This window comes from Vibrio sp. Y29_XK_CS5, assembly GCF_024181835.1.
Classification (GTDB): domain Bacteria; phylum Pseudomonadota; class Gammaproteobacteria; order Enterobacterales; family Vibrionaceae; genus Vibrio; species Vibrio harveyi.
The window spans coordinates 232,260-289,930 of sequence record NZ_JAMZAM010000002.1 but is presented as its reverse complement, the minus strand read 5'-3'; the positions used below and the strand labels follow the sequence as shown (position 1 = coordinate 289,930).

Below are 57,671 nucleotides of genomic sequence, written 5' to 3'. Positions count from 1 at the left end.
TATTTGAGCACTATCGCTCTCTTCCTAAGTAATTCATCGTTTTTATCACTGCAATCGATGATCCAGCTAACAAAATACACATCGATCGTTTCTTTTTTCTGCCGATTTTTGATTTTATATTTTCTCCCCCTTACTCAACTCGAGAGGTTGGGCGATGCTAACAAAAGAAACTAATAACAATGATACTCCGCTTGTTGAACAAGAGAACTTTGACCAACACCTACAACGTTTGTCGGAAATCTCTGTCCAAGCACTTGATGAGCTTGCTGAAATGATCGAAAAAGGAAACGACTTTTCAGAAGAATAGGACTTACCTTTTCACATTTAAGCGCCTGCAAAAAAGCCGAGCCTGTTGCCCTACAGACTCGGCTTATTTCGTTTTACAAATACAAAAACGCCCGCGTTTCTTGCGGGCGTTTTATTAGCTTCGGAGTTTAGGACTCAAACTCTTCAATCATCTCTTGTGCTTCAGTCTTAGGTTTATCGTTTTGACCAAAACCGCGCAGACCAACTACGTGTACATGCTCGTGGTCTTTAAACACCTTACGCACGAGTTTGTAGGTCGTACCTTTCTCTGGGCTGATATTTTCTGGCGCCGCGATAAGAAGTTGCATATCCAGACGGTCACACAGTTCAAACAGGGTTGAGATAGATTTCGCATCCAGACGTGCTGCCTCATCAAGGAACAACAGACGACATGGCACGATATCTTTACTGCGCAAACGGCGTGATTCTTCTTCCCAGCTTTGAACAACCATCAGTAGGATTGACTGACCAGTACCGATCGCCTCACCCGTAGATAGCGCGCCAGATTCAGCTTGTAGCCAGCCGTCAGAACCACGGTTCACCTCCACACTTAGCTCTAGGTAGTTACGGTAATCCAGTAGCTCTTCACCCAGAACCTGAGGAGAACGTTGACCCATATCGATATGTGGGTTCACGCGTTGGAACAGTTTCGCCATTGCTTCAGAGAAGGTAAAGCGAGTCGATTCAAACAGATCTTTATGCTGCTCTTGTTGTGTCGCTAGACCGTTAAGTAGCACTTCGTGACTTTCGCGGATCTTCACGTTTAGACGTACGCCCTTCACCTGACCGAACGAGATGTTCGACAAACCTTGGTTCAGCATACGAATACGGTTTTGCTCACGCTGAATCGTCTTCTTGATGATGCTCGCTACTGACTCAGAGCTGATCGCTAGGCGGTTTTCACGTTGCGTTAGCTCTTCCGTTAGACGCGCCAGCTCTACCTCCATCTCTTCGATCGCTTCGACTGGATCATCAGTACGGATGATATCCTGACGAATACGCTCACGAAGGTGTTGGTACACAGCAATGTAGAACAGAACTTTACGCTCTGGACGTGCGTTGTCTTCTGATAGACGCAGCGCATCACGTAGGTCGTCATTGTTCGCAACCGCTAGACGCAGCGCACCTAATGATTTATCCGACATTGAACGCAGTTCATCCGCTGACATGTAAGCCAGTTCACGTTTGTGTAGACGACGCTCAACATCGTTCTCGCGCGCTAGACGAAGTACCGAACACCAGCCAGCTTTCGCTGCAACAACGAAGGTACGCAGCTCAACGTATTCTTTCTGAACTTTCTTCAGACGTTTCGCCAAGCCTTTCATCTCTAGTTCAGTAGAGGTGATCGTACGCTCGTATTCGCTCTTACGGCTACGAGAAGTGTGTAGACGCTCATGCAGTTCGTCACGACGACGCATTGCACGCTCTTCTGCACCTTCGTCAGCGTTCACGCCAAACTCTTGAAGTTCTTGTTTGAACTCTTGAACCGTTTCCAGTTTCGCTTGGTGTGAGCTCTTCAATGACGCTAATACTTGGTTGTATTGGTTCATTTGACCTTGCGATTGTTTCAACTCTTCACGAGAGCGAGTACGCATTTGTTCAGCTTGAACCAGTTTTGCTTTTAGCTGTTCGCTCAGCTCACTGCTCTTGTTCAGTAGGTCTACTGAATCTGAATAAGCGAAGTAGTGGCGACGTTCAACGAGATCCGAGAGCGCAAAGATTTGCTTTTTAAGATCTTGTAGCTGTTCGTCTGCCGCTTTGTATTCTGCTTCTAGCGCATCGAATTGCTCTGGGTCAGCATCTAGGGCAACCGCCACTTTTTCCAGTTCCGCCACCGCTTTAGCGTGGTTGGTTAGGAACGCTTTTGCTTCTGAAAGCTGGGCGATTTTCTCTTCCAACTCATCAAAGCGCGCTTGCAGCGACTCATCTTCAATCAACGCCATGTTCGGTGCTAGCTTGTCTAGAGAAGACAATGCTTGCTTGCTGGTTTGCAGTTGAGAACGTTGCTGCTGCTCTTTTGCATCCAGATCAGCCAGTACGCGCGCAATTTGGTTACGCTTGTCGCGAATGGTTGCCAATGCTTGCTCTGGGTCAGCTTCGAATGCTACTTGAATATGGCTTGCCACAAACTGGTTGAACGCTTGGTACAGACGCTGCATTTTTTGCGAATCGAATGCCGCTTTCGCGTGCTTCTCAACCACTTCTTCACGTTCGTTACGCAGTAGCTCTAAACGCTGCTCACGTGCTGCACGACCAAACAATGGGATTTCAGGCAAGCGAGAGTAACGCATTTGGCGATCGTTCATGCGAACACAAACCGCGCCTTCTAACTCTTCTGCGTCGAATGAGCTGTCATCAAAGGCATCGATGTCCCCTTCAATGATGTACAAGTCTTCTGGACAGTCGTCTAGCTCTACCAGTTTCTCTTCGATACCAGATAGGTCAGAAACAACGATAGCGTGACGAGCCGGACCGTACATCGCACTGAAGTAAGGCGCGTCATCAATAGTGATGTCATCATAGATCTCTGACAGCAATACGCCGCCTAGAGTATCTGCCAAACCTTTCAGACGAGGGTCGTTTGAACCACCAGGTGAAGCAAGACGCTCAATCTCAGTGTCAAGTTGTCTGCGACGCTCTGCTAGTTTGTCTTTTGCCAGAGAAAGGGTCTTCTCTTGCTCAAGCACCACTTGCATTTGGCTCATGACTGACTGGCTATCTTCTAGCTCAGCGCCACTTTGTTCACGCAGTTTTTCTAGCGCATCGTTCGCTGCAATCCACGTTGGAGCAATGGCTTCTAGCTTGTTGATTTCCGCCGCTGCATCTTGCTCTAGACGACGCTGTTCGCTGCGTTGTTCACGCACGTCTTCTTGCGTCATTTCTAGCGAGTCGATTTGCATCGCATGACGTTCACGCTCTTGTTCAAACGTGATTTCGTCAGTCAGTTCAACATGGAATTGCTTTTGGTATTCGTCGACTAGCTCGCGCGCTTGACGTTGCTGGTTAAGGCTACGCTCAAGGTCACGGTGCTGTGCACGCCATTGCTGTTCGTTTTGCGCGACTTGCTGAGATTCACGCGCTTTCGCTATTGCGGTTTTCGCATGTTCAGACGCGTCTTTACGCTCAACTTGACCAACGATGCTTTGTACCAGTTTAAGCGCGGTTTCGAACTGCTCTGCTGCCGCAGAAGACATGTCCAGTTTGTGCTTAACCGATAGCAACGCGTTGGTGCTTTCTGATTCTTTGCTCTTAAGCTCAGAGACAAGCGCTTGTGCCGATTCTGCCGTTAGGCTGTCATCGCCAAGTAGTTGCTTCGCTTTTTCCAGCGCTTGAACCGCTTGTTGGTATTGAAGGGCGCGAGTTTGTTGAACGTCGAGTGCTTGTTGGTAGTCAGCCAGCTGCGTCTTAAGGCTATCCACCTCTTCTTCCGCAACGGTCGCTTGCTCTTCCACCATCATCACGCGTTCTTGCGCTTCTTCCACTACCATCATCTGTTCTTCAAGACGCTCACTCAGCTCTTCAAGATCTTCTTGGTAGCGTTCGATCTTCTCTTGCTGGCGTAATGCGTTTTGCACCAGTTGCAAGTGATCCGAAGCCGCTTGGTAATCTTGCTCTAGCGCAGATTCCGACTCGATCAGCAGTTCCAGCTCTTCTTGAACACGGTTAAGCAGGTTGTTTTGCTCAACGAGAGTTTCGCGAGAACCGAACAGCTCTGAACGCAATGACAGCGTTTTATCCAGCTTATTACGACGATCGTTCGCGTGACGCATGTAGTCCGCAGCCACGTAGTTGGTTGACTCTGTGATCAAGTGTTTGAACAAGTCACGGTCTGCTTGCGTGGTTTTGATCGCTTCTAGCGTCATGCGGTTTTCACGCAGTGCTGATTCCATATCTTGGAACGCTTTCTTCACGCCGCCGTTTTGTGGCAGAAGGTAGTCACGTAGCGAGCGTGTAATCGCACTTGAGATACCACCGTAAAGCGATGCTTCGATCAAGCGGTAGAATTTAGAACGGTCACCAGAGTTACGCAGTTTCTTCGGAATCACACCGAATTCGAACATCTGCGAGTGGTAATCCACGATAGAAGAGAAGGCTTTAAATTGAACGCCTTCAAATTCTGCGATCGATTCTTTTACTTCATTGATTTGACGTACACGAGCTTGAGTCGCAGATACGCTTTCAACCAAGATATCCGTTGGTTTCACATGGCTTGGAAGACCTTGGATAACAAACGGTTTGATGTCTACTTTCTTATCACGACCCGCTACTTGCTGCAGTTTTACTGCAAACAATAGGCGTTGGTTACGTGAGTTCACCACATCTAGCGCCGCATAACATGCGCCCGGCTGTAACTTACCGTACAGACCTTTGTCGCGAGACGATTGGCTGCTGCCTGCTTCTGTGGTGTTACGGAAGTGCAGTAGCGTTTGGTCAGGAATCAATGCGGTGATGAACGCCGCCATTGTGGTTGATTTACCTGCACCGTTACCACCTGATAGCGTGGTGACCAGACCATCAATGTCAAACGTACGGGCAAAGAAGCCGTTCCAGTTGACCATGGTCAGCGATTGGTATTTACCGCGTTCAATCATGCTCATGCTTCACCCTCTTCTGTTGTTTCTTCTTGGGCTTGGTCGTCTTGATCTTCTTCAGACAATAGGCTGCCTTGGCTTGGCTCTTTGGTGTGCACTACCGCTTCACCATCACGGATCAGACGTAGCTGCGCTTCACGCATATCATCGCCAACACGTACATCGGCACCAAAGCGGAATACTGCTTCACTGATGCTGAATTTACCGGTTTCACCGATGTTGATGATCATGCCTAGGCGACGCAGGCGACGGAGTGACGTACGTACTTTTTCAAACAGCTTTTCTTTATCAAGGTCAGAACCAGTCGCACGGTTCGTCACTAGCTTCATCAGCTTGTTTTCATCAGCCAGAGCAAGTAGCTCGTCGTACAATTCTTGGTTAGTGAAGATGCCTTCGTGCGCAAGACGTTCTGGGCTTAGGTAAAGGAAACACAGTACCTTACCCACCAGCATGTCCAGCTCAGAAAGGACACTACGACCAATCAAAGACGTTGAACGTGGACGGAGGTAGAAGAAACCTTCTGGCGCTTTCACCAATTCAGTGTTGTAGCGCTGGTAGAAAGAAGAAAGCTCAAGTTCGAAATCCGACAACAACGCGTGGTTGTCCAGATCTTCACTTGAAACATGACGCCCTGCTCGAAGCATGCTGTCTAGCGCTGGGAACAGAGGATTAGAAATTGCTTTTGCCAGATTCTCTGACATGTATTCATTAGTATCGGTCGATGACATTCGCTTGTACCTTTGCCCCAAATTCGTTGATTGCTTTCCAGTCTGGCTGAACAGCTTGGTAGTCGGATTCTGAATAACCCAGACGTACCGCCTGATCAACGACAATGCGAGCTAAATCAAAGTGATGAGTATGAGGGTGCTGTGCAAGGTAATCTCGCAGTACCACACTCAAGTCAATAGGTGCGCCTTGGTCTTTATGCGCTTTCAGCATGTCACCAATTCGCTCCGCCAACTCATCATTGACTTGTTGAAACTCTTCGTATTCCACTTCCATCGGAACTTGACCTGTTACCTCGTCATCACGCAGTACTAGGGCTTCATCACGAAGGTCAGAAAGCCTTTCCGCATCTGCATAAGTCAGATACCAAGGCGAATCAAAGTAGTCTTTAACGGACTGGCGTAGACGCGAGCTAAAAGCACGGTTCTTATCCATATCAATAGCAGTACGGATGAACTTGTGCACGTGTCGGTCGTAGCCAATCCAAAGGTCGATCGCTTGCTGGCCCCAGCTTGTGATTCGGTCCAGTTTCATCTGAAGACCAAACAAGGCTTCCTCGATAAACTCAAGCTCAGGGTCACCATAGACAATCTCTTGAATGTCTAGGATCTGAGTTTGCAGTTCATCACTGGCAGCTTGCAGCGTATCTTGAAGTTCACGCAACGTGCTTGATGTTTCTGACAGAAGCGCTTCACAGTTGTTGATTGCTTCACGCCAGTCTTTGTTAAGCAGGTCAGCAATCTGTTGTTTCACAGATTGTTGCTGCTCATCCATCACACGTTGGTTGAGATCAATTTGATCGAAGATTTCGCCTACAGAATATTTCAATATCCCGTACACGTTCTTCTTCCAGTGGCCCGGCGTGCCACCTTTTTGTGCCGCTTCAATCGCTTTCGCCATTTCATCAGCGACCATAGACAACTGAATAGAAAGGCGCAGTTTCGAGAACTCACGATGGCGCACGTAGTAGTCGGTAATTCCTATCGCTAATGGCGACAAGCGGTAAATGCTCGCTCCGTCAGTAATCTCACTGACAAAACGGCTCATAAGACGCTGCTTAACCATCTCGTTAATGGCATTGTTCGCACGGAAAGCCGAAGCTTCTCCCGTCTCATCAAAAAGTCGAGTGACGATGGCAAATGCGTCGTGCAATTCACCTTCACCCAATTCTTCATCGAACCTTTCATTACTTAATACAGCGATAGCAATCAAAAATGCCAGTCGCTCAGTGGTCAGGTTCAACGAGAAATCGTGCTGCTTTACCCAGCCAACCAACTCATCGATTGGTTGCTCTGCAGCATTGAGAGTCATCTCACTCATCGTTATTCCTGTTTATCGTTCTTCTTAGCCCACACATGAATATAGCGGCCTAATGAGAGGTATGGCTCTTGTCGACAAAGTTGTTTTTCTAGCGCCAACACATCTTCAAACTCGTAATCGCCCATGTATTGCATATTACCTATGTAATCACTGAATGAACGAATACCAGATTTACCACAAATACTAAAACCAGAATCTTCTATCCATTGATAAACCTCTTCAGGTTTTAGCCCTTTTTGTGGCTGTAGTTTAAATCTTTTTCGGTGAGGCATGCCGTCTAAAACATGAGGAATGTTGCCACAAACCACATTTTTATAGACCAAGCCGTGGTGGTTATAGAACATAACCGAAGCGATGCCCCCCGGTTTGACCTGCTCCAAAAGCGTTTCAAGTGCGGTTTTCGGATCAACCAACCACTCCATAACGGCATGGAACATGACAAGGTCCACCTGCGCTTCCATGTGTTCAGCAATGGATTGGACAGGCGAATGAATCAGGCGATACTGCTCAAGCAAACCGTTTTTTTCAATATCCTGCTTTGCTAGTTGCAGCATTTCCGAAGATAGATCACACAAAGCGACATGATGTCCGAGCTTAGCAAGCTTTTGCGACATTTGCGCTAAACCACCACCAGCATCAAGGACTTGTAGTGCTTGATGGTCGGCGTCTAATTCACTTAGAATCTGTAGAAAATCTTCCCACACAATGATTTGTCGGATCTCCCCTTTATCGGAGCCGTAAATATTTTTTGCAAATTTGTGGGCGATATCGTCGAAATTGCGGTCTTCTGTCACTTCTGCTGAGTTATCATAACGGATTGTGCCGCTATTCTGTCACAAGGAAAGCAGGAATAAAGAGGGTTATCCTCATTTTTATTATCAATTGATGTTTTTTCGGACTATTTATGTATGTTTGAGCTGAAAAAAGTAATGTCAGCCTTGTTAATGCCGCTTCCGGCATTGCTAATCATAGGCTTGTTAGGTCTTGCTCTCATTAGTTTTACCACAAAACGTAAAACTGGCTGCTTTGTTGTTCTATTCTCTTTTGTCGGCATTTTCCTCGTTGCCTTCCAACCTGTTTCAACCAAGCTTCTGATGCCTCTTGAGCGCGAGTACAAAGCGTTTTTACCTGTATCAGGTAGCATTGACTATGTCATGGTGCTTGGTAATGGTCATGTCGTCGATGATGAGATCCCACCAACTTCTCAACTAAGCCGTACAGCGCTAATGCGCCTTACCGAGGGCATCCGTATTTTACGTATGTACCCTGGCGCTAAGTTAATTTTGTCCGGTTACGCAGGTGGATCTGAAATCAGTCATGCGCGCATGATGGCTAACGTGGCACTTTCTCTTGGTGTCGCAAAGTCCGACATCATCCTTCTCGAAGACGCTAAAGACACATGGGAAGAAGCCCGCCAAGCCGCTGCCTTTGTGAAGCAAAAAGACATTGTGCTGGTAACCTCAGCAAGCCATATGAAGCGTGCTTTGTACGAGTTTAATGCTGCAGGTATCAAGCCAATCCCTGCGCCAACTAACTTTATGGCAATTGATGACATTGAACAGCCATGGCAAAAGTACACTCCGAAAGCTCGTTACTTAGAACAAACCGAATTGTATTGGCATGAGTATTTAGGTGGGTTGTGGCAAAAGTTGCGTGATAACGTAGGTCAAACACCAATGGTTGAAGTAGAACAACCATAAAACACTTAAAAACGATTCAGTGGTCAAATTGCGGAAACAAAAAAGGAGAGCCAATGCTCTCCTTTTTCTTTAGGTATGATTTAATCACCAGCAAACATGTAGCCTTCACCGTGAACCGTCACAAAGATTTGTGGGTTCTTAGGATCAAACTCCATCTTAGCGCGCATGCGGCGAATCAGTACGTCAATCGTACGATCATTTGGCGCATCCACTCGGTGGCTGATCATATTCAAAATACGCTCGCGGCTTAGTACCTGATTTGGGTACGAGGACAGTGCAACCAATAACTCGTATTCAGCTTTGGTTAGTTTCACTGGCTCACCATTACGGCTTAGAGCTCGACGCTGAATATCAAACGTCCACTCACCGAAGCGCACAATGTGTTCTTCATTAGTGTCGTTCGCTGCTTTTTGAGAACCGCTGCGTGCCGCAGAGATGCGCCATAGCAAGTTCTTCACGCGAACCAATAATTCCCTTAGTTCAAAAGGCTTTGTCACATAATCGTCTGCGCCCATTTCTAGACCAACGATTTTGTCAATGCTATCCGTGCGTCCTGTCACTAATATGATGCCGATATCTGATTGGCTGCGTAATTCACGCGTAAGCATAAGGCCGTCTTCGCCAGGCAGGTTAATATCCAGCATGATTAGGTCAACATCACCGCCTTGAAGCACTTCGCGCATCTCTGCGCCGCTTTCTGCTTCACTGACTTTGTAACCTTCATTTTGGAAATAGCCCGCGAGCTTACTGCGAGTTACAACATCATCTTCTACGACTAATACGTGATAGCTCATTTACACCACTTTCTGTCTTTTTTATTTTCCAAGACGTATTCTATTCATAACTAGTAACATTTCTAGTCATAGATACATTAAAAAGCAAGATTTTGCGATTTTATTGATTCAAAGCAAGCTTATTTACAGCCATTCACAAATACGCATATTTTCCAATAATGCATAACAATTATAGTTACTGCTATTCATCTTAATTGTTTACACTTAAGGGATAACCATTCAGGAGCAAAAAAATGCAAGAAGTGAAAGCTTTTAACGAGAAACGCGCAGAAATCTATTGGTGGTTTTCTAGCCTGTTCGCAAAAGAACTGACAGAGAAAGAACTAGAAACCTACCACAGTGTTGAAATTCGAAGCTTTTTAGCGGGTCTTGGTGAAAACGAATCACTAAAACCAGCTGTTGATACCCTTGTTGATGCACTCAACCGTTTACAAGACCGTGAAGACGCTCAGTTAGAATTAGCAGCGGACTTCTGTGAACTCTTTCTAAAAACAGAAAAACACGGCGCACTGCCTTATGCTTCAATGTACATCGGCGAATCTGGTTTATTAAATGATAAGCCAGCAGAAGAGATGGAAAAACTGATGGCAGACTTTGGCGTGCAAGTGGACGAAAATCTGAAAGAACCAGCGGACCACTTAGCGGTCGAGCTAGATTTTCTAGGCAACATGATTATCCGCTCGAACGAACTAGAGCAAGATAAACATATGGAAGAAGCGTTCGGAAAACAGAACGAGTTCATCCAACAACACCTTATGACTTGGCTGCCACAGTTTGCTGCTAAATGTAAGCAATTCGACGAATTTGGTTTCTACATTAGCGTTGCGCAACTATTAATTGCATTTTGTAAACTGGACAGCACCTACCTTCTTGGTGAATAATTGCCACCTATTTTGGGGAGTCTGTCATTCAGACTCCCTATTTTATTCGTTTGTTTTTAATCTGGCACAGAGAAATACAAGCAATTTAGCCGTTAAAATGTGACCTCAGGGGCACAAAACAACTGCCTAGAATATTGCCAGCTTGCCCGCATCAGTCTAAAATGTGAGCGCAAACGATTAAATATGATTTATATGTAAACCGCTGAAATAAAGCGGTTTTTGTGTTTTCTTAACAGGATTGCTGACCAATTCCTCACTTATATAAGAAAGGAATATGAGACTCAGCGATAAATGTTGCTACAAACCTTTTTATACCGATTTCGGAACAACCGCTGCCAAATATCTCAGCAATGCCCCTATTCGCAGTTGCTCGGTTTGTGCAAGACCCTAAGCGTATGGTTGTCTTCACTACGGTATTTACAGTAGCTCGATACAGGACATCATTTATGGCCACTATTAAAGACGTTGCTCGCTTAGCCGGCGTTTCTACCACTACGGTTTCGCACGTAATTAATAAAACTCGCTTTGTTGCTGAAGCAACTCAAGAAAAAGTAATGAAAGCGGTGGATGAACTTAATTACGCACCAAGTGCCGTTGCGCGCAGTTTAAAATGCAACTCAACTCGTACCATCGGTATGTTAGTTACTCAATCTACTAACCTATTCTTCTCTGAAGTAATCGACGGCGTTGAGAGCTACTGTTACCGTCAAGGTTACACTCTGATCCTATGTAACACGGGCGGTATTTACGAGAAGCAACGTGACTACATCCGCATGCTAGCTGAGAAACGTGTAGATGGCATTCTAGTAATGTGTTCTGACCTTACGGAAGAGCTAAAAGAGATGCTTGACCGTCATTCAGACATTCCTAAAGTTGTCATGGATTGGGGTCCTGAAAGCTCACAAGCAGACAAGATCATCGATAACTCAGAAGAAGGCGGTTACATCGCAACAAAATACCTGATCGACAATGGTCATACTGATATTGCTTGTCTGAGCGGCCACTTCGAAAAAGCAGCTTGCCAAGAACGTATTGCGGGTTACCGTCGTGCGATGGCTGAAGCAAATCTAGCCGTTAACGAAGATTGGATTCTTGAAGGCAACTTTGAGTGTGACACGGCTGTCTTAGCTGCAGATAACATCAGTGCTATGGACAAACGTCCAACCGCTGTTTTCTGTTTCAATGACACAATGGCACTTGGCTTGATGAGCCGCCTACAACAAAACGGTATCAAAGTACCAGACGATATTTCTGTTATCGGTTACGACAATATCGAACTTGCTGAGTACTTCTCTCCACCGCTAACGACGATTCACCAACCAAAACGTCGTGTGGGTAAAAATGCATTTGAGATCCTACTTGAGCGCATCAAAGATAAAGAGCATGAGAAGCGTGTTTTCGAAATGCAACCAGAGATCGTTGTGCGTAATACAGTTAAGAAATTGAACTGATCTCTCACTTGATTTTATAAAGCGCTCCTAGGAGCGCTTTTTTATTGCCTAAAAATAACTTTTTTTGGACATTTCATCAGAAAAATAATTTAAAGAACGAAGATAAGTTGCTGTTTTAACTCAAGGTAGCACATATCCTTGATAGACCTTTTGTATTACAATTATACATTCCAGCATATGAAACTTTACACATCAAATTACCACTATTAACTGAACCAAGATCACACTTCAACGTTTGAAACGTGATGTTAATTCAATATACGAAGTATCCTCAAAGAGTCACGCACAGGGCAAACCATCCGAAAGGGTGGGACGCAAAGCCTCCGGCCTGAACCATCTTATTAGATGGAAGGTAGCGGGGTTACCGATGGCAAATATGCATTAAGTGAGTTTACCCTTTAATGACATTGTGTCTGCATGCATTTGCTAATCTCTCGGACCTGATTTTTGGTGGCGTAATATTAATTACACCGAGATAACACACCATGGATAAACCGATACTCAAAGACTCAATGAAGCTGTTTGAGGCACTTGGTAATATCAAGTCGCGCTCAATGTTTGGTGGTTTTGGGCTCTTCGCCGATGAAACGATGTTTGCGCTTGTCGTAAACAATCAACTTCATATTCGAGCTGACCAACAAACTTCATCTGACTTCGAGACTCAAGGACTAAAACCGTACGTCTACAAGAAACGTGGTTTCCCAGTCGTTACGAAATACTATGCAATTTCTGATGATCTTTGGGACACAACCGACCGCTTGATTGAAGTTGCCAAGCAATCCCTCGAGACTGCTAAGCAAGAGAAAAAACAACAAGCAAGCACCAAGCCTAATCGATTGAAAGATCTACCTAACCTGCGTCTAGCAACTGAGCGTATGCTCAAGAAAGCGGGCATTGACTCTGTAGAGCAACTTGAAGCAGAAGGCGCGCTAAACGCATACAAAGCAATCCAAGATACGCATGCCTCTACGGTAAGCCTTGAACTGCTCTGGGCGTTAGAAGGTGCAATCAAAGGCACACATTGGAGTGTCGTACCTCAGTCTCGTCGAGAAGAATTGATGAGTGCTCTTTCCTAAAGCATTTATATCAGCATGACATTGAGTAAAAACCGCAGTTTTCAAACTGCGGTTTTTTTTTGAAATTTTTTATTGCCCCATTCTGTCTTATTATCTAAGAAGCCAAACGGAGCTATTGATATGAATAAGAAACTGATTTTAGGACTGATCCTACTCGCGACGATTATCTTTTTAGGCGTGAATTTTGGTCAATACCTAACACTAGAAAACGCGAAGGCGCAACAAGAAGCGTTGAACACTTTTATTAGCGAAAACTTCGTATTCGCTGCTGCCACTTATTTCTTTGCTTACATTGCCATCACTGCGTTTTCGATTCCAGGTGCAGCAGTGGTGACTTTGCTTGGTGCGGCGCTATTTGGTTTCTGGACAAGTTTGCTGCTGGTTTCTTTTGCCAGCACAATCGGTGCAACGATCGCTTTTTTAAGCAGCCGTTACCTATTGAGGGAATGGGTACAGAGTAAGTTTGGAAACAAGCTAGGTGCGATCAACCAGGGTGTAGAAAAAGACGGCGCATTTTACCTGTTTTCGCTACGCTTAATCCCTGTTTTTCCATTTTTCCTAATCAACTTGTTAATGGGTCTAACACCAATGACTATTGCTCGATTCTACTTAACAAGCCAAATTGGTATGTTGCCCGGCACTGCGGTTTATCTGAATGCAGGTACACAGCTAGCAACCATTGATAGTCTTTCTGGAATTGTGTCACCAACCGTATTAGCATCGTTTGCTCTACTTGGTTTGTTCCCTATTATCGCTAAATGGGTTATGAATAAGGTTCGCCCTGCACAAGTACAGAATGGAAACGCTTAATGAAAATATACATCGCTAAAAATCCGGCTGAAGCTCATATCGTTTGTGAGCTTCTTAAAACCGAGCAAATAGCCTGCGAAGTGCGAGGTGAAGGCATGTTCGGATTGAAGGGAGAGCTGCCTTTTAGCGATGATACTGACCCGTATGTTTGGCTTTTACATCCGGAGCAACAGTTGAAAGCATCAGCCATCGTCGAAGACTATCGAAAACAAGCAGAGCTTATTTACCAAGATTGGCAGTGCCCACAATGTTCGGAGCAAAATGAAGGTCAATTTGGCGCTTGTTGGCAATGCGGATATCAAATAGGGGAGCCTTAAAGGCTCCCCTATTCTTTTCAATCATTTTAAGTTTAAGCGGCTAAGCTTTGCTGCTTAATGAACTCGATAGAGTGTTGATTGAAGTCATCAGGTCGTTCTACATTGCACACATGACCACAGTCTGGAATCTCGCGTAGAACACTTTGCTTATGTACCGCAACCATCTCTTTAACTGGCTTGATGAACATGTAATCCCTATCACCCATTAAATACAATGTTGGGATAGGCAGTTCACGATCTTTAAAGTATTTCATCAGAGGATTAACGTCAGCGGCTAAGATGAACCATCGTTTGAATTCTTTCTGGCACAATTTCTTTGCTTCGCGGATAAATAGGTGACGTGATTCTCGTTGGTTTTTTTGCGGCATAACAATGTAGGCAAACAACTTGTACAGCCACATATAAGGCAGAATGTGCTTTCCTAGATTACCTAACTTCACCAGGATTTGTGAGCGAGTATTTAAACGCGTAACAGCGCCACCAAGAACCATAGAGCGTACTCGCTCAGAGGCTAACTCAGCCAAATTACGAACAATAATAGTACCCAAAGACATACCGACAAAGTGCGCAGACTGAATCTTAAGATGATCCAAAACTTTTAGAATATCTTGAGTCACCGCCGTAAAGGTATAGCGACTTGTCATCAATTCTTTAAGCAGTTGGTTAGATTTTCCATGCCCTCGAAGGTCGATCAGCAGTAAGTTAAAGTGCTGCTTATACGCTTTGATCTGCTTAAACCATATCGAAGAACTGCCACCAGCACCATGCACGAAAACGACCCACTCTTTGCTAGTAGGGTGTATATAGGTTTTATGGAATAAAAGTGGCTGAGTCATGTATCAGTATGAAAAACATTCTTTGTGAACAGGAATGGATAAATGCTACCACACTCCTTATGGGTAAGATAATAAAGGCACCCTATTCGGTGCCTTTCGTTACACTTTTTAAAGATTTTGCGTCAATTTAACGCGGCTCTATACAACTGCAAGTATTCTTCCGCAGCTTTGCGCCAACAAAAGTCTTTCTGCATTGCATGAAGCTGTACACGCCTTACTTCGTTCGGACTCTGTGCGTAAAGCAACAGTGCCCTTAGCATCGTCAATAACAACGCTTGTGGTGTTGGCTCATAGAATACAAAACCTGTGGCTTCTTCAAGATCTGCGTCGTAGTCATTAACACTGTCTTTCAAACCGCCTACACCACGAACAATCGGCAACGTGCCATAAGCCATACTGTAGATCTGATTTAAACCACAAGGTTCAAATTCTGAAGGCATCAGGAAGAAATCTGAGCCAGCCTCAACAAGGTGTGCGAGTTCATTATCGTATGCTTCCACAAAAACCAACTTATTAGCGAACTGTGCTGAGACGTCTCTCAGTTGGGCAGCAAGGATAGGATCGCCAGTCCCCACGACGACAACTTGAACATCATGTTTGAGGAAGTCAGCCAATGCTGGTAGCAAATAATGCACGCCTTTTTGTTGCGTTAAACGGCAAACCATACCAAACATAGCGCAATCAGATGCTTCAAGACCCAGCTTTTCTTGTAGGGCTCTCTTACAAGCGTTTTTGCCACGCACCATGCTTTGTCGGTTCGCTTTGTAGTTCAACGGTAAACTAGAGTCCGTTTCTGGATTCCACGCACTGTAATCACAACCATTTAGAATACCCACTAAATCGTCAGCGCGTTGTTGAAACTCCCACGCCATACCATGACTACCTAGCTCGGTCTTAAGCTCTTCTGCGTAAGTCGGGCTTACTGCATTGATTTTGTCTGCATTCATCACCCCCGCTTTGAGCATGGTGATGTGAGTGGCACTGACGGCAGCATCAGGCACATTTCGACTATGGAACTCTGGAAGGCATTGAACATCGTCGTAACTAAATACCCCTTTGAACACCGCGTTGTGAATTGAAATAACGCTGCGAGTGTTTGCAAAGAAGGCTTCATTGCCGTATCGATGTTTGAGCAAGAATGGGACTAATCCTGTATGCCAGTCATTAGCGTGAACAATGTCCGGCTGGAAGCCAAGCTTAGGTAACATGTCCAAACACGCTGCACTAAAGAATGCAAAGCGTTCACCATTGTCTGTATAAGCTTGGTTGTTTTCGGCGTACATAGAAGGACGATTGAAATACGGCGGACAATCAATTAAGTAAACTGGATTATCCCCAAGCGTTAACTTAAGCACTCGGTACGCCGTATGCGGCCAACTCGTTAACTCTGTTTCTAGAACCGTTTCCGCTTCCGATAGTTGCTCAATGCCAGTATAGGCTGGAATAGAAATTCGTACATCTTGCTGAAGATTTTGAAGGGCTTCCGGCAGTGCCTTGGCTACATCAGCCAAGCCACCACTTTTAATTAGTCCGTCGACTTCAGACGCTACAAACAGAACAGACAAATTGTTAGTAGCCAACACGTGCTCCTTTTGGAATTACAACGATGCCATCATCTGACACATGGTAGTGTTTCTTATCTTCTTGTAGATTTACACCAATTTGCGTACCCGGCGCAATATCTGCGTCTTTATCTACAATCACGCGACGAAGCACACAACCTTCCCCGACTTTCACATCACCGAGCAAAATACACTGGCTGATGTCACACGCCGAAGCAATGTTGCTACGGAAACCTAATACTGATTTTTCAATACGTGAACCACGCACGTAGCTACCGTTACATACCAAGCTATCGATGATCTGAACTCGACCATTAACAGAGTCAGTAAATGTCGCTGGTGGCAATGGTGGGTAATAAGTATGAAGTGGCCATTTGCGGTTGTATAGAGAGAACGGTGCGTCTTTCTCAAGAAGATCCATATGAGCTTGCCAGTACGCATCAATCGTACCTACATCGCGCCAATATACTTCTTCTTTCTCACCCGTGATGCGGTTGGTACTGAAGTCATAAACAAACACATCACCACGCGGGAACATTTTAGGAATAATGTCTTTACCAAAGTCGTGCGTTGACGCTTCGTTATCAGCATCTTCAATAAGTTCGGCAAACAGTGTCTGAGCTTCGAAGATATAGTTACCCATAGACACGAGTGCGTGCTCTGGATCACCTGGGATAGATTTCGGATTAGCTGGCTTTTCTTCAAAGCCAATCATGCGACCTTCGTTGTCTACTTCGATAACACCAAATTGAGACGCTTCAGATAGCGGCATTCTTAGCGCTGAAACCGTTAGCGAAGCCTCTTTCTCTTGGTGGAAAGCCAACATCTGTTTAATGTCCATTTTATAGATATGATCGGAACCAAAGATACATACTTGATCAGGTTCTGCCAACTCCATAAAACGCAGGTTTTGGTAGATAGCATCTGCCGTTCCTTCATACCAACGCTTGCCTGTACGCATCTGCGCAGGAATTGGGTCGATAAAGCGGTCGGTGATGCCATTGATGTTCCACCCTTTCTTCAAGTGGTGGAATAGAGATTGAGATTTGAATTGAGTAAGGACGTAAATGCGCATTAAATCCGCATTTACAAAGTTATTCAGAGCGAAATCAATAAGTCGGTAACTTCCGCCGAAAGGGACCGAAGGTTTACTGCGGGATTCCGTTAAAGGTCTCAAGCGAGAGCCTTCACCGCCAGCAAGAATCATTCCCAAAACACCAGCCATTCGTTGTTCTCCATATAGTTATAGCTTGGAACTGGTACTCGCTTGATATGAGCAGAACTCGGGGAGTCAAGCGAATACGTTAATACGTCCATACTGATGAGTTTCTATGAACCCTCACAATACGAACTGAAAAAGCTATTGCACATCCTCGTACGCACACGCCTTAGTTATTCTTTATTTTCGGCGCTAAATAACAGCATACAGTTGCATTATCTGTCTAATAAGTTATCGAACTGGAACTAAATTACAATTTAAAATATGCCATTCCGTGTAGTGTACAGATGTTGCTTACTCAATACGGTATCTTGATCACACAATGGGACGCAAACGATTACATTGTGAAAACAATTTACAAACCGATTAACTACACAAGTGCAGTTTTGCGACAGGATACGATGAAACTATGACCGTTGGATGAAAACAAGAATGGTGAAAAATGGAAGAAAAATGATTGGTGAAATGAATGAATTATAAAATAGCAGGTAAAAAATAAGGCAGCGTATGAGCTGCCTTATCGATTCAATCTCTAGGATTATGCTTTCGCTTTTTTGCGCTTGTCCGTGATTTCCCACTTACCATCGATAAACAATGCCGTCCAACCACTTGGTTTGCCATTGTCTTCAGTGCGCACGTAGTTCTCTTTGCTCTTGCGGCTAAAGCGAACAACAGCAGGGCGACCATCAGGGTCCGCAGTTGGCGCGGTAGTCAGATACTTAAACTTCTCAGGAAGACGTTCTTCGAAGCGAGCAAGTTCAGAAACTAATGGTGCACGAGTCTCACGTGATTTAGGGAAGTTACTCGCAGCCATAAACAGACCAGAAGCACCATCACGTAAAACAAAGTACGCATCTGAGTTTTCACATGGAAGTTCAGGGAAATGAACTGGATCTTCTTTCGGCGGTGCTACTTCACCGTTCTTAAGGATCTTACGAGTGTTCTTACACGTTTCACTTGTACAATCCATGTATTTACCGAAGCGACCGTTCTTAAGCACCATGTCAGAACCACACTTGTCACACTCAACAACTGGACCATCATAGCCTTTCACTTTGAATTCGCCATGCTCGACGATGTAGCCTTCACAGTTCGGGTTGTTACCACAAACGTGCATCTTGCGTTTATCATCGATCAAGTATGCGTCCATCGCCGTTTCACAGATAGGACAACGCTTCTTAGCACGCAGAGCTGCTGTTTCCACATCTTCTTCTAGAACGTTGATGATACCGTCTTCGTCACCCAAGTTGATGGTTGTCTTGCAACGCTCTTTAGGTGGCAATGCGTAACCAGAACAGCCTAGGAATACGCCTGTTGACGCGGTACGAATACCCATAGGACGGCTACAAGTCGGACACTCGATATCTGTCATCACAATGTGATTCAACTTCATGCCGCCTTCGTTCTCGTCTTGCTCCGCTTTCTCTAGATCGCCAGTGAAGTCTGTGAAGAAGTTATCTAGAACATCTTTCCACATCACATCGCCTTCAGCGATTTGGTCAAGCTTCTGCTCCATACGCGCAGTGAAGTCGTAGTTCATTAGATCATTAAAACTGTCATCCAGACGGTCAGTAACAATCTCGCCCATCTTCTCTGCGTAGAAACGACGTTGTTCTACTTTTACGTAGCCGCGATCTTGGATCGTAGAGATGATTGAAGCGTATGTAGAAGGACGACCAATGCCGCGCTTCTCAAGTTCTTTTACCAGTGCCGCTTCTGTGAAACGTGCAGGTGGCTTGGTAAAGTGCTGTTTAGGATCTAGTGATTCAAGATCTAGCTTATCGCCCAGTTGAACAGCAGGAAGAATCGTATCTTCGTTTTTACCCATTGGGCGTTGAACGCGAGTCCAACCGTCAAACTTAAGAATACGACCTTTCGCTTTTAGCGTGTACTCAGCCGCTTTCACACTGATGGTGGTTGAATCGTATTCTGCAGGCGTCATTTGACACGCAACGAATTGATTCCAAATCAGCGCGTACAGCTTGTGTGCGTCCGCATCAACACCTTGTAGGTCTTCAGCTTTCACAGCAACATCGGAAGGACGAATTGCTTCGTGCGCTTCTTGTGCGCCTTCTTTGCTACCGTATGTTAGCGGTTTAGCTGGAAGGTATTTGTCACCAAACTCAGAACCGATGAAACCGCGAACTGCATCTACTGCTTCCGCGCTCAAGTTGGTTGAGTCGGTACGCATATAGGTGATGTAACCCGCTTCGTATAGACGCTGCGCCAGCATCATTGTCTTCTTAACGCCGTAGCCTAAACGAGTACTCGCTGCTTGCTGAAGTGTAGACGTAATGTATGGTGCAGACGGCTTACTTTTCGTTGGGCGGTCTTCACGCTTACATACTTCGTAGCTTGCGTTTTCCAGTACCGACATCGCCGCCTTGGTTTCAGCCTCGTTAACTGGCTTAAACGCAACGCCATCTTTCTGCGCAACAAGCAGTTTGAACGCCGTCTTATCTTTTGTGTGCGTATTTGCGTTGATATCCCAGAATTCTTCTGGAATGAAAGCGTTGATTTCACGCTCGCGCTCAACCAGTAGTTTAACCGCTACTGATTGTACACGACCAGCAGACAGACCACGCGCCACTTTCTTCCATAGCAATGGAGAAACCATGAAACCTACTACACGGTCCATGAATCGACGTGCTTGCTGTGCGTTAACACCATCCATGTTTAGCTCACCAGGCGTCTGGAAAGCTTGCTGGATTGCATTCTTCGTGATCTCGTTAAACACTACGCGTTTGTATCGCTCTTCATCGCCACCGATGATCTCACGAAGGTGCCATGCGATTGCTTCCCCCTCGCGGTCTAAATCGGTTGCGAGATAAACGTAATCAGCATCTTTGGCTAATTTTTGCAGTTCGCTAACGACTTTTTCTTTGCCTGGAAGGATTTGGTAATTCGCATCCCAGTCATGATATGGGTTAATCCCCATTTTTTTGATTAGAGCTTTACGGTCTTTTTCTTTTTTGACACGCGCTTTTTCTTCCGGGCTCATTCCTTTAGTAGAAATGGCTGCGGCTTTTTTCTCACCAGTGCTTTGACCGGCCGTAGGCAGATCACGCACGTGACCAACACTAGACTTAACAATAAAGTCTTTACCAAGGTATTTATTTATCGTCTTAGCCTTGGCTGGTGACTCCACTATAACGAGCGATTTACCCATAACTGACTCTAACGTCCTTCATAATAATGCGGGTAACTAGCCCAAAGGAAGCTACCCGCATAATGTTCTATTTCATTGCTTCTTTTTTTACTATTGTGCGAGATGAAAAGAAGATCAACTGCTTTTTTGAAATTCAGATCCGATTGGTTGACAATTCATCGCCTTTGTACTTTGACGAGGCAGGGTACTGCAAAAGGTCTTGAGCGGCATATACTAAGCAGGCAAAGTTTCCTCTCGCTAGTCGAATTCGATAAATTTTGTCTCTCATCACAAAATAATTTGTCTTACGCGATCAGAACGTAAGCTTAAGTTATGCCAGTGAAATATCGGCTATTTGCAGATGAGAATCGCTTCGCTACTCCCTCTATATTAACGTGTGACGTTCGTAAAACACGCAATCACTGTTTTTAGTATGCAAACCCTTCACAATTGTGGGTATACTGCCCCCACTTAAAGTTTCATTGAATGACGAGAATGGTATGTCTGATAGAAAACACATTGAAGAGTTCGACCTTCTTTTAATTGCGAACCAAATCATCCAAGAGCACGATGACTACATTGAAGGCATGCGCGCAACAAGTGTAGAAGAAAAAGACGGTGTTTTGGTGTTTAAAGGTGAGTACTTCTTAGATGAAAAAGGTCTGCCGACAACCAACACTACTGCGGTTTTCAATATGTTTAAGTACCTAGCGCATCACCTTTCAAAAGAGTTCACATTGAACAAGTAAGCGCTTCAAATTCCAATAAAAAAGCCAGAGTCTCTACTCTGGCTTTTCACTTTCAATAAGGCGAATTAGCAGCTTAGTGCCTTTAACTTATCGAAGTAGTCTGGGAAGGTCTTTGACGTACATTTAGGGTCGTTAATCGTCACTGGAGTATCACTCAGTGCCACTAATGAAAAACACATCGCCATGCGGTGATCATCGTAAGTATCAATCGCTGCGTGCGTAAGCTTAGGGACTGGCTTCACGATGATGTAGTCCTCACCCTCTTCCACCTCAGCACCGACTTTACGAAGCTCAGTCGCCATCGCTGAAAGACGATCCGTTTCCTTTACGCGCCAGTTGTATACATTGCGAATTGCGGTTGTACCTTCAGCAAAAAGCGCTGTCGTTGCAATAGTCATTGCTGCATCAGGGATATGGTTATAATCCATATCGATGCCTTTTAACTGACCAACACGAGAAATGACGTAATCATCACCCCATTCGATTTCTGCACCCATTTTTTCAAGTGCATCAGCGAATTGGATATCTCCCTGAATGCTGTTCTTACCAATACCGGTTACTTTTACTTCACCACCCTTGATGGCAGCTGCGGCCAAAAAGTAAGAAGCAGAAGAAGCATCACCTTCCACCAAAAAATCACCCGGAGCGATATATTGCTGACCAGCTGGAATCACAAACTCTTGGTAATCATTGTTGATTACGTTGACACCAAACTGCTTCATGATATGGAGTGTAATGTCGATGTATGGTTTAGAAACCAACTCACCGTCAATATTGATGCGAATCTCACCATCAGCCAGCGGTGCTGACATTAAAAACGCTGTCAGAAATTGGCTAGAGATTGAACCATCAATCGATACAGAGCCAGACTTAAGTCCAGTACCAGTGATTTTCAGCGGTGGGTAGTTTTCGTTCTCTAGATATTCGACGTCAGCGCCTGCTGCTTTTAAGGCTGTCACTAAGTGACCAATTGGGCGTTCTTTCATGCGAGGTTCGCCAGTAAGAACGTATTCACCTTCACCTAAGCACAAGGCTGCTGCCAATGGGCGCATTGCTGTACCTGCGTTACCCAAAAATAGCTCAACAGGTTCAGAAACAGAAAATGGACGACCAAGCCCCTCTACGACACATTCTGTCTTGTCCTCGGACAACTGATACTGAACACCAAGCTTAGTCAGAGCGTTCAACATGTGGCGAATATCGTCGCTGTCGAGAAGGTTGGTCAACCGAGTCGTGCCTTTTGCTAGAGCGGCAAGAAGCAAAGCTCGATTGGAAACGCTTTTTGATCCAGGAAGGTTCACTTCCCCTTGAATTTTATTGATAGGTTGTAACGTTAGGCTTTCCATTAAAAGTTGTTAATCCTTTGTGCTCTCACTTCACAATTTTTGAGAGCTAAACAATTCTTCGTGAATTCAGACTAACGAAAAAGCCACCACAAAACCAGAGCAAATCTACGCTAATTTTTGAATAATTAGTCAACTTCGTTTTTGCAGTACAAACATATACCCAAGTGACATCAAGATGCATGGTTCAGACCGTTGTCATTGACTCGAGAGCAAAGAAAACAACGCAGTGTATTGGTTGCCAACTTTTGGCTTGGCTCCACTGAACCTTCAAATCCTAACCACGCTAACAAACCAAGCCATTGTCGCTACCCCAAACATCTCGAGGTTACTTAGAAATATCTAATACGCAATATCAACCCTGACACCATCATCAAAATACAGAATGCGTACATCATCACCACGGTTAAACAGCATACTATTATCAACGTCTTGAATGACGTTGATAAGTTTGTTGCCATCAACCTTAATTAGCAGCTCAACCAATTTATACTCAACCGTGTATTCGTAGTTATTTCGATTTCGAACGACTGCGGCCCCCGCGAGTGCGCCCACGGCAGTTGCGACTTCTCTACCTGTGCCACCACCAAATTGGTTGCCAACTAGACCACCAATTGTGGCACCAAGAAGCGTTTCCCAACCGTTACTTTGTGATTGCTTTACTTCTTGTTGAGTTATGTATCGCACAGAATCGACTTTGCCATACACCACTTGATTGACTGGTTTTGCTACATTTCTTTCATAAGCTGCATTGGCGAAAAATGGCAAAAACAGTATGATCCATGCCCATCGTTTTATATTAAGTCTTTCTCTGCTCATAATAAGCTCCTATAGGCTCTGATGTTGGTAAACTTCTCTTTATGGCTATCTATTTAACTGAACTTGATGATTCGCTCTCTTTTCCATCTCCCTATGATGCGCTGAGCGATCCAAACGGTTTATTGGCGTTTGGTGGCGACCTTAACCCCGACCGCATCCTATGTGGCTATCAACAAGGCATTTTCCCTTGGTATGGTCCCGGAGAGCCAATTCTCTGGTGGAGTCCATCACCACGAGCTGTTTTCGATCCTTTGACCTTTACGCCTTCCAAGAGTTTGAAAAAGTTTCAGCGTAAACAACAGTATAAAGTAACGTTAAACAACGCAACCGAACGTGTCATTCAGTTTTGCTCTTCCACCCGCCCTGCGGAAGAGACTTGGCTCAATGACGAGATGCAAGCTTCTTATATCGAGCTTGCAAAGCGTGGTCATTGTCACTCAGTAGAAGTATGGCACGACGATCAATTAATTGGCGGTCTATATGGTATTAGCGTCGGTCGACTTTTTTGTGGTGAGTCGATGTTTAGCCTCAAAGACAATGCTTCAAAAATCGCATTGTGGTATCTGTGCGAACACTTGGCGTCAAATCAAGGTCAATTGATTGATTGTCAGGTGATGAACCCACACCTAGCATCGCTTGGTGCATTTGAACTCCAACGCGACGATTTCATACAAAAACTACTATCTTTAAGAGATAAGAAAACCGATTTGGGCACGTTTGAGCCACAGATTTTGCAGGGCGCGGTATCATGAGCACAGATCTCCAACATATTCGTATTGGGTTAACCAACAACCATCCATGCAGCTATTTACCTGAGCGTGAAGAGCGTGTGGCAGTAGCTCTTGATGCTGATTTGCATACAGAGCAAAGCTATCAAGTATTGATGGCTAATGGTTTCCGCAGAAGTGGAGACACCATTTACAAGCCGCATTGTCAGCACTGTAGTGCTTGTCAACCAATCCGAATCGCAGTACCGGATTTCGTAGCATCCAAAAGCCAGAAACGTTTGCTAAACAAAGGAAAGGCACTGCATTGGGAGATGAAACCTGAGCTCGATTCAAATTGGTTTGAACTCTACAGCCGTTATATTTGCGAACGGCACCAAAATGGTACTATGTATCCACCTCGGGAAGACGAGTTCGCGCGATTTGCTCAAACAACATGGTTAACGACTGGCTTTCTTCATGTTTATGATGACGAAGCGCGCCTAGTAGCCGTTGCTGTCACTGATATTATGGAGCATTGTGCGAGTGCGTTTTACACCTTCTTTGACCCAGGTTATCCTTTGTCTCTCGGGACCTTAGGCGTGCTTTTCCAGCTAGAATACTGCCGACAGCACAACAAACATTGGCTGTATCTAGGGTATCAAATCGATGAATGTCCGGCGATGAACTACAAAACTCGCTTTCAGAGACACCAAAGGCTAGTAAATCAGCGTTGGCAAGGGTAGAATACGCCCCAACTTTACATAATTACTGTTTAGCGGCAAAATTAGCCCGCTAATACCGCCTAATTTCTAAAGAGGATTAAATGGCTAAAGAAGACGTAATTGAGATGCAAGGCACTGTGCTTGACACTCTACCAAACACTATGTTCCGCGTTGAACTTGAAAACGGTCACGTTGTGACTGCACATATCTCTGGCAAGATGCGTAAGAACTACATCCGTATCCTTACTGGTGATAAAGTAACTGTAGAGATGACTCCATACGACCTATCTAAAGGCCGCATCGTCTTCCGTGCTCGTTAATCTCTGATTTTCGAATACAATAAAAAACGGAGCTCGTAGCTCCGTTTTTTATTGCTTGTCATTTGCTTTAAAAACCAGTCTGGCTTTGGGAATTCAATTCACGCTACAAGCTATACTCAAGTGACTTCAAGTTACAGGATTCAAAGCGTTATCTTTGATTCTCTGTTTACCGAAAGTAAGCAAGGAAGACAATGAAGCGAAATAGCCAGCGTTTCAAATAGTTGCCTGCCTTCAAATCAAGTCATTCTCGCTGAACCAAGCTCATTGAAGTTAATTGAGAATATGTAGCAGGCATAAAAAAGCGCACGACTAAGCGCACGCTTTTAGAACTCAACAAGACCTAAGCTTAGTGAAGCGCAGCTTCTTTCTCACTTAAGTACTCAAACTTAAGCTCGTCTTTCACCAACGTAACTTTCACTGTACCACCATCAACCAGTGATCCAAATAGAAGTTCATTCGCCAAAGGTTTCTTAAGCTGCTCTTGGATAACACGTCCCATAGGGCGAGCTCCCATCGCTTTGTCGTACCCTTTGTGAGCCAACCAATGACGCGCATCTTGCGATACTTCCATCGACACACCACGAGCGTCCAGTTGCACTTGTAGCTCCACGATGAACTTATCAACCACTTGATGGATAACCGTTTCATCTAGGCTATTGAACCAAATGATATTGTCTAGACGGTTACGGAACTCAGGGGTAAATACCTTTTTGATTTCCGCCATCGCATCATGACTGTTGTCTTGTTGGATAAGACCGATTGATTTCTTCTCAGTTTCAGCTACACCTGCGTTCGTGGTCATTACAAGGATCACGTTGCGGAAGTCCGCTTTGCGACCGTTGTTGTCCGTTAGCGTACCGTTATCCATCACTTGCAGTAGCAAATTAAAGATATCCGGGTGTGCTTTTTCAATCTCATCAAGCAGCACGACCGAATGAGGATGTTTAATCACCGCATCCGTCAATAGACCACCTTGGTCGTAGCCAACATAACCTGGAGGCGCACCAATCAAGCGACTGACCGAGTGACGCTCACCATATTCAGACATATCAAAGCGCAGTAGCTCAATGCCTAGCAGTTTAGAAAGCTGAACGGTAACTTCTGTTTTACCAACGCCTGTTGGACCTGCAAACAGGAATGAGCCAACGGGTTTGTTATCCACTCCAAGACCAGCACGAGATAGCTTGATTGCTTCTGACAGTGCATCGATTGCCGTATCTTGACCGAACACAAGCATCTTCATCTTGTCATCCAGATTCTTCAGAATGTCTTTATCTGAAGATGATACTGATTTCTCTGGAATACGTGCCATCTTAGCGACCATCGCTTCGATGTCTGCAACACCAACGGTCTTTTTACGACGACTTGCTGGCGCTAGACGACTGCGGGCGCCTGCTTCATCAATAACGTCGATCGCTTTGTCTGGCAAGTGACGCTCGTTGATGTACTTCGCTGACAGCTCTACCGCTGCACGCAGCGCTTTGTTGGTATAACGTACTTCGTGGTGCGCTTCATACTTAGGTTTCAAACCAATTAGAATTTTGGTTGTATCATCCAGAGAAGGCTCTACCACATCGATCTTTTGGAAACGACGGGACAATGCACGCTCTTTCTCAAAGATGTTGCTGTACTCTTGGTACGTCGTTGAACCGATACAACGCAACTTACCACTACTTAGTAGAGGCTTGATCAGGTTAGCGGCATCGACTTGACCACCAGAAGCGGCACCCGCACCGATGATGGTATGAATTTCATCGATAAACAGGATCGCGTCTTCCTCTTTCTCTAGCTGCTTTAACACAGACTTAAATCGCTTCTCGAAATCACCACGGTATTTAGTACCAGCGAGTAAAGAACCAATGTCCAGCGAGTAAATCACACTGTTTTGAATCACTTCAGGAACCTGCCCCTCAACGATTCTCCAAGCGAGACCTTCGGCAATCGCGGTTTTACCTACGCCAGCTTCACCCACAAGTAATGGGTTATTTTTGCGGCGGCGACAAAGAACTTGGATTGTACGCTCTAGCTCTTTATCACGACCAATAAGAGGGTCGATATTACCGGCTTTTGCAACTTGGTTTAGATTTGTAGCAAAGCTTTCTAAACGTTCTTCTGGGTTGGTTTCTTCAGGCGCTTCCGAGCCAAAAGAGTCGGACGAAGAAGAGTCTTCGCTTGAACCAGAAGCTTTGGTAATACCATGAGAGATAAAGTTAACGATATCCAAACGAGAGATATCATTCTTTTTCAGCAGATAAGCGGCGTGAGACTCTTGCTCACTAAAAATAGCAACAAGAACGTTTGCCCCGGTCACTTCGCTTCGACCAGACGACTGAACATGGAAGACGGCGCGTTGAAGTACACGCTGGAAACTCAATGTCGGCTGGGTTTCGCGCGTCTCATCGCTTTCTGGGATGAGCGGCGTTGTTTGGTCGATAAAAATATCGAGTTCGTTACGCAAAGCATCAAGGTCCGCTTTGCAGGCTAGAAGGGCTTCCTTAGCTGCATCATTCTCCAATAATGCAAGTAGGAGGTGTTCGACAGTCATGAACTCGTGGCGTTTGTCACGTGCACGAGCGAATGCACCGTTAAGGCTTGACTCTAGTTCTTTATTTAGCATAAGTACCTCCCGAAAGAACAACTTTGGTTGCTCGAGCAAGTCTTCTTATTACGCTTGCTCCATAGTACATAGTAGCGGATGCTCATTTTCCCTTGAGTACATCGTCACTTGCGCTACTTTTGTTTCGGCAATTTCTGCACTGTATGTGCCACAAATTGCCTTTCCTTCATAGTGAATCTTGAGCATGATTTGCGTTGCTTTATCAATATCATGTGAAAAGAATCGCTCAAGCACCTCTATGACGAAATCCATAGGTGTATAGTCATCATTATTGAGTACAACGTTGTATAGCTTTGGCGGCTGAACTTTTGTACTTTCTCGCTCCAGAAGATCTGAGTCTGGAGTCACCCATTCAAAATTTTTACTCATGGCAATTCAAAGATATCGTATCAAAGGGTTGATGTTTTCGACCTATAAAAACAATCTACCATAAGCATGCCGTGCGGTGTAGTGAGATATGACACCTAATTCGATTTTGATAGATAAAATTTGCGTCCTCATATAGAGACTAATGCACCTCCGGCAGGCGCGCAAATAAAAGATTTTTATCTCTTAGAACGGTTATTTTTTGCTGTTAGAACTATCAATTTTTGCTCTGTTTCCATATAACCGATAAACATTCTTAAACTGCCAAGATCACACTTACAACGGAAAAGTCGCTAAATATCACGAAAACATCACTTTTTATTCATTTAGTAGAATCTTCTAATGTACACACTTGGTTTAGAATGCCCTCGCTCTATTTCAATACCTTGCAGACCTTTTATCTAAACTTCGGCGAACCACCTCGATTGAGTTTGCAAAATTGTTAATCTCAAAAGTGATTTGTTTTCAAATATGTTTCTTAATGTTGTCTTTCACTATTGACTGACGAGATTCATTGACTACAGTGGAAAGTGTTGATGCATAAATCCTCATTCTGAATTTGTTGGATTTCTAACAATTTGATGAATGTGGATGTGCACACTCGACGTGTGTTAGCAATTACTAGCATAGCAAGGCTAACAATGAGACCAAGCTGAAGGGATGGCTTGGGTGAAGTAACAACATCAGTAAAAAATGCATGAGGGATGTAAAAGCATGGCTACAGGTACAGTAAAGTGGTTTAACAACGCCAAAGGATTTGGGTTTATTTGTTCAGACGAAGAGGAAGGAGACATTTTCGCCCACTACTCAACTATCCAAATGGACGGTTATCGTACACTGAAAGCAGGCCAACAAGTCTCATACGAGATTGAAAAAGGTCCAAAAGGTTCACACGCAAGCAGCGTTGTTCCAATAGAAGGCCAAGCCAAATAAATAGAGCGCTGTCGGAAAGACAAATCATTTGCTCTCGTAGAAGCACACGAGCTTTTATGAAGAGAAAAATAAACCCGCGTAAAGCGGGTTTATTGTTTCTATAGGTCTACCGAAGTAGCGTGTACAAGATTATTTATTGATAATAGCGTTCAGCGTTGCGCTTGGACGCATCAATGTAGACGCTAGAGAATCATCAAGAGAGTAGTAACCACCTAGCTCGCCTTTTACACCCTGCGCGTTGTTTAGCTCAGACACAATCGCTTCCTCTTGCTCTGCCAACGCTTTTGCGACAGGAGCAAACTCTGCTGCAAGATCCGTGTCTTCTTTTTGTTCAGCCAATGCTTTCGCCCAGTACGATGCTAAGTAGTAATGGCTACCACGGTTATCCAACTCACCTACTTTACGAGAAGGTGATTTATTTTCGTCTAAGAACTCGCCTGTTGCTTTATCAAGAGCGTCAGCAAGAACTTGAGCCTTCGCATTGCCCGCCATAGAGCTTAGGTGCTCTAGAGAAGCTGCCAGCGCAAGGAACTCACCTAGAGAATCCCAACGTAAGTGGTTTTCTTTTTCAACTTGCTGAACGTGCTTAGGTGCCGAACCTCCAGCTCCCGTTTCAAATAGACCACCACCGTTCATTAGCGGAACGATAGATAGCATCTTCGCTGAAGTACCAAGCTCCAAAATTGGGAACAAATCGGTCAGGTAATCACGCAATACGTTACCCGTTACAGAAATGGTATCTAGACCTTCTTTGAGACGCTCTAGAGAGAATTTACATGCATCGATTGGCGCAAGGATCTTAATTTCTAAACCTGAAGTATCGTGTGCTGGAAGGTAGGCATTCACTTTTTTGATAAGTTCTGCATCATGAGCACGCGCTTCATCAAGCCAGAACACAGCCGGCGCACCCGAAGCACGAGCACGAGTTACCGCAAGTTTCACCCAATCTTGGATTGGCGCATCTTTGACCTGACACATACGGAAGATGTCACCTTCTTCTACTTCTTGCTCAAGAAGAACCGCACCAGAAGCATCTACAACACGTACAGTACCTGCTGCATCTAAAATGAATGTCTTATCGTGTGAACCGTATTCTTCAGCTTTCTGAGCCATTAGACCTACGTTTGGTACGCTACCCATAGTTGTTGGGTCAAATGCACCATGTTCTTTACAGAAATCGATAACCGCTTGGTAAATACCTGCATAGCTACGATCTGGAATCATTGCTTTAGTATCTTTCTGTTTGCCGTCTGGTCCCCACATTTGACCAGATGCACGCAGCATTGCTGGCATAGAAGCATCAACGATGATGTCACTTGGTACGTGCAGGTTGGTAATACCGCGATCTGAGTCAACCATCGCGAGTGCTGGTTGTGTTTCGTATACCGCAAGGATCGCCGCTTCGATTTCCGCTTTTTGTTCAGCAGGTAGCGCATCGATCTTCGCGTATACGTCACCGATACCATTGTTTACATCAACGCCTAGCTCTTCAAATAGCTTGCCGTATTTTGCAAACACGTCTTTGTAGTAAACCTTAACAGCATGACCAAAGATAACTGGATCCGATACCTTCATCATGGTCGCTTTCATGTGTAGAGAGAGCAGAACGTCTTGCTGTTTTGCTTCTGCAATTTCCTTCTCAAAGAACTCAACAAGCGCTTTCTTGTTCATTACCGAACAATCGATCACTTCTTTGTCTTGTAAAGGGAACGCCGATTTAAGTTCTTTCACCGAACCATCTGCAGCGACAAATTCAATTTTTACGTCAGTAGCACCAGAAACGGTTGCCGATTTTTCACTACCGAAGAAGTCGTTGTCTGCCATGCTTGAAACATGAGATTGAGAATCCGCAGACCATGCACCCATTGAGTGTGGGTTCTTCTTCGCGTAATTCTTTACTGAAAGTGGCGCACGACGGTCTGAGTTACCTTCGCGTAGAACCGGGTTAACCGCACTACCTTTGATTTTGTCGTAAGTCGCTTTAATCGCTTCTTCTTCGTAAGTGCTCGGCTCTTCTGGGTAGTTTGGTAGCTCATAGCCTTTTGCTTGCAGCTCTTTGATAGCAGCTTTTAACTGCGGGATAGATGCAGAAATGTTTGGAAGTTTGATGATGTTTGCTTCTGGCGTTTTCGCCAACTCGCCAAGTTCTGCTAGCGCGTCACCGATGCGCTGTTCTTCTTTTAAATGCTCTGGGAAGTTAGCGATGATACGACCTGCTAACGAAATATCACGAGTATCTACATTAATGCCAGACGATGCAGTAAACGATTGAATGATTGGTAGTAATGAATAGGTTGCTAACGCCGGGGCTTCATCAGTGATTGTGTAGATAATTGTAGGTTTTTCTGTAGGCATGAAATTTCCCTATTTTTTACTCAACTAAGCTGAACAACTCAGCAACTGAGTTCGTTGAATTTACGCATTGCTTAACGTTAGTAGTGCATTCCTCCTCACCAACGTGACATGCGGTTTGCACTCTTTCTTATAGTTTGAAGCTCTATGGCTCTCTATCCATGAGTGCACTTTGTGCCAAGTTTGCTTTCATGAAGTTCTTTTGCAAAAACACCTCTCTAAAAGCAACTTGGCTATATCATTAAACAAATAACACGAAATAGTCTATTATTCTGTGCGCTTTTGTTAGTTTTAGGCGCGCAAATGATAGCCGATAAGAAGAAAACTTAAAACTTTCAAACACAGTTCATTTACATTTTTGCAAGGTAGTTAACATGTCATCTCGCACGGGTCATGAAAAAGGTCGCCGTAGTAACCACTCTAAACCGAGCCATTTTAAACGCTCAGGCAAGTCAAACCATTCAAATGGACAGGCGAAAAATCGACCAGGGCGCTCTACCCGTTCATCAAAGTCAACAAAACCACGCATTACACCAGAAGACCGTAAGGTGATCATCTTCAACAAACCTTATGATACGTTGAGCCAATTTACCGATGGAGATGGTCGTAAAACGTTAGCGGATTACATCCCTGTCAAAGATGTATACGCGGCAGGACGGTTAGATAGAGATAGCGAAGGTCTGATGGTGCTAACAAATGATGGCATCTTGCAAGCAAAGTTGACACAACCTCAATCAAAGTCGCCAAAAACTTACTGGGTACAAGTAGATGGAGCACCTAATGAAGAGGACTTGGAAAAACTTCGTAAAGGTGTTGAATTGAAAGATGGCATGACATTACCAGCAAAAGTAGAAGTGATGCCTGAACCAAAGATCTGGGATAGAAATCCGCCCGTTCGGTTTAGAGCTAATATTCCTACAACTTGGCTAGCAATTACGATCATTGAAGGTCGAAATCGCCAAGTACGACGAATGACAGCACATATTGGCTTCCCGACACTGCGTTTAGTACGTTACTCCATGGGTGATATTGCGCTTGACGACTTGAAGCCGGGAGAATGGCGAGAAGTCACTCTCTAAGCTCGTCTAAGCTCGCACATCAAAAAACACCCACATCAAAAAATATAAAAAGCAGGTCAAGACCTGCTTTTTTATATTTTTGTCGTCACCAATAATATTTATTGTTGAGCAACCCACTTCATGAATGCCTGACGTTCTTCGTCTGTCATTTCTAGGTAGGCAATCTTCGCTTTTGTTACCGGTGATTTTACTCTTTGCGCGCTTTTGCTAGTTGCCGTTACAGCCGTCGCTGCTTGTAGCTCAGACAATTCGACTCTCTTACCGTTAGCAAAGAAAACGCCATTAGCTTCATTGTATTCCGCTAGTTGCTCATCTAGGTTTGAGTAAGGGAACGCACCTTTCTCACCTGGCATTTTATATTGAGAGTAATCAATAGACTTATCGTTGAAACTTACTTTCCAGTCCATTTTGTCTTGTTCGAACAGCTTGTCTGCCTGACGTTGCTCTCTAAAAGACGGCGCATCAATGTATAGCTTTCCTGCACCTGCACTCAAGCCGATAATATATGGTGAGGATTTAACTTGGGTACGCTTTTCACCACGACCAATCCCCTTATTAACTTTAACCACAATTTGGTTTGAGCCTTCAACTAGGGGAAACGGTGCACTCAAATCGTCCGCATCAACGCCATTTACAAACAGCACTTGAACGCCTTGAGCGGTAGTTAAGGTTGCTGATGCATCAGCTTTATTTGTTGTGTCTGCGCTCGCTGTTGTCCCAAATAGCCCAAGAACAAATGCTACAGTCCAAGCTTTTAGTCTCATATCCTAATAACCTTAAAATTCAATTAATTACATCAACAGTGTTAAATCTCGTTTACCGTTCATCACAGTTTGAGGAAATCATTGCTGAAAAGCCAATGATTTCTACATAACTCACTGTAGATAATTGGTAAACGCACTCAATCCTTGACGTTTCACACTCTTTCACATTGACCAGAGTTCAAGAAGGATTTGCTTATATACTCTATAGAAAAAAGGTCGCAATAGCTGCGACCTTTTACTATAAATATTAGGCTCTGTAATTAGAACGTGTAGTATAGACCAGCTACAACTACTTCGCCTTCGTCTAGCTTAGCTTTGCCTACGCCTTCATCTTCATCGATTGCTGTGTATTCAATGAACGTAAGGATGTTACCTGTTAGAGCGTAGTCAGCACCTAGAGTGTAGTAGTTGCCGTCTTTGTTGTCTTCGTAGCTAGTGAAACCGAATGAAGTGTATAGACGAGCTTCATTGATTTGGTAAGAAGCAGCTACAGACCAAGTGTCAGCGTCGTTTTTAACGTTAGCTTCTTTCTTCTCTTCAGCAACGTAGTTTACAGCTGCCGCGAAGTTTTCAATGTTTAGACGAGCAGCAACACCCATCACTTTGTAGTCAAGTTTCTTAACTTCGTTCTCACCTTGATCTTGGTAAGAAGCACCAACTGTGAACATGTCGTTGATTGCGTATTGTGCAGATAGACCAAACGCAGTGTCGATGTTCTCTTCTTGGTTTAGGTATGCATCAGCAATAACAGTTAGGTTGTTGAAGTTACCTTTTACAGAAGCAGCGTGACCACGGCTTTCTTGAGAAATTACGAAGTCATCTACGTAACCAAGACCTTCGTTAGTGTTGTCGATAGTGATTGCGTCTAGAGAGTCGCCGAAATCGCCGATTTCACCGAAAGCAACACCCCAGTTGTCGCCTAGGTAAGCACCGAAGTATAGGTCATCAGTTTGTACGTTTTTGTCGTCGCCCGCGAAGCCGTCGCCGTCAAAACCAAAACCTTCACCGTTTTGCATTTCGAAAGAACCGAATACAGTGATATCTTCGTTTACTTTGTGTTGAGAATCGATTTGGATTTTAGCCCAAACATCGATATCTAGATCAGATGACTTTTCTACGTTTTTGTACTTGCTCTTTAGAGTAGTTACGTAAGTATCGATTTCACCTTTAACATTGAAAGATGTTGTACCGTTGTCGTAGATGTTGCCTGCTGCTAGTGCAGACGTAGAGATGCCTGCTACTGCAAGAGCTACTAGAGTCTTTTTCATAATTAATCCACTGCCTTTTCTTAGATTGGGATATCCTTTCCGATTCCCTTTTTTATATTTTTGAGGTCGCTTGTTATCAAATCGCAACAATGCTTTACCTGCAAAATCTGGGCACTAGAGTGCAAAAGATTATTCTGGCTGTCAAATTTTCTAAATCACAACATCAAAAAACAAAAAAATCTTTATTTTACAGCAACATAGAAATTTAAGTTTCAATTATTCGATGAAGTTCTAAACAATCGACTTGATTTTTCTTAATTTAGCAAAAGATAAACAAAAGAGATAAACAACCTTACAACAACAAAAAACCCAATTAATTCAGAATAAAATTCTAGTCAAATGGTATTTTTGAAGCTTTATATTTTTCACCTAATGAAATTATTTTCATTTAGATTGAGTTCAATATTTTTTTGTGAACAAGATCTACATTCCACATAAAAGCATTCCGTTTTGTGAACTACAGTACAACTAGTGATGTGTGCTACTATGCGCGCCCCACGCGTTTGAGGCACTTATGCTAACTAGTAACATCCAAAAATCGATCAGAACCAGCTACCAGAACTTACAAGCTCAACTGGATAACTTTGTACCTCGAAGAGCGCAAAATTACCTAGTCGCAGAGATTGCTAAGACGTTGTGCGGGCAATACCACAAATCGAATAGAATGCTTGTTGCAGAAGCAGGAACAGGGATCGGTAAGTCATTGTCATATCTGATGGCAGTTATTCCCGTGGCAGTCTACAACAACCGAAAAGTCGTGATTTCGACTGCAACAGTTGCGTTGCAAGAACAGTTGGTGAATAAAGATCTCCCATTATTTCGTCGTATTACCGACCGCGAGTTTTCTTTTATTCTGGCAAAAGGGCGCCAACGTTATTGCTGCGCGGAGAAACTCGCAACGGCAAGTGGTGTCGATGGCGGACAACTTGCTATGTTTGAAACTAAGCCAAAAAAGAAAGACATTGATTTGTTGGAAACCATGTACCGTTCTCTTGCTCAAGGCAAATGGGATGGCGACCGCGACTCCTGGCCAAAACCTATTGATGACCATATCTGGCAATTGATTGTCAGTGACAAGCACAGCTGTAATAACAGCCTACCAGCTCATCGTAACTGCCCTTTCCAAAAAGCACGTTCAGAACTGGATAAAAATGATGTCATCATCGCAAACCATTCATTAGTAATGGCAGACGCCGATCTGGGTGGTGGCGTAATTCTGCCCGAGCCGGAAAATACTATTTATGTCTTTGATGAGGCGCATCATCTTCCGCACGTTGCACGAGACCACGCTTCCGCATCTGCAAGCTTAAAAGGAGCGGCAGCTTGGTTAGAGAAACTCAATCAGTCCACCAGCAAATTCTCATCATTGGCAGACGAGAAACGCGTCGCACGCTTTCGCAATGACTTGCAGGAGTCGGTACAAGAACTCATTCCCGCGCTTAGCCAATTAACAAAGCAATTTGACCCAAACCAATTTGAAGAAAACATCTATCGCTTTGAACATGGCGAACTTCCAACTTGGTTAGAAAATCAATCTAAAGATTTAAAACAGCTCAGTAAAAAAGCAAACCAAAGTGTCGCGAAAATTGCGGATTTGATTGCTGAGCGAGTAAAAGACGGGGAACTTTCTTCAAGGTTAGCAGAGCCAGCTCTGGCTGAATTGGGGTTCTACATTCAGCGCTTAGAAAATCTTGCTCAAGTTTGGAACTTGATGGCAGAGCCAACACGAGAAAAAGGGGCACCGTTAGCAAGGTGGCTTGAGAAGCACCCAGATCGTGAAGGTGACTATATTGTGAGCGTTTCACCTTTGGAAATCGGCTGGCAACTTGATCAACAAATCTGGAGTCGTTGTATCGGTGCGGTATTAGTCTCTGCTACGATGCGTGCACTGAATTCATTCCATTACTTTTGCCATCAAGTGGGAGTAGACGCAAAACCTGAGTCAGGTACGCAGTTTTTAGCCTTGGCGTCACCGTTTGATTATCAGAACCAAGCGGAGCTTTTAATCCCTGCGATGAAGTATGAACCTCAAGCGCCACAGTTTACCGAATATCTTATTGAAATTTTGCCTAAGTATTTAGAAGACAACAAAGCGAACTTGGTATTATTCTCGTCATATTGGCAGATGAACCAAGTCGCAGATGCTCTAAGTGCTGATTTTGTAAAACGAGGCTGGGCACTGCAAGTACAAGGCGAAAGTTCACGTGCAGAAATTCTAAAAAAACATAAAAAGCTCGTCGACCAACAGAAAACCAGTATTCTCTTTGGCACGGGTAGCTTCTCGGAAGGTCTTGATTTACCAGGAGAGCTATTGGAAAACTTGGTCATTACTAAGATTCCTTTTGGTGTCCCTACCTCACCCGTAGAGCAAGCGCACTCAGAGTACATAGAAAAGAAAGGGGGCAACCCATTTATGCAAATTACTGTGCCTGATGCGAGCAAAAAACTGATTCAAAGTGTCGGTCGTTTACTGCGCAAAGAGCGCGATTCTGGTAGAGTGACCATCCTTGATAGACGTTTGATAACAAAACGCTACGGGCAAGCCTTAATTGACTCGTTGCCGCCATTTAAACGCAAGATAGAATATTAGAAGAATAACGATTTATGGAAATGATTGAGCCAACCATGCTGTTGGTGTTGGCGCTCGTCGCTTTTGTTGCTGGATTTATCGATGCGGTTGCAGGCGGTGGCGGTATGCTCACCGTCCCTGCCTTATTGTCGTTGGGACTCCCTCCGCACATTGCATTGGGCACAAATAAACTGGCAGCATCGTTTGCTTCTTCTACTGCCGCTTTCACATACTACAAGAAGCGTTTGTTTAAACCACAATGCTGGGGACGAGCGTTTGTGGCGACTCTTGTTGGTGCCACGCTCGGCACATTGTTTGTCGACGCAATCAGTACTGAATGGCTAGAGAAGGTTTTACCTCTCATTATTCTTGCTGCCGCGATGTATACCGTGTTCCATAAAGCTCCACAATCGACTCACCAGAGCCCGACACCCGAACCATGCCCAATGTTGAATAAGAAGCAGTATCTGCAAGGATTCTCAATCGGCTTCTACGATGGTCTAGCCGGACCAGGGACTGGCGCATTTTGGACTGTAAGCTCAATGGCGCTTTATCGGTTGAACATCTTGCTCGCTTCCGGCTTAGCAAAGGCGATGAACTTTACTAGCAACTTCACTTCTCTTGTCACTTTTGCTGTTTTGGGTCATATAAATTGGGTGCTAGGATTAACAATGGGCGTATGTTTAATGGCAGGCGCATTTGTTGGTGCTCACTCTGCAATCCGCTTTGGTTCTAAATTTATTCGCCCTGTGTTTGTTTCTGTTGTCAGCGTATTAGCAATTAAACTCGCTTATGATGCGTGGTTTGTAGGCTTATCATGAATATCAAACAGCTTTCCAATGGTCTAGAACAAATGTCTGAGAAAGCGGCTTCACTTGACCATCAGCGAGGTCACCATGAGGCAATGCTGTTTGATGAACGCCTATTTCGCTGCCGCTCTCGTTTGTTAGTTCCTTGTGTCAATGAAGCAAGAGCGACATTAAACGACATCATCAAGGAGCAAAAAGAAGGTAAGTTAAATGCGCAACGAGCAGAATATCTGACTGACCGATTGGTTGCCCAAATCACGGCAATTCAACGCGAAATTTCTATCGCCGAGATACCTAAAGCAAACCCTAAGAAATCCGCTCGACAAGACAAGTCCCTTGATGCACTAAAACAAGAAGTCGCGCAGCATAAAGAATGGGCTCGTCGCTTGCGCGAGATGGTTATAGAAAAACAACAAATAGTTGCCATTGCTCCAGCTCATTTACACACCGAAGCGCAGAAAGCTGTATTAACGGCAAAACAACGACTGATTCGCTGTGAAGCAGCATTAAGCGAGCTAGAAAAGCAAGTAACCCAAAGAGAGAACAATTGAGCATGTCTGAAGAATCGAAATCACCACTGGATGATGCCCCAGAAGAGATCAAGCTAGCTGTCGATTTAATTTACTTGCTAGAAACGAATGAAATCGATCCTAAAATAGCGCTAAAAGCGATTAAGATCGTACAAAGCGATCTTGAAAATAAGATCAACGCAAACTGATAGACAACAAATAGACAAAAAAGAGGAGCGATTTCGCTCCTCTTTGTTTAAGCTGAGTTTGCGTTGATACCACGTTATACTTTGAATTGAGACATTAAGGTTTGCTGTTGTTCAGAAAGTGAGGTCATCTCGATACCTGCATTTTCCGACGTTTGCGCTTGATTAAGGATTTCTCTGCTCAGATCGCGAATGTTCGCCACACTTTGATTCACCTCATTAGAGACAGATTGCTGCTCTTCTGCCGCTTTTACTATCTGATTATTCATATCACTTATCGCAGCAATTGACTCAAATACTTTCTGTAATTCCTCTACCGCCATATTCACCTGTTGAGAAGAGGATTGCGCACTTTGATTCCCTTCTGTAATGGACTCAACAACCGCTTGCGTGCCCTTTTGAACATTAGCAATGACATCTCGAATTTCACCCACCGAACTTTGAGTTCGACTTGCTAAGCTCCTTACCTCATCAGCCACCACAGCGAAACCACGACCTTGTTCACCAGCTCGTGCGGCTTCTATTGCTGCATTGAGAGCTAGCAAGTTGGTTTGCTCAGAAATGCCTTCAATAACAGAAAGAATTTCGGTAATGCTGGCGTTGTTCTTCGCTAGCTCTTCTACAACCGGGACGGCATTCATCATGGTTAATAATAGTTTTTGCATCTGAGTTTCAGACGCCAAGATCACTTTCTGACCGTTTTCTGCAGATTCACTCGCCTCACCAGCCGCCTTTACCGCAACTTCGGCATTTTGTACCACCAACGCCGCTGTTTGCGTCATTTCTTCAGCAGCAGTCGCGACTAAATCAACTTCTTTAAACTGCGAATCACTGCTATTTCGAGTAACGGCTACAACGTGTTTTGCATGTTCGGTCTTATCTGCAATTTGTCGAGATGTTTCTGCGACTTCTTTAATCGTTAATTGCAAACGCTCAAGAAATCGATTGAACGCCCTCGCAAGTTGGCCAATTTCATCGTCTGTTTTAGCTTCCAAACGCTGAGTTAAGTCTCCTTCCCCTGTCGAAATATCTTCCAAACGAGCGACAACTTCTCGAATCGGCTTCACTAAGGTCTTAGCCAGCAGTCCGGTTGTAATCAGTCCAACAACGACAAGTGCGACACCAACACTTAATTCAATAATAACGCCGTCTTGCATCTTATTGGTAATCAAAGCGTCTAACTGATCCGCATCAGCAAGCACTGCAGAACGAGGCATTTCAAAGATCACACCCCACGTTTGATTCGCTATTTGGATAGGCGAAAAGACCGTCATCCACTCACCAGAGGCATCCCATTCAACCTTGGCTTCACCGCCAAACAATAAATCAGTGAGATTGTCATTAGAAATGGTGGAACTCGAAAAAGGCTGTCCAGGGGAATCAGTGTTACTATCTGACGCTAACAAAGTTCCATCGAGACTGATCATTGATACCTTTCCAGCCCCAGCGAACAAGCTTTGATCAGAATTAATCGCAATGCTCGCTAACTGGTCTAATCGTAACTCTATACCCAAGAAGCCAATCGGCATACTCTCGACAATGAGTGGAATGGAGATCGATGTTGTTAAGAAGGAACCAGCATCGTTGGTGTTAACCCGCGGCGATGCAATGCAAGTTTGACCAGACGAGAGCGGACAGTAAAAGCGCTCAGCATTGTCGTTCTCATTCAAGGCTTGCTCACTTATCGTACTCGCTAACACGTTTTCACCATTGCTCGCTTTGGACCAATAGGTTGCAAACCGACCGACTTCATTAGAACCGACGTAATCGGCACTTCGATAGTTGGCATCCTCACTGTCGAGCATGTCTGGGTTAAACACCAGATAAGCCGCTTGTATCGTGTCAAAGCGTAGCACTGCCTGACGAATCATTTCATTCAGAGCGGAGCGAAGATCTTCACTACTGCCAAAATTCTCTTCCGAGTTGGTTTTAAAAAACAGCGCATTTGCTGCCAACATTTCAGCGCGGTAAGTCGCTTCATTGAGATACTCAGACACTTCCGTCGCGTTTAATAACGCTCGTGTCTGTAGGAGTTGTTCAGATTTTTCGATAACAGAAGAGCTAGTTTCTCGCTGCAACAACTTTTGGTTACCGAGCGCGTTGTAGACCGAAAAACCAATTAAAGATAAAGAAGTGACGAGCAGGCAAAGCCCGGAGAGTAATGTAATTTTCCACTGCACAGATATGGTTCGCATACAACATCCTTATTCAAGCAAACTCATTTTTGAGACTCATTAAACCATACGCAGGCACAATAGCAATTACATATTTAACAATTCTTTAAACTTATTCCGTTTACATGAGAACCATTTTCAGCTTGCCTTTGCAATGGTAACATCATGCTCAAACACGCCCTCTGAGAAGGATAAAAAATGAAAGTAATTAGCTTTAACATCAATGGACTTCGTGCGCGTCTGCATCAACTCCAAGCCCTCATCGACAAGCACCAACCTGACGTGATTGGTCTGCAGGAAATCAAAGTTCATGACGAAGCCTTCCCTATCGACGATGTAGAAGCAATGGGATACAAAGTTTACTTTCACGGTCAAAAAGCCCATTACGGTGTGGCAATGCTATGTAAACAAGAGCCTATCAGCGTTCAAAAAGGTTTCCCAACCGATAATGAAGAACACCAAAAGCGCATGATCATGGCGACGTTTGAAGATGAAAACGGTGAAAAAGTGACGGTTCTTAACGGTTATTTCCCGCAAGGCGATAACGTTGCTCACGAAACTAAGTATCCATACAAGCGTCAGTTCTACAAAGACTTGATGACTTACCTCAACGATCACCACACTAACGATGAGCAGCTGATTGTCATGGGCGACATCAATATCAGCCCAATCGACGCGGACATCGGTATCGGCGAACCAAACCGTAAACGTTGGCTGAAAACGGGTAAATGTTCTTTCCAACCAGAAGAGCGTGAGTGGTTGCAAACGCTTCTAGATTGGGGCTTTGAAGATACTTTCCGTAACTTACACCCTGAAGTCGATGACCGCTTCTCGTGGTTTGATTACCGTTCGCGTGGCTTCGATGATAACCGTGGTCTTCGTATTGATGTTATTTTGGCAACACCATCACTCGCAGAAAAATGCATAGAATCCGATATTGACTATGAGTTACGAGGCATTGAAAAACCTTCAGATCACGCGCCAATCTGGTCAACCTTCAAGTAGTTCTTACTAACATCGACTAAAAATAAAAAAGAGCGCCAACAAGCGCTCTTTTTTGATGTTTGTATTGTCCTACATGAAGTGGAATGAACAACCCATCTTGTTAGCTCAATGGTCTTAGGTACGCCAAGAAGCGCTTCTCTGCCACTTTGAAGCACCACAAAATAATAAATGTCAGCGCCATGTAGAAGAGTCCCGCTGTCAAGAATGACTCAAATGGCGCGTAGTATCTTGAGTTCACCAAACGTGCTGCACCTGTCAGATCCATAATGGTAATGATGCCGGCGACCGCACTGCCATGAAGCATGAAGATAACCTCATTCGAGTAGGCAGGTAACGCGCGACGCAAAGCACTTGGAAGAATAATGCGACGGTAAGTCATAAACGTACTCATGCCGTATGCCTTAGCTGCCTCTACCTCTCCCTTCGGCAAGCCATTGATTGCCCCGCGAATAATTTCAGCAGTATAAGCGGACGTGTTGAGAACAAACGCCACCAGCGCACAAAACCATGCGTTTTCCCAAAGCGTGTCTTTTACCGGAAAAAACTGGTCCATGCCGTAGTAGATCAGATACAGCTGCACCAACAAAGGAGTGCCTCGGAAAAAGTAAATAAACGCCCATGAAGGCAGGCTTAGTGCGTAGTTTGCACTATTACGTGCAATCGCAAGAGGAATCGATACGGCTAACCCAATCACCAGTGCTAACGCAACAAGCCATACCGTCGTCCACAATCCATCTAGGTAGACCGGGAAACTTTCAATTATCAATGAAAAATCCATGGTTTACCTCGCGTGAATACTAAATTTGCGTTCAACCAACTTAAGTAAGCCTGTTGAAACACTGGTAAAGAACAAGAAGATGATTGCAACCGCCATGTAAAAAGTGAATGGCATTTTGGTTGTACCCGCAGCCAACGAGCTAATGCGCACCATATCTTCCAGACCAATGATGGATACTAACGCGGTCGTTTTCAGTAGAACCAACCAGTTGTTACCAAAGCCTGGTAAAGCATGTCGGATCATTTGAGGCAATAGAATTCTTCGAAACGACATTATCGGGCTCATGCCATAAGCTTTTGCGGCTTCTAGTTCACCCTTGTCTACCGCCATGATAGCGCCACGAAACGTCTCTGCCATGTATGCACCGAAGATAAACCCAATGGTTAAAACACCGGCAATAAAGGGGCTGACATCGATGTAATCTGGCAAATACGAAGTCCACTCATGATTTGGGTCACTTGCAGTAAACCATTCATTGAGTGTTTCATTGATCGAGTAAAGGCTATTGTTAAGTAGAATTTGACCACCAAAGAAGATAAGCATCATCAGAACTAAATCAGGGATGCCACGAATGATGGTGGTATAAAGCGTCGCAACTGCTCTTGCCCACTTGTACGGTGCCAATTTCGCCAATGCACCCAGCATTCCGAGAATGACCGCTAAAAGTAGAGAAAGTATTGCGATTTCGATGGTTACTAGAGCCCCTTTTAAGATCGAGGCTTCATATCCTTGTAGATCCAGCATAGGTGAGTTCCTAATCCCTAAACTCAAAAGATCGACCGTTGGTTACTTCTAGGAACAAGCCAACGGTCGCTTAATTACAGCTTATTCGCCGTAAACGTCGTAGTTAAAGTATTTACCTGCGATTTCTTGATAAACACCTTTTTCACGTAGTGACAAAATAGCTGCATCGAGCTTTTTCGTTAGATCCTTGTCTTGCTTACGAACTGCAATACCAAAACCATCACCAAACCACTTAGGATCCGTTAGTGAAGGACCAACAAATTCATAAGCATCGCCACCAGCTTTGTTTAAAACACCCTCTTCTAGTGCAGACGCATCACCAAGCACTGCCGCAACACGACCGTTTGCAAGATCTAGGTACGCTTCGTCAAATGATCCGTAACGCACGATTTCAACTTTGTCGCCATAGTTATCTGTCAGGTATTTGTCGTGAGTCGTTGCACGCTGCACGGCAATTTTTTGACCATCAAGGTTATCAAAATCGAGGTTTGCACCTTTCTTAGCGATGAACTTGTTTGGAATCAGCGCGTATTTTCCTGTGAAGTCGACTTTCTTCTTACGTTCTTCAGTGATCGACATTGCAGCAATAATCGCATCGTATTTACGAGCAAGTAGAGAAGGAATAATTCCATCCCAGTCTTGAGCAACGATCTGACACTTCACTTTCATCTCTTCACAAAGTGCGTTCGCCATATCCACGTCGAAGCCTTTTAGAGAGCCGTCCGTTTCTGTCCAGCTAAACGGAGGGTAAGCGCCTTCAATACCAAAGCGAACGGTTTTCCATTCTTTCGCTTGAGCGACACCAGACACTGCTGTTGCAGCAAGCGTTGCTGCTAATAACCACTTTTTCATTTCCATACTCCTGTGATTGCTTTTATTTGGTTTTGATTGTTGTGCTTATGAGTGGCAAAAGACTGCCACCCAAGAAATATTAGTAGATAGATGAGATAAATTGCTGTAATCGTTCTGAATCTGGGTTTGTAAATAGCTTAGCTGGATCTCCCTGTTCTTCCACTAAGCCTTGATGTAAAAACATCACATGGTTAGATACGTCACGCGCAAATGCCATTTCATGGGTAACGACCAACATCGTTCGCCCTTCATCTGCCAAATCTCGCATTACTCCTAACACCTCACCAACCAACTCAGGATCGAGTGCTGAGGTCGGCTCATCGAACAACATCACTTCTGGATCAACAGCAAGAGCACGAGCAATAGCAGCACGCTGTTGTTGACCTCCGGATAGATGTCCAGGGTAGTAATCTTTACGTTCGTACAATCCCACTTTTTTCAAAAGCAGTTCAGCGTTTTCGATGGCTTGAGCTTTCGGTACGCCAAGCACATGAACTGGTGCTTCAATCACATTTTCTAGAACGGTTAGATGTGACCAAAGATTAAAACCTTGAAACACCATGGCTAAACGAGAGCGAATGCGCTGAACTTGTTTCTCATTAGCTGGAACTGACTCTCCTGCTCGGTTGTTCTTCATCTGGATAAGTTCACCATTTACCCAAATTTCACCGGCGGTCGGAGTTTCAAGAAGGTTAATACATCTAAGGAAGGTACTCTTACCTGAACCGGAAGAGCCGATGATGGAGATAACATCACCTTTATGAGCGGCAAGTGAAATGCCTTTCAAGACTTCATTTTGTCCAAACGTTTTGTGCAGGTCTTTTATATCTAGCGCTGGTACATCATTCATGCGCCTTACTCCCTGTGTTTTTGTCACTGCAATTAAGGGACTCCGCCCTCTTTGAATTGGAACAAACTATCACCACCCATCGCAAGTTGCAACAAATTATTAACCTAAATAATTCGAATAGATAGATACAACAATCAAATGAATATGCAATTTTTAGCAATATATTCTTTTAATGCTGAATATTAGACGTAAAAAAGCCCCTCACAGGAAGGGGCTCTTTTTTGTAAAAATGTTAATTATTACTTAATCAACACCATAAAGTCAGACTTCTGAGCATTCGTATTGACCTTCTCAGAATCAACTTCACTGATCACAAGACCATCGTGATCCACTTTAAGATCGGTCACATCACCATGAGAGAAAAGAGAAACAAAGTCATAGCTATTTAGGTTTGCTTCAGCAGACTCCACGACAATAGATTGTGAGTAATCACTGGTAGAAGAAACTTTCAAATCTTGCTTCACACTGTCATCGAATGTGTAGTAGTACAATTCCGGAACAACGACATCACTCTCTAAAGTTGTAAATATCTTGTGTGTTACTCGGTGTAGTGTTCCAGAGTTAGACTCTGCACGATATGCGAGGCGGCTAAAGCCTTTATCTTGGTCATTGAAAGCAAAACCAGTATCAATCGTTGAACCTCTCACCACATGCGCTGCAGGCAGAGCATTTAGGTTGTAGTAAGCGCTTGGATCAATTGAGATATCCCATTTTGCGTCCTGGTACATCTTTTGGTTCAGCGCAACTGTCCAACCATTGATCGGTTTTTCAGCTGCAACACTGTAAGTCCAAGTTTCCGTTTTAGGTTCAAGCGGGTGGTAGAACTTCGTCGTTGACATAGGTAACTCTGCAACTTCGTAGTTGTAATCACCAACCAGTACACTGATGTCTAAAGTGTCATATTTAAAAGATGTTGGGTTCAGGATTGGTGAAGAACCAGTCATGCCAACCAACGGCAATGGTGATTCACTTGACCAATCGCGAATACCATATTGGTGCAGTTCTGTTTTCGCTGCGTCCGCATATTGCAGCACGACTGTCGACTCCATCTTCGAACCAATAGCTCTCACATCCAAAGAGTCAATGGAATAAGCAGGCTTAGACTCTTTAGCAACTTGAGATATAAAGTTGTACTCTAAGCCACCAGCTTCTGTTGCCACATAGTTAAGATCGGTTCGGGTAGTCTTATTAAAGTTACCATTTTTGTTACAAGCAGACACCGCCTCTCGATTCATCGAGAACGTTGAGTTTCTAAGGTTATTGTCCTGTAAAAAGTCTCGACTAAAGCTGTTTGCCGTAAATACGGTTCCAGAAGCATCAAGCAACTGATAAGTAAAGTAGCCATCCTCAGGAATGTCTTCTAGAACAAATTTTAAAGTAGTGCCTGATGGGTAGATAAAGTCGCCTTGACGGACACCATTCTTGTCAGAATAGAAACCAACAACCTTATCCCCTGTCAACTGTGCACTTACAGCTGGTTGATAAGTTAATACTTGATTGATGCCATTACCATCTACTCTACGCTCGTAAACAGTACAACTATCTTTTTGTGCGTTTGCTTCACTGATGACATTTGGGGCAGCAAAAGTAAAAGTGAATGTAGTTCTCGGTGTAGAACTGCCACCACCACCGCCGCCGCCGCCACCGCAACCGACCATTAATCCCGAAATGATTGCCACTAGCGGCAGTACTTTAAGCTGTTTCATGTCTTCTTCCTAAACTGAGCGGCAATGGTTAGCCAAAAAATCGTCTTTGCTCGGTACTAAGCAAGAATAAAGCCAGCTTTTAATATCACTCATGAATGATATCAATAAATATCGTTGAGTATTATTTCCGCAAAACCACATCTAATTTTATGCAACTTGTGTAATCGAATTACACACGAAATAACCAAGTTGTTCGCATGCCAGACACTTTCTGTAGTTTTCTTTCACATCTATTCTTAAAGTGATCTAAATCAATCACCCCAAAGGGCTATCTTGTTAGACTCCGCCCCAATGATGAGGAATTTTTTGTGCCTCAACACAACAAGTTATTAGCTATGCTTAGGCACGAGATATTCGTGTGACAAAATCTAATAATAGCTAGCATAGGACGTGCCGCAGGAAGCGGAAAAACACAATTCAATTTAGAATTCATAACTTTTAAATATATGAGGAATCTATGTCAGACGCAGTTAATAAAGCGCACTCTGATTCGGATATTGAGACTAAAAGCTACCGCGAGCTTCATCGTCCATCATCTGAGTTCGCAAGCCGTTCAGACTACCTAGACCACGAACTACAAATTATGAAGCCACGTCGATTTGGCTTGAACTTGCCAGGTCGTGACTTCCGCTTTGAGCTTGAAGACCTTGTTCCAGCACTTGCTGGTACTATCGGTATTATCGCAATGTACTCTGCGGTAATGATGTCTTGGGCTGAAGGTCTTACTGCAGCATGGGACCACGTCAACTTGGGCAAAGATTTTGCTATCGAAGTTGCACGTGTAGAAATGCTTATCCCTGCACTTCTTTTCTGTGTACTTGCTTCTGGTTTTATTAACCCTAAAGCCAACCTTGCAGGTAACCACGGTCCAATGATCCCTCTTATTGGTACCATCGCTCTTGCTGGTGCTCACCCTCTTGCATTGGCAATTCTAATCGGTGTGTTCGGTCTTCTACTGAGTTTCCTAAAAGGCGGCTCCAAACTGGTGAACCTCACCTCAGAAGGTACAGCCGGTGGCTTGCTTATCTTCTTGGGTTTGACTGGTACCATGAGCCAGATTACTTCGATTCAAGAATGGGCAGTTGGTCTGCAATCTTCTACTGTTGAAGCTGGTAGCATGGGCTATGTTGGTCTGATCGTACTGGCAGTCACTATCGCACTATACGCATTCCTTGCAAAAGTGAACAAGCGTTGGCTTGCTATTCCGGTGTGTGCTTTCACTGGTCTTGCAATCGCTTTAGTACTAGGTGCAGGTTTCGATATTAAATTCGTCACTGAAACAGGTCTTCCTAACCTAAACCCTGTTTACTGGTGGGGCAGTACTGAAGAAGGTTGGATGCTAGGTCTTCCTAACATGGAACACTTCATCGCATCTCTACCATTTGCAATCCTTGCCGTGGCAATGTGGTCTCCTGACTTCCTAGGTCACCGTATCTTCCAAGAATTGAACTACCCTAAAAAGACAGAAAAAGTATTGATGGACGTAGATGACACAATGACAATGTGTTCTATCCGTCAGATGGTAGGTACAGCAGTAGGTGGTGGTAACATCACTTCATCTTGGGGTACTTACATGATCCCAGCAGCGATCGCAAAACGCCCTATCCCTGGCGGTGCAATCCTTCTTGGTCTTCTGGTAATGATCATTGCAATCCTTGGTTTCCCAATGGATATCGCAGTATGGCCACCAGTAATGCGTGTTGCTCTTCTTGTAGGTGTATCTCTACCTCTACTTGAAGCAGGTATGCAGATGGTGAAAGACTCGAAAGATTCTCAAGCAGCAGGTATCTGTATCTTTGGTTCTGCAGTCGTTAACCCAGTTCTTGCTTGGGCACTGACTATGCTGCTAGACAACAATGGTCTGATTGGTGATAAGGAGCGCGCTTCTCGTCTATCCTTTGTCGATAAGATTGTGATCCCTGTAGGTGTACTTGTTATCTGTTTAGTCGCTATGCTTGCAGTAGGTATGCTAGAAGGACAATATGGCATTAAAGCTTGGCTATAATGACATTCGTTCAAAAATTGTGTGGGTAGCGCTCGTCGCTACCCAATTTTTATCGAGATTTTTTAGGATTTATTGATTTAGTTTAAGGTTTGCAAAATTTTTTTAGTGTAGCCTTGAATTGTGGTTGGGAAGAACCCACATTGTTAGCAGTGACAATATTTATAGTTTTATGACCCACTCTTTCTTATTTAAGACTATAAATATTGTTATTCATTAAGAGTGTACTGTTCTCCGTTTAACAGTGGAGATAGCTGGCTCAACGGCGAACCAGTACGTATTTTTTTCTACTACAAAGGTAGGTATGTCATGGCAGAGCAATTTGCTAAAGCTTGGGAAGGTTTTGCTGCAGGCGACTGGCAAAACGAAGTAAACGTTCGTGATTTCATTCAGAAGAACTACACTCCGTACGAAGGCGACGAATCTTTCCTAGTTTCTGAAGGTACTGAAGCGACTAACAAGCTTTGGGCTAAGGTAATGGAAGGTATCAAACAAGAGAACGCGACTCACGCTCCTGTTGATTTCGATACTTCAGTTATCTCTACCATCACTGCTCACGATGCAGGCTACATCGAAAAAGACCTAGAAACTATCGTAGGTCTACAAACTGAAGCTCCTCTTAAGCGTGCAATCATCCCTAACGGTGGTATCCGTATGGTTGAAGGTTCTTGCAAAGCTTACGATCGCGAGCTTGACCCACAAGTTAAGAAAATCTTCACAGAATACCGTAAAACGCACAACGCTGGCGTATTCGATATCTACACTCCAGATATCCTAGCATGTCGTAAATCAGGCGTTCTAACTGGTCTTCCAGATGCGTACGGTCGTGGTCGTATTATCGGTGACTACCGTCGTGTTGCTCTATACGGTATCGACCGTCTAATGCAAGACAAGCTAGCTCAATTCAAGTCTCTACAAGAGCGTTTTGAGAACGGTGAAGATCTACAGATGACTATGCAGCTTCGCGAAGAGATCGCTGAGCAGCACCGTGCACTTGGTCAAATGAAAGTTATGGCTGCTAAATACGGCTGTGACATCTCTCGTCCAGCTGAAACTGCACAAGAAGCTATCCAGTGGACTTACTTCGGTTACCTAGCAGCTGTTAAATCTCAAAACGGCGCAGCAATGTCTCTAGGTCGTACTTCTACTTTCCTAGATATCTACATCGAACGTGATATCGCTGAAGGTAAGATCACTGAAGTTGACGCACAGGAAATGATCGACCACTTCGTAATGAAACTACGTATGGTTCGTTTCTTACGTACTCCTGAGTACGATGATCTATTCTCTGGCGACCCAATCTGGGCAACAGAATCTATGGGTGGTATGGGTCTTGACGGTCGTACGCTAGTTACACGTTCAAACTTCCGTTTCCTAAACTCTCTATACACAATGGGTCCTTCTCCAGAGCCAAACATCACTGTTCTTTGGTCTGAGCAACTACCTGAAGGCTTCAAGAAGTTCTGTGCAAAAGTATCTATCGATACTTCATCAATCCAGTACGAGAACGACGATCTAATGCGTCCAGACTTCGAGTCTGATGATTACGCAATCGCATGTTGTGTATCTCCAATGATCATTGGTAAGCACATGCAATTCTTCGGCGCTCGCGCTAACCTAGCTAAGACTCTTCTATACGTAATCAACGGCGGTGTGGATGAGAAACTGAAGATCCAAGTTGGTCCTCAAATGCCTAAGATCACTGACGAAGTTCTAGACTTCGACGATGTATGGGGCAAACTAGACCACTTCATGGATTGGCTAGCTAAGCAGTACGTGACTGCACTAAACAGCATCCACTTCATGCACGACAAGTACAGCTACGAAGCTGCGCTAATGGCTCTACATGACCGTGACGTTCGCCGTACTATGGCTTGTGGTATCGCAGGTCTATCTGTTGCAGCTGACTCACTATCTGCAATCAAATTCGCGAAAGTTAAACCAGTTCGTGACGAAGATGGCGTAGCAATCGACTTCGAAATCGAAGGCGACTACCCTAAATTCGGTAACAACGATGCTCGCGTAGATGACATCGCTTGTGAACTTGTTGAAGTGTTCATGAACAAGATTCGTCAGCTTAAGACTTACCGTGACGCAATCCCTACTCAGTCTATCCTAACTATCACTTCAAACGTGGTATACGGTAAGAAGACTGGTAACACGCCTGACGGTCGTCGCGCAGGTGCTCCTTTCGCACCAGGTGCTAACCCAATGCACGGTCGTGACGAAAAAGGTGCTGTAGCGTCTCTAACGTCTGTAGGTAAACTACCGTTTGCTCACGCTAAAGATGGTATCTCTTACACGTTCTCTATCGTACCTAACGCTCTAGGTAAAGATGAAGGTTCACAACGTGCTAACCTTGCTGGTCTAATGGATGGTTACTTCCACCATGAATCTGGCATCGAAGGTGGTCAACACCTAAACGTGAACGTTCTTAACCGCGAAACTCTAGAAGACGCTGTTAAGCACCCAGAGAAATACCCTCAGCTAACAATCCGTGTATCTGGTTACGCTGTACGCTTCAACTCTCTAACTGCAGAGCAACAAGCTGACGTAATCGCACGTACATTCACTGAGTCTCTATAAGACTGATTGAATTAGCACTTTAAGTGATAGAATAAAGGTCGATGCTGAAAAGCATCGACCTTTTTTTGTTTCTTGAACTAAAGTTGTGACATTACAAAAGATTTTGTCTGGGATCTTCCGTATGATGCGTAAAAAGCTTGCAAACATACACTATGAAACTCAGTAAATTATTCATCCTTGCGCTGCTATCACCGGCAGCAATCGCATCCACCAAATCCACAGTCTCTTTCACTCTCGATAACGATGGCATTTTTGGCGTTGACCAAGATTATACCAATGGTATTTTTCTCTCTTACGCGACTGAACAATTGCGTGAAGACGCAGAATGGAAATGGTTTACATTAAATGATTCTAGCCAAAGCAACGTCGATAAGATTGAATTAGTGCTTGGGCATAAAATGTACACGCCAAGTGACATCGAAGCCGACTACCCACTTGTCAACGATCGTCCTTACGCGGGCTACTTACATACTGAAATCAACTATATCTCACTCACCGCTGATAAAGCTGTTCGCTACAATTTCACTATCGGCGCAACGGGTGAGAGCTCACTGTCTGAAAAGGCGCAAGAGCTGGTTCATAGCATTACTGGTTCAACCGATCCACAAGGTTGGGATTACCAAATTGATGACGAGTTGGCATTTAGCGTCGGCTACCGAGCGTTCAACAAATTGATGCGTAGCGAAGGCAAAACGACACAGTGGGAAATTACCAACGTTAACGATATTAACGCAGGTAATTTCCGAAGTGACGTTTCACAAGGTGTCATGTTTCGTTGGGGTACTAACTTAGCCAACAGCATAGGTGCCGCAAACATCAGCGTTGAAAGTCCATTCCATGCCAGCATGTTAGCTAAGAGCACATCAAGTTGGTTCTTATTCACGGGCTTTGAAGGTCGTTACCGCTTTAACGATATCACTATTGAAGGCGACCGTTCAGGTCTACCAGAGCCATCAGACCAATATGATGTCACACTACAGAACTGGCAAGCGAGTGCCGTTGCAGGTGCGGCTTGGTACAACCAAAACTATGGCGCAAGCTTAACATTTACAGTGAAAACGCCAGACTATGAGGAAGCCCAAACTGACGTTTACGGTACAGGCTCTTTGTCTTTGTTCGCCTTCTTCTAAAGAAATCTCCCCATACGGCGTGTGAGTTTTCATTCGCCGTTGTCTTTGCTCAATATCTCGCCAACGAAAGCCCACTTAGACTGTTTTAACCCTGCAATTTGTAATAAAATAACGGTCAGAATTTATTAAAAATGAGAGCAAAAGATGTCAACAACTGGTCGTATTCACTCGTTTGAGTCATGTGGTACCGTAGACGGACCTGGTATCCGTTTTATCGTCTTCTTGCAGGGTTGCTTAATGCGTTGTAAGTATTGCCATAACCGCGATACATGGGACACGCATGATGGCAAGGAAGTTACGGTTGAAGAGATTATTGCTGAAGCAAAAACTTACCGTCACTTCATGAACGCATCAGGTGGTGGCATTACTTGTTCCGGTGGTGAAGCGATGCTTCAGCCTGAGTTCGTTCGTGACTTCTTCCGCGCTGCTCAAGCAGAAGGCATTCACACTTGTTTGGATACTAACGGCTACATCCGTAAACACACCGACGTGATCGATGAAGTGTTGGATGCGACTGACCTAGTCATGCTTGACCTAAAACACATGAAAGATGAGATTCACCAAGACTTCATTGGTGTGTCTAACCGTCGTGTTTTAGACTTTGCTCGTTATCTACATAAAATTGGTCAAAAGACTTGGATTCGTTATGTGGTTGTTCCTGGCTACACGGACGAACCAGAAGCCGCTCATATGCTTGGTGAATTCATTAAAGATATGGATAACATTGAAAAAGTAGAGCTTCTGCCATACCACAAACTTGGCGCACACAAATGGGAAGCGCTTGGTGTTGAATATCCTCTTGATGGTGTAAATCCTCCATCTAAAGAAACTATGGACGAAATCCAGTCAATTCTTTCCCAATACCACTCAAATGTGAAATACTAAGTAGCATTAGGTTATTGAATAGATTAAAAATACCAGCAACTTGCTGGTATTTTTTTACCTATACGTAGGTATATGTGTCTAACGGACCAGCAGGTCTTGTGCCCTATCCAACTCATATTAGACGTATTAGGAATACGAAACCGTAAGTAAAGCTCACAGGAAAAGCGTTGGGATAACACATGGATTGGTTTAATTTTGTTTCGATCATCATTATTTTCTGGGTCGTCGTCGTTTATTGTCTCCCCGATTGGCGAAGAATCGTTTGGCCTAAAATGGAACAAGAAAAGCCATTCCAACATTTAGTCTTCGCGACACTTTTCTTGATTAGCGTTTTGTGGTCTGCCCAAGCAGGGGTAAAAGAAGGGTTACAAATTCATTTCCTTGCTTTAACCACGCTAACTATGATGTATGGTTGGCGCATGGCTTTTCTATTTTGCATCCCTGCGATGGTCGTCAACCACTTGATTCATGACATATCGTTGTTGATGTTGCCAAGCGCGCTGGTGCTCTCTGCACTGATTCCAATACTTATCAGTTACAGCATCTTTCTTCTGAGTTACCAGTACTTACCACGTAACATCTTCGTATTCATTTTTGTGGCAGGATTCTTCAATGGTGCACTTACCGGCAGCCTCCACTTGCTGATCAATTCTTTTTACCACCTATCTGTGGGCCACTATGATTGGCAAACCATCCAGCACAATTACTTTGTGTTTGTTCCGTTACTCGCTTTCCCTGAAGGTCTTCTTAATGGAATGGCTTTAGCGGTACTGACCGTTTTTAAGCCTGAATGGCTGAGAGTTTTTTCGGACCGTGACTACATATACAACCATTATCACAAATAAGTTGTAACGCCCCATTCATACTGCATTTGTAAACTGGTTAAATTCGATAATTCTTGCCATTTTTCATATTAAATATGTGTTGAGATCATGTTTCACCTTCATCCGAAACGTTAACCTAAGCACATTAAAAATGTATTAGATTATTTAGTGAGGTCACCATGGAAATGTCAAACGCTCAACGTTTGATCCTATCAAACCAGTACAACCTAATGTCTCAACTTGATCCTAACAACGCGGCAAAATACAAGCGTCTACAGACAATTGTAGAGCGTGGTTACGAGCTACAAATGCGCGAGTTGAACAAAGATTTTGGCTGCATTACAGAAACCGAGTGTCGTGAAATCATCGACATCATGGAGATGTACCACGCAATGCAAGAATCAAACAAAATGCTGGATGACGAAGAGCGTGGTAAAGTCGACCAGCGTCGCCTTCAGTTCCTTGGCTTTGATATTGCGACAGAAGCACAACAAGTACACTATGTGCGCTTCCTAGTGGATTCAGAAGGTCTTTACCCTCAATTTGATAAAGCTGATCACCACTTCAATAGCCAAATGCCAATGTTAGACAAATACCGCCGCATGCTAAAAACCTGGCGCAACTGTCCTCGTCAATACCACCTATGTGCAAACGAGCTAGCACAAATCTTTAGTGCATAATTCAGCAAGTATTTGAAAAGGAGGGCAAAGGCTCTCCTTTTTTCTTTTCCCCTGTCACAAGTCAAGCTCATTCTATCAGCACAGTTTTATCTTTCATTCTCTAGACTTGTATACGAATCACTAATATCAGTGATTCAAAGCCAAATATCTGATTTCTATCACTCCTATTCACAACATAAATTTTTCAATCTCCAAACAGTGATTCAAATGTCACTTTTGCAATAAATTCATAATTGTTAAGCAAAATTGGAAATCCCCGACTAGGCTTAAAATGAGAAAGGGAGTGATTGAAAGGTACCTATCCATCGTTCTCCGTTGCAGTGAAAAAGTGTCCATAAAGCAAAGTCTTTGGTGTTGTCTAGCTTACTTCCAGTACAAACCAAACGTGATAACAGGACGTATAACTTCATACAACGAAGGGCATATCAAAGGTGGATAAGCCTGCGTCAACGTTCGTCGGTAGACTGACTAGTTAAAGGGGAAAGCGACATGAGTATTTTCGACCACTATCAATCAAGATATGAAGCTGCAAAAGATGAAGAGATGTCGTTACAGGATTTCTTAGCCCTGTGTAAAGACGACAAAAGCGCTTACGCTAATGCTGCAGAACGCCTACTGATGGCTATCGGAGAGCCAGAAGTCATTGATACAGCTCAAGATCCAAGACTGAGCCGTATATTCTCGAACCGAGTCATCTCACGTTATGAAACCTTCAAAGACTTCTATGGCATGGAAGATGCGATTGAGCAGATTGTTTCTTATCTCAAACATGCCGCACAAGGTTTGGAAGAGCGTAAACAAATTCTGTACTTACTCGGTCCTGTTGGTGGTGGTAAGTCATCACTTGCCGAAAAGCTAAAAGCCCTAATGGAAAAAATGCCCGTTTATGTGCTTAGTGCGAACGGCGAACGAAGCCCAGTTAACGATCACCCTTTCTGTCTGTTCAATCCGACAGAAGATGGCGAGATCTTGAAGAAAGAATACGGCATCGAACATCGTTACCTACGATCTATCATGTCACCGTGGGCAGCAAAACGTCTGCATGAATTTGGTGGTGATATCACCAAGTTCAAAGTGCTGAAAGTACGCCCTTCCATCCTCGACCAAGTGGCTATTGCTAAAACTGAGCCAGGCGATGAAAACAACCAAGACATTTCGTCCCTCGTTGGTAAAGTCGATATTCGTCAGTTAGAGCATTACTCACAAGACGACCCAGATGCCTACAGTTACTCTGGTGCGCTGTGTAAAGCGAACCAAGGTTTGATGGAATTCGTAGAGATGTTCAAGGCGCCAATCAAGGTGCTACACCCTCTATTAACCGCAACTCAAGAAGGCAACTTTAATGGTACCGAGGGACTGTCTGCGATTCCATTCGACGGTATGATTCTGGCTCACTCGAACGAATCTGAGTGGCAAACCTTCCGCAACAATAAGAACAATGAGGCGTTCTTAGACCGTGTGTACATAGTGAAAGTACCTTATTGCTTACGTGTGTCGGAAGAAGTGAAGATCTACCAGAAACTGCTTGAAAACAGTGAGCTTTCTAAAGCACCTTGCTCACCAAGTACGCTCGAAACTCTGGCACAATTTAGTATTCTTTCGCGACTTAAAGAGCCTGAGAACTCGTCCATCTTCTCTAAGATGCGAGTGTACGATGGTGAAACACTGAAAGACACCGATCCGAAAGCGAAGAGCTACCAAGAGTACCGTGACTACGCAGGCGTTGACGAGGGTATGAACGGTCTATCAACTCGTTTCGCCTTCAAAATCCTATCTCGCGTGTTCAACTTCGACCAAACGGAAGTGGCGGCCAACCCTGTTCACCTGTTCTATGTTATTGAACAGCAAGTAGAACGTGAGCAGTTCCCTTCAGAAATGGCAGAGAAGTACCTTGAATTCTTGAAAGGCTATCTAGTGCCTCGTTATGTCGAGTTCATTGGTAAAGAAGTTCAAACGGCATACCTAGAGTCTTACTCTGAGTACGGTCAGAATATCTTCGACCGTTACGTCACCTATGCAGACTTCTGGATCCAAGACCAAGAATATCGCGATCCAGAAACAGGCCAACTGTTCGACCGTGCTTCTCTAAATGCTGAATTAGAGAAGATCGAGAAAACAGCGGGCATCTCTAACCCGAAAGATTTCCGAAACGAAATCGTAAACTTTGTGCTTCGTGCGAAAGCCAATAACAATGGTCAAAACCCAGTTTGGACCAGCTACGAAAAACTGCGCACGGTAATCGAGAAAAAAATGTTCTCCAATACCGAAGAGCTGCTTCCGGTTATCTCATTCAATGCGAAAACGTCTTCTGAAGATCAGAAGAAACACGACGACTTTGTCGCTCGCATGATGGAAAAAGGCTACACCGAGAAACAGGTTCGCCTACTTTCTGAGTGGTACCTACGAGTACGTAAGTCATCCTAACCAGTTTGAGTTAGGTCGCTTGTGAAACATGAAGAGGGCTATTTCATGGCGCAATTTATAGACCGAAGGCTCAATGGCAAGAACAAGAGCGCTGTTAATCGACAGCGCTTCTTGAAGCGCCATAAAGAGCAGATTAAAGAGTCGGTAGCTGACGCAGTGAA

48 protein-coding genes and 1 riboswitch (1 of these 49 only partly in view) are annotated in these 57,671 nt (G+C 44.2%); of the genes, 26 read left to right on the top strand and 22 right to left on the bottom strand.

Annotation, left to right across the window (positions count from 1 at the left end; translation table 11 throughout):
* Positions 1–154 precede the first annotated feature (154 nt).
* Positions 155–307, top strand: a complete 153-nt coding sequence (locus NL647_RS11515; RefSeq protein ID WP_005450343.1) for a hypothetical protein — start codon at positions 155–157, stop codon at positions 305–307.
* Positions 308–434: 127 nt separating this feature from the next.
* On the opposite strand, the gene mukB is transcribed toward NL647_RS11515, so the two are convergent.
* The 4 genes from mukB to cmoM are packed head-to-tail and all read right to left on the bottom strand — an operon-like array spanning position 435 to position 7,738.
* A complete protein-coding gene (mukB, locus tag NL647_RS11510) occupies positions 435–4,898 on the bottom strand; it encodes a chromosome partition protein MukB (RefSeq protein ID WP_253650301.1) in 4,464 nt (1,487 codons plus the stop codon).
* A gap of 2 nt (positions 4,899–4,900) precedes the next feature.
* Positions 4,901–5,626 (bottom strand): chromosome partition protein MukE, encoded by a 726-nt coding sequence (gene mukE, locus NL647_RS11505; RefSeq protein WP_009698285.1) that lies wholly within the window; start codon positions 5,624–5,626, stop codon positions 4,901–4,903.
* Entirely contained in the window at positions 5,607–6,944 is a 1,338-nt protein-coding gene (gene mukF, locus NL647_RS11500; protein WP_009698286.1) for a chromosome partition protein MukF, read from the bottom strand. The genes mukE and mukF overlap by 20 nt, the downstream gene beginning before the upstream one ends.
* A gap of 2 nt (positions 6,945–6,946) precedes the next feature.
* A complete protein-coding gene (cmoM, locus tag NL647_RS11495) occupies positions 6,947–7,738 on the bottom strand; it encodes a tRNA uridine 5-oxyacetic acid(34) methyltransferase CmoM (protein ID WP_009698287.1) in 792 nt (263 codons plus the stop codon).
* A 114-nt stretch (positions 7,739–7,852) separates the two neighbouring features.
* On the opposite strand from cmoM, the gene elyC reads away from it, so the two are divergent.
* Complete coding sequence (gene elyC, locus NL647_RS11490; protein WP_005450349.1) at positions 7,853–8,644, top strand: envelope biogenesis factor ElyC; 792 nt, start codon at positions 7,853–7,855, stop codon at positions 8,642–8,644.
* A gap of 80 nt (positions 8,645–8,724) precedes the next feature.
* Here elyC and torR read toward each other — a convergent pair whose 3' ends face one another.
* Positions 8,725–9,438 carry a two-component system response regulator TorR gene (gene torR / locus NL647_RS11485; protein ID WP_005450350.1) on the bottom strand — a complete coding sequence of 238 codons (714 nt, stop codon included), beginning with the start codon at positions 9,436–9,438 and terminating at the stop codon, positions 8,725–8,727.
* Between the two features lie 233 nt (positions 9,439–9,671).
* Between torR and torD the strand changes: the two genes are divergently transcribed.
* The 5 genes from torD to NL647_RS11460 all read left to right on the top strand — a co-directional run bounded on the left by torD (position 9,672) and on the right by NL647_RS11460 (position 13,973).
* Complete coding sequence (torD, locus tag NL647_RS11480; protein WP_009698288.1) at positions 9,672–10,319, top strand: molecular chaperone TorD; 648 nt, start codon at positions 9,672–9,674, stop codon at positions 10,317–10,319.
* Positions 10,320–10,765: 446 nt separating this feature from the next.
* A complete protein-coding gene (gene purR, locus NL647_RS11475) occupies positions 10,766–11,770 on the top strand; it encodes an HTH-type transcriptional repressor PurR (protein ID WP_005450353.1) in 1,005 nt (334 codons plus the stop codon).
* 279 nt (positions 11,771–12,049) lie between these two features.
* Positions 12,050–12,139: riboswitch (cyclic di-GMP riboswitch) on the top strand.
* 116 nt (positions 12,140–12,255) lie between these two features.
* Positions 12,256–12,846: a TfoX/Sxy family DNA transformation protein gene (locus NL647_RS11470; RefSeq protein ID WP_005450356.1), complete on the top strand. Its 591-nt coding sequence runs from the start codon at positions 12,256–12,258 to the stop codon at positions 12,844–12,846.
* Positions 12,847–12,966: 120 nt separating this feature from the next.
* Entirely contained in the window at positions 12,967–13,656 is a 690-nt protein-coding gene (locus NL647_RS11465; RefSeq protein WP_005450359.1) for a TVP38/TMEM64 family protein, read from the top strand.
* Positions 13,656–13,973 (top strand): DUF2007 domain-containing protein, encoded by a 318-nt coding sequence (locus tag NL647_RS11460; protein WP_005450364.1) that lies wholly within the window; start codon positions 13,656–13,658, stop codon positions 13,971–13,973. Before NL647_RS11465 ends, NL647_RS11460 begins: the two co-directional genes overlap by 1 nt.
* A 32-nt stretch (positions 13,974–14,005) precedes the next feature.
* Here NL647_RS11460 and NL647_RS11455 read toward each other — a convergent pair whose 3' ends face one another.
* The 4 genes from NL647_RS11455 to topA form a co-directional block, all read right to left on the bottom strand.
* Entirely contained in the window at positions 14,006–14,809 is an 804-nt protein-coding gene (locus NL647_RS11455; protein ID WP_005450365.1) for an alpha/beta fold hydrolase, read from the bottom strand.
* Positions 14,810–14,931: 122 nt separating this feature from the next.
* Positions 14,932–16,389, bottom strand: coding sequence for a glycogen synthase GlgA (gene glgA, locus NL647_RS11450; RefSeq protein WP_253650161.1), 1,458 nt, complete (start codon positions 16,387–16,389; stop codon positions 14,932–14,934).
* Positions 16,379–17,596 (bottom strand): glucose-1-phosphate adenylyltransferase, encoded by a 1,218-nt coding sequence (gene glgC, locus NL647_RS11445; protein ID WP_005450367.1) that lies wholly within the window; start codon positions 17,594–17,596, stop codon positions 16,379–16,381. The genes glgA and glgC overlap by 11 nt, the downstream gene beginning before the upstream one ends.
* 532 nt (positions 17,597–18,128) lie before the next feature.
* Complete coding sequence (gene topA, locus NL647_RS11440) at positions 18,129–20,759, bottom strand: type I DNA topoisomerase (protein ID WP_029789004.1); 2,631 nt, start codon at positions 20,757–20,759, stop codon at positions 18,129–18,131.
* Positions 20,760–21,238: 479 nt separating this feature from the next.
* Here topA and NL647_RS11435 point away from each other — a divergent pair, with 479 nt between their 5' ends.
* Complete coding sequence (locus tag NL647_RS11435; protein ID WP_005450369.1) at positions 21,239–21,487, top strand: YciN family protein; 249 nt, start codon at positions 21,239–21,241, stop codon at positions 21,485–21,487.
* A 65-nt stretch (positions 21,488–21,552) separates the two neighbouring features.
* Here the strand turns inward: NL647_RS11435 and aroA are convergent, their stop codons facing one another.
* Both aroA and NL647_RS11425 read right to left on the bottom strand, forming a co-directional pair.
* Positions 21,553–22,833, bottom strand: coding sequence for a 3-phosphoshikimate 1-carboxyvinyltransferase (gene aroA, locus NL647_RS11430; protein ID WP_005450370.1), 1,281 nt, complete (start codon positions 22,831–22,833; stop codon positions 21,553–21,555).
* Positions 22,834–23,172: 339 nt separating this feature from the next.
* Positions 23,173–23,649 carry a glycine zipper 2TM domain-containing protein gene (locus NL647_RS11425; protein ID WP_005450372.1) on the bottom strand — a complete coding sequence of 159 codons (477 nt, stop codon included), beginning with the start codon at positions 23,647–23,649 and terminating at the stop codon, positions 23,173–23,175.
* A 41-nt stretch (positions 23,650–23,690) separates the two neighbouring features.
* On the opposite strand from NL647_RS11425, the gene aat reads away from it, so the two are divergent.
* The 3 genes from aat (at position 23,691) to infA (ending at position 25,398) form a co-directional block, all read left to right on the top strand.
* Positions 23,691–24,401 carry a leucyl/phenylalanyl-tRNA--protein transferase gene (aat, locus tag NL647_RS11420; protein WP_005450374.1) on the top strand — a complete coding sequence of 237 codons (711 nt, stop codon included), beginning with the start codon at positions 23,691–23,693 and terminating at the stop codon, positions 24,399–24,401.
* Positions 24,398–25,099 carry an arginyltransferase gene (locus NL647_RS11415; protein WP_029789002.1) on the top strand — a complete coding sequence of 234 codons (702 nt, stop codon included), beginning with the start codon at positions 24,398–24,400 and terminating at the stop codon, positions 25,097–25,099. Before aat ends, NL647_RS11415 begins: the two co-directional genes overlap by 4 nt.
* Before the next feature lie 80 nt (positions 25,100–25,179).
* Positions 25,180–25,398 (top strand): translation initiation factor IF-1, encoded by a 219-nt coding sequence (infA, locus tag NL647_RS11410; RefSeq protein WP_001040192.1) that lies wholly within the window; start codon positions 25,180–25,182, stop codon positions 25,396–25,398.
* A gap of 346 nt (positions 25,399–25,744) precedes the next feature.
* Here the strand turns inward: infA and clpA are convergent, their stop codons facing one another.
* Together clpA and clpS are read right to left on the bottom strand one after the other, a co-directional pair.
* Positions 25,745–28,015 carry an ATP-dependent Clp protease ATP-binding subunit ClpA gene (clpA, locus tag NL647_RS11405; protein WP_005449844.1) on the bottom strand — a complete coding sequence of 757 codons (2,271 nt, stop codon included), beginning with the start codon at positions 28,013–28,015 and terminating at the stop codon, positions 25,745–25,747.
* A gap of 48 nt (positions 28,016–28,063) precedes the next feature.
* Entirely contained in the window at positions 28,064–28,384 is a 321-nt protein-coding gene (gene clpS, locus NL647_RS11400; RefSeq protein ID WP_005427554.1) for an ATP-dependent Clp protease adapter ClpS, read from the bottom strand.
* Between the two features lie 711 nt (positions 28,385–29,095).
* Between clpS and cspD the strand changes: the two genes are divergently transcribed.
* Positions 29,096–29,314: a cold shock domain-containing protein CspD gene (cspD, locus tag NL647_RS11395; RefSeq protein WP_005427548.1), complete on the top strand. Its 219-nt coding sequence runs from the start codon at positions 29,096–29,098 to the stop codon at positions 29,312–29,314.
* A 129-nt stretch (positions 29,315–29,443) separates the two neighbouring features.
* Here the strand turns inward: cspD and NL647_RS11390 are convergent, their stop codons facing one another.
* On the bottom strand, positions 29,444–31,669 hold the full coding sequence (locus NL647_RS11390) for an NADP-dependent isocitrate dehydrogenase (RefSeq protein WP_253650160.1): 2,226 nt from the start codon (positions 31,667–31,669) through the stop codon (positions 29,444–29,446).
* Positions 31,670–32,040: 371 nt separating this feature from the next.
* Between NL647_RS11390 and NL647_RS11385 the strand changes: the two genes are divergently transcribed.
* Positions 32,041–32,745, top strand: a complete 705-nt coding sequence (locus NL647_RS11385; RefSeq protein WP_005449848.1) for a pseudouridine synthase — start codon at positions 32,041–32,043, stop codon at positions 32,743–32,745.
* A gap of 98 nt (positions 32,746–32,843) precedes the next feature.
* Here NL647_RS11385 and NL647_RS11380 read toward each other — a convergent pair whose 3' ends face one another.
* Both NL647_RS11380 and NL647_RS11375 read right to left on the bottom strand, forming a co-directional pair.
* A complete protein-coding gene (locus tag NL647_RS11380; protein ID WP_253650159.1) occupies positions 32,844–33,509 on the bottom strand; it encodes a DUF2057 family protein in 666 nt (221 codons plus the stop codon).
* Between the two features lie 260 nt (positions 33,510–33,769).
* Positions 33,770–34,777 (bottom strand): porin, encoded by a 1,008-nt coding sequence (locus NL647_RS11375; protein ID WP_050926269.1) that lies wholly within the window; start codon positions 34,775–34,777, stop codon positions 33,770–33,772.
* A gap of 514 nt (positions 34,778–35,291) precedes the next feature.
* Here NL647_RS11375 and dinG point away from each other — a divergent pair.
* Genes dinG through rsmS form a run of 4 tightly spaced genes read left to right on the top strand, consistent with a single transcriptional unit; the run spans position 35,292 to position 38,873 of the window.
* On the top strand, positions 35,292–37,367 hold the full coding sequence (dinG, locus tag NL647_RS11370; RefSeq protein ID WP_029788996.1) for an ATP-dependent DNA helicase DinG: 2,076 nt from the start codon (positions 35,292–35,294) through the stop codon (positions 37,365–37,367).
* 14 nt (positions 37,368–37,381) lie between these two features.
* Positions 37,382–38,167 (top strand): TSUP family transporter, encoded by a 786-nt coding sequence (locus NL647_RS11365; RefSeq protein ID WP_005449856.1) that lies wholly within the window; start codon positions 37,382–37,384, stop codon positions 38,165–38,167.
* Complete coding sequence (locus NL647_RS11360; protein WP_050925453.1) at positions 38,164–38,706, top strand: primosomal replication protein; 543 nt, start codon at positions 38,164–38,166, stop codon at positions 38,704–38,706. Before NL647_RS11365 ends, NL647_RS11360 begins: the two co-directional genes overlap by 4 nt.
* Positions 38,707–38,708: 2 nt before the next feature.
* On the top strand, positions 38,709–38,873 hold the full coding sequence (rsmS, locus tag NL647_RS11355) for a pleiotropic regulatory protein RsmS (protein WP_005449861.1): 165 nt from the start codon (positions 38,709–38,711) through the stop codon (positions 38,871–38,873).
* A gap of 74 nt (positions 38,874–38,947) precedes the next feature.
* Here rsmS and NL647_RS11350 read toward each other — a convergent pair whose 3' ends face one another.
* The gene (locus NL647_RS11350) at positions 38,948–41,065 is read right to left on the bottom strand and encodes a methyl-accepting chemotaxis protein (RefSeq protein WP_009698304.1); all 2,118 of its coding nucleotides are present in this window, start codon (positions 41,063–41,065) and stop codon (positions 38,948–38,950) included.
* A 177-nt stretch (positions 41,066–41,242) separates the two neighbouring features.
* On the opposite strand from NL647_RS11350, the gene xthA reads away from it, so the two are divergent.
* Complete coding sequence (gene xthA, locus NL647_RS11345; protein ID WP_009698305.1) at positions 41,243–42,049, top strand: exodeoxyribonuclease III; 807 nt, start codon at positions 41,243–41,245, stop codon at positions 42,047–42,049.
* Between the two features lie 100 nt (positions 42,050–42,149).
* Here xthA and NL647_RS11340 read toward each other — a convergent pair whose 3' ends face one another.
* The 5 genes from NL647_RS11340 to NL647_RS11320 form a co-directional block, all read right to left on the bottom strand.
* The gene (locus tag NL647_RS11340) at positions 42,150–42,827 is read right to left on the bottom strand and encodes an ABC transporter permease (protein WP_005446711.1); all 678 of its coding nucleotides are present in this window, start codon (positions 42,825–42,827) and stop codon (positions 42,150–42,152) included.
* A gap of 3 nt (positions 42,828–42,830) precedes the next feature.
* Positions 42,831–43,571, bottom strand: a complete 741-nt coding sequence (locus NL647_RS11335) for an ABC transporter permease (protein ID WP_253650158.1) — start codon at positions 43,569–43,571, stop codon at positions 42,831–42,833.
* Between the two features lie 81 nt (positions 43,572–43,652).
* Positions 43,653–44,423, bottom strand: coding sequence for an ABC transporter substrate-binding protein (locus tag NL647_RS11330; protein WP_009698306.1), 771 nt, complete (start codon positions 44,421–44,423; stop codon positions 43,653–43,655).
* A gap of 79 nt (positions 44,424–44,502) precedes the next feature.
* Positions 44,503–45,273: an ABC transporter ATP-binding protein gene (locus NL647_RS11325; protein WP_005446708.1), complete on the bottom strand. Its 771-nt coding sequence runs from the start codon at positions 45,271–45,273 to the stop codon at positions 44,503–44,505.
* Between the two features lie 239 nt (positions 45,274–45,512).
* Positions 45,513–46,979: a hypothetical protein gene (locus tag NL647_RS11320; protein WP_009698307.1), complete on the bottom strand. Its 1,467-nt coding sequence runs from the start codon at positions 46,977–46,979 to the stop codon at positions 45,513–45,515.
* Positions 46,980–47,436: 457 nt separating this feature from the next.
* On the opposite strand from NL647_RS11320, the gene NL647_RS11315 reads away from it, so the two are divergent.
* The 8 genes from NL647_RS11315 to NL647_RS11280 form a co-directional block, all read left to right on the top strand.
* A complete protein-coding gene (locus NL647_RS11315) occupies positions 47,437–48,984 on the top strand; it encodes a DUF3360 family protein (RefSeq protein ID WP_005446706.1) in 1,548 nt (515 codons plus the stop codon).
* 306 nt (positions 48,985–49,290) lie between these two features.
* Positions 49,291–51,567, top strand: a complete 2,277-nt coding sequence (pflB, locus tag NL647_RS11310; protein ID WP_038898170.1) for a formate C-acetyltransferase — start codon at positions 49,291–49,293, stop codon at positions 51,565–51,567.
* 152 nt (positions 51,568–51,719) lie between these two features.
* Complete coding sequence (locus NL647_RS11305) at positions 51,720–52,697, top strand: lipid A deacylase LpxR family protein (protein WP_009698308.1); 978 nt, start codon at positions 51,720–51,722, stop codon at positions 52,695–52,697.
* A gap of 144 nt (positions 52,698–52,841) precedes the next feature.
* The gene (gene pflA, locus NL647_RS11300) at positions 52,842–53,582 is read left to right on the top strand and encodes a pyruvate formate lyase 1-activating protein (protein WP_005446703.1); all 741 of its coding nucleotides are present in this window, start codon (positions 52,842–52,844) and stop codon (positions 53,580–53,582) included.
* A 179-nt stretch (positions 53,583–53,761) separates the two neighbouring features.
* Positions 53,762–54,427 carry an energy-coupling factor ABC transporter permease gene (locus NL647_RS11295; protein WP_253650157.1) on the top strand — a complete coding sequence of 222 codons (666 nt, stop codon included), beginning with the start codon at positions 53,762–53,764 and terminating at the stop codon, positions 54,425–54,427.
* A 158-nt stretch (positions 54,428–54,585) separates the two neighbouring features.
* On the top strand, positions 54,586–55,086 hold the full coding sequence (locus NL647_RS11290; RefSeq protein ID WP_005431701.1) for a YfbU family protein: 501 nt from the start codon (positions 54,586–54,588) through the stop codon (positions 55,084–55,086).
* Between the two features lie 489 nt (positions 55,087–55,575).
* Positions 55,576–57,510 (top strand): PrkA family serine protein kinase, encoded by a 1,935-nt coding sequence (locus NL647_RS11285; protein ID WP_005431706.1) that lies wholly within the window; start codon positions 55,576–55,578, stop codon positions 57,508–57,510.
* A gap of 45 nt (positions 57,511–57,555) precedes the next feature.
* Positions 57,556–57,671 carry the beginning of a YeaH/YhbH family protein gene (locus NL647_RS11280; RefSeq protein ID WP_005446701.1) on the top strand. The gene runs 1,156 nt beyond the window's last position, so 116 of the gene's 1,272 nt are visible here — the first part of the coding sequence; it begins with the start codon at positions 57,556–57,558; the stop codon falls past the right edge of the window.

Excerpts from the sequence above, each read along its gene's own strand:
- NL647_RS11515 (WP_005450343.1), top strand. The coding sequence starts at position 155 with ATGCTAACAAAAGAAACTAATAACAATGATACTCCGCTTGTTGAACAA.
- mukB (WP_253650301.1), bottom strand. The coding sequence starts at position 4,898 with ATGATTGAACGCGGTAAATACCAATCGCTGACCATGGTCAACTGGAAC.
- mukE (WP_009698285.1), bottom strand. The coding sequence starts at position 5,626 with ATGTCATCGACCGATACTAATGAATACATGTCAGAGAATCTGGCAAAA.
- mukF (WP_009698286.1), bottom strand. The coding sequence starts at position 6,944 with ATGAGTGAGATGACTCTCAATGCTGCAGAGCAACCAATCGATGAGTTG.
- elyC (WP_005450349.1), top strand. The coding sequence starts at position 7,853 with ATGTTTGAGCTGAAAAAAGTAATGTCAGCCTTGTTAATGCCGCTTCCG.
- torR (WP_005450350.1), bottom strand. The coding sequence starts at position 9,438 with ATGAGCTATCACGTATTAGTCGTAGAAGATGATGTTGTAACTCGCAGT.
- torD (WP_009698288.1), top strand. The coding sequence starts at position 9,672 with ATGCAAGAAGTGAAAGCTTTTAACGAGAAACGCGCAGAAATCTATTGG.
- purR (WP_005450353.1), top strand. The coding sequence starts at position 10,766 with ATGGCCACTATTAAAGACGTTGCTCGCTTAGCCGGCGTTTCTACCACT.
- NL647_RS11470 (WP_005450356.1), top strand. The coding sequence starts at position 12,256 with ATGGATAAACCGATACTCAAAGACTCAATGAAGCTGTTTGAGGCACTT.
- NL647_RS11465 (WP_005450359.1), top strand. The coding sequence starts at position 12,967 with ATGAATAAGAAACTGATTTTAGGACTGATCCTACTCGCGACGATTATC.
- NL647_RS11460 (WP_005450364.1), top strand. The coding sequence starts at position 13,656 with ATGAAAATATACATCGCTAAAAATCCGGCTGAAGCTCATATCGTTTGT.
- NL647_RS11455 (WP_005450365.1), bottom strand. The coding sequence starts at position 14,809 with ATGACTCAGCCACTTTTATTCCATAAAACCTATATACACCCTACTAGC.
- glgC (WP_005450367.1), bottom strand. The coding sequence starts at position 17,596 with ATGGCTGGTGTTTTGGGAATGATTCTTGCTGGCGGTGAAGGCTCTCGC.
- topA (WP_029789004.1), bottom strand. The coding sequence starts at position 20,759 with ATGGGTAAATCGCTCGTTATAGTGGAGTCACCAGCCAAGGCTAAGACG.
- NL647_RS11435 (WP_005450369.1), top strand. The coding sequence starts at position 21,239 with ATGTCTGATAGAAAACACATTGAAGAGTTCGACCTTCTTTTAATTGCG.
- aroA (WP_005450370.1), bottom strand. The coding sequence starts at position 22,833 with ATGGAAAGCCTAACGTTACAACCTATCAATAAAATTCAAGGGGAAGTG.
- NL647_RS11425 (WP_005450372.1), bottom strand. The coding sequence starts at position 23,649 with ATGAGCAGAGAAAGACTTAATATAAAACGATGGGCATGGATCATACTG.
- aat (WP_005450374.1), top strand. The coding sequence starts at position 23,691 with ATGGCTATCTATTTAACTGAACTTGATGATTCGCTCTCTTTTCCATCT.
- NL647_RS11415 (WP_029789002.1), top strand. The coding sequence starts at position 24,398 with ATGAGCACAGATCTCCAACATATTCGTATTGGGTTAACCAACAACCAT.
- infA (WP_001040192.1), top strand. The coding sequence starts at position 25,180 with ATGGCTAAAGAAGACGTAATTGAGATGCAAGGCACTGTGCTTGACACT.
- clpA (WP_005449844.1), bottom strand. The coding sequence starts at position 28,015 with ATGCTAAATAAAGAACTAGAGTCAAGCCTTAACGGTGCATTCGCTCGT.
- clpS (WP_005427554.1), bottom strand. The coding sequence starts at position 28,384 with ATGAGTAAAAATTTTGAATGGGTGACTCCAGACTCAGATCTTCTGGAG.
- cspD (WP_005427548.1), top strand. The coding sequence starts at position 29,096 with ATGGCTACAGGTACAGTAAAGTGGTTTAACAACGCCAAAGGATTTGGG.
- NL647_RS11390 (WP_253650160.1), bottom strand. The coding sequence starts at position 31,669 with ATGCCTACAGAAAAACCTACAATTATCTACACAATCACTGATGAAGCC.
- NL647_RS11385 (WP_005449848.1), top strand. The coding sequence starts at position 32,041 with ATGTCATCTCGCACGGGTCATGAAAAAGGTCGCCGTAGTAACCACTCT.
- NL647_RS11380 (WP_253650159.1), bottom strand. The coding sequence starts at position 33,509 with ATGAGACTAAAAGCTTGGACTGTAGCATTTGTTCTTGGGCTATTTGGG.
- NL647_RS11375 (WP_050926269.1), bottom strand. The coding sequence starts at position 34,777 with ATGAAAAAGACTCTAGTAGCTCTTGCAGTAGCAGGCATCTCTACGTCT.
- dinG (WP_029788996.1), top strand. The coding sequence starts at position 35,292 with ATGCTAACTAGTAACATCCAAAAATCGATCAGAACCAGCTACCAGAAC.
- NL647_RS11365 (WP_005449856.1), top strand. The coding sequence starts at position 37,382 with ATGGAAATGATTGAGCCAACCATGCTGTTGGTGTTGGCGCTCGTCGCT.
- NL647_RS11360 (WP_050925453.1), top strand. The coding sequence starts at position 38,164 with ATGAATATCAAACAGCTTTCCAATGGTCTAGAACAAATGTCTGAGAAA.
- rsmS (WP_005449861.1), top strand. The coding sequence starts at position 38,709 with ATGTCTGAAGAATCGAAATCACCACTGGATGATGCCCCAGAAGAGATC.
- NL647_RS11350 (WP_009698304.1), bottom strand. The coding sequence starts at position 41,065 with ATGCGAACCATATCTGTGCAGTGGAAAATTACATTACTCTCCGGGCTT.
- xthA (WP_009698305.1), top strand. The coding sequence starts at position 41,243 with ATGAAAGTAATTAGCTTTAACATCAATGGACTTCGTGCGCGTCTGCAT.
- NL647_RS11340 (WP_005446711.1), bottom strand. The coding sequence starts at position 42,827 with ATGGATTTTTCATTGATAATTGAAAGTTTCCCGGTCTACCTAGATGGA.
- NL647_RS11335 (WP_253650158.1), bottom strand. The coding sequence starts at position 43,571 with ATGCTGGATCTACAAGGATATGAAGCCTCGATCTTAAAAGGGGCTCTA.
- NL647_RS11330 (WP_009698306.1), bottom strand. The coding sequence starts at position 44,423 with ATGAAAAAGTGGTTATTAGCAGCAACGCTTGCTGCAACAGCAGTGTCT.
- NL647_RS11325 (WP_005446708.1), bottom strand. The coding sequence starts at position 45,273 with ATGAATGATGTACCAGCGCTAGATATAAAAGACCTGCACAAAACGTTT.
- NL647_RS11320 (WP_009698307.1), bottom strand. The coding sequence starts at position 46,979 with ATGAAACAGCTTAAAGTACTGCCGCTAGTGGCAATCATTTCGGGATTA.
- NL647_RS11315 (WP_005446706.1), top strand. The coding sequence starts at position 47,437 with ATGTCAGACGCAGTTAATAAAGCGCACTCTGATTCGGATATTGAGACT.
- pflB (WP_038898170.1), top strand. The coding sequence starts at position 49,291 with ATGGCAGAGCAATTTGCTAAAGCTTGGGAAGGTTTTGCTGCAGGCGAC.
- NL647_RS11305 (WP_009698308.1), top strand. The coding sequence starts at position 51,720 with ATGAAACTCAGTAAATTATTCATCCTTGCGCTGCTATCACCGGCAGCA.
- pflA (WP_005446703.1), top strand. The coding sequence starts at position 52,842 with ATGTCAACAACTGGTCGTATTCACTCGTTTGAGTCATGTGGTACCGTA.
- NL647_RS11295 (WP_253650157.1), top strand. The coding sequence starts at position 53,762 with ATGGATTGGTTTAATTTTGTTTCGATCATCATTATTTTCTGGGTCGTC.
- NL647_RS11290 (WP_005431701.1), top strand. The coding sequence starts at position 54,586 with ATGGAAATGTCAAACGCTCAACGTTTGATCCTATCAAACCAGTACAAC.
- NL647_RS11285 (WP_005431706.1), top strand. The coding sequence starts at position 55,576 with ATGAGTATTTTCGACCACTATCAATCAAGATATGAAGCTGCAAAAGAT.